Genomic DNA, 57,671 nt, shown 5'->3' on the forward strand with positions numbered 1-57,671 from the left:
AGTATTTTAAAAAAATCCTTATTTTTCGATCGTTTGCATAAACAATGTGCAATACGTTCATAAAAACCACTAATTCACCGCGCTTTTCACGATCTATAAGGTTAGTTAATTGGTAAGTCACGCTGTGTACTATAAATTAGTAAGACGATATTTGAACGTGTACGTGGATTATTGAGGGGTTTGCATGAAGGTTTCTGAATTTAAAACCGCTGGAAAACTCATAACGGGTCTTGGCGCTATCAAAGCTCTCACTGATGAAATGGCGAGATTATCCATAAAGGACTGTGCCATCGTTACTGACAAAGGCGTCTCTTCATCTGGTCTTCTTGATCAACTACTCACACTATTACTATCTTCACCCTTACTTATTATTGATGACATTCCACCAGAGCCTGAAGTGAATATCATAGAAGATAAGTTAGCGATACTTCGTGAGAAGCAAGTAGACGGAATTATTGCTCTTGGTGGAGGTAGCGCTATTGATAGTGCAAAAGTACTTGCAGCTACATACGATCATACTGGCCCCCTCAGTGAACTCTTCGGTGAAAATACGCTTTCGATACGTCGTTTGCCTCTTATTGTTATCCCCACTACCGCCGGTACAGGTTCAGAAGTTACCAACATTGCTATTTTGTCAGATCCGATAGCACAGATGAAAAAAGGGATTGTTAGTCCCTGCCTGTTACCCGATGTTGCGATTGTTGCACCTGAGATGACAAAAACATGCCCACAGTCCATTACAGCAGCAAGCGGTATAGACGCATTCGTTCACGCGCTTGAAGCCTATATAAGTGTAAATGCCAGCCCAATTACCGATGCATTAGCAGAGAAAGCACTGAAGCTTATCTTCAATTCATTACTTCACGCTTATAATAATGGTGAGAACTTATCAGCACGTGAAGATATGGCCACCGGCAGTTTAATGGCCGGTCTTGCGTTTGGAAACGCGGGCGTGGGGGCAGTACATGCCTTAGCTTATCCACTAGGTGGACGGTTTCATCTGTCACATGGCATGAGTAACGCGGTAATGCTACCTCATGTATTGAAAATAAATGCGCCTTTCTGCCAAGACAAACTTTATTGTGTGGCTAAACTTTTAAAGGTATGTGAGCGTCACCACTCAAAAGAGGAAGCAATTAAACTATTATTAGTTGCTATAGAAAAACTGTGTCGCGATGTAGGTATTCCAGCTTCACTCACCCACTTCAATATTCCGCCTTCTTGTGTAGGTGAATTAGCAGAAGAGGCGAGTAAAGTAACTCGCCTTCTTCGCAATAATCCCAAGCAATTGAGTATTGAAGAGATTGAAGATATCTATCGGCTAGCTTTTTAAAGTGGTCTTACCCACATATTTTTAAAGCTTACTAAGTTGCCGTGATCTTGTAATTGAAGCGGTGCGCATCCGTGAGCTTTGTACTTAGGCGCACCGATCCATTCTGTTGTCCCTTGAATTTCAGTATGGTTCTGAACCACTACGCCGTTATGTATTACCGTAACATAACCTTTCGTTGCTAGCGCTTCACCGTCAAAGGTAGGGGCTTTATATATGATGTCGTAAGTTTGCCATTCGCCAGGCGCCTTCATGGCGTTAACTAAAGGGATAGTTTGCTTATATACGCTTGCCGCTTGACCATTGGGATAGGTCTTATTCTGATATGAGTCCAAGACCTGAATCTCATATCGCTGCTGCAGGAAGATACCACTGTTATTGCGCTGTTGTCCTTCCATACCTGCTTCTGGCTGCGGCGCTTTCCACTCTACGTGCAACTGAACATCACAAAACTCTGCTTTCGTTTTGATATCGCCTGTTCCCGGCTTCACAGTTAGTACACCGTTTTCCAGCGTCCACTTAGCCTCACCTTCCTTTACTGAAGTCCAGTTAGACAGGTCATCACCAATTAAAGAAATGGCATCAGAGGGCACCCCTGCCTTATCAAAAGAAACCACTTCAGGAACAGGCTCCCATACTTCCGTTTTAGCAGCCTGCTGTTCGCGGGTTAAACGCGATTCGCTTTTTTCAGTTTGTGCATCTGCTGTAGCACATACAGAAAGTGGCATAAGCAAAGCCACTGTTGAAGCGACGAGTGTTTTATTCATAGTGTAAGTACCTTGTTTAATCCGTTATATAACTGTGTTGTGTTTGGCAGCTCGATAGCGCAGACTTAGGTTGCCCACGCTTTGTCGCCCTTCTTATAAGGGAATGCACCGTCGTAACGTCCAGGAATAGCCACATATCGAAGTACTTTAGTCGCGCCAACTTGAGACGTGAAAAAGCAATAAAGTGTTAGCTGTTTTAATAACGTAAAGTAGTGAGGGGTTGGCTCATCGGTGCCTGGCTCCCACTGACTTGGCTTTCCTGTTTCAACACCTTGATAAACACCGTTAGCAAGGTTCGCCGCTTTCGCTTCTACATCCAAGTCGTTAAATAGAGCCTCTCGTTCTTGCTTGGTAAGCTGAACAAATTGCTTGTGGAAACGACTTTGACTTAACGAAGATATTTTCTTAATGCCATCGAGAAAGGTCTTTTGAAGTAAAGGTGTGTAGCAATCGGTTACCAACACAGCCATTGTCGCGCCAACGTTGGCTGCTTTTGCTCCAGGCGTGTCAGTTTGAGGAATGATCACCTCACCCATTTCGTTAAGTAATGCCACATCTTTTTCATTGAACAAGGTATTGCTGAGTGGCACCGCAGGAATGTCGTTATAGGCAAACACATTTCCAGCAAACAATGCAGTGCCTGTAGCAGTAGCGATGAGTTTAAGTAGTTCTCGGCGTTCCATTATAGATTTCCTCGCTTTAACTCTTCTACGGCAAAGTCTGCGGCTCTTGCCGTTAATGCCATATAGGTCAGTGAAGGGTTAACACAGCTTGCCGATGTCATTGCCGCACCATCGGTCACGAATACGTTCGGTGCATCCCATACTTGGTTATGCGCATTGAGCACAGAGCTTTTAGGATCTCTCCCCATACGCGCCGTACCCATTTCATGAATGCCCATACCAGGTGCGTAGTCTGCATCCCAGCCCTGAACATTTTTAAGGCCAGCCGCTTCAAACATCTCAATAGCGTCTTGCTGCATGTCCTTACGCATCTTGAGCTCGTTTTCTTTAATCTCGACATCCATTGCGAGTACTGGTAAGCCCCATTTGTCGGTGACTTTTTTGTTCAAGTACACTTTGTTCTCGTGATACGGAAGAATTTCACCGAACGCTGTCATGCCTATTGTCCATGGACCAGGCTCGGTTATCGCATCTTTAAGTCCAGCACCTATACCAAGTTCAGCTATGTCTTTGCGCCAACCTGAACGGCTTGCGCCGCCTTGATAACCAAATCCACGCAGGTAGTCTCGTTTATCACTTCCCCAGTTTCTAAACCTTGGCACATAGAAGCCACTCGGTCTGCGACCGTAGGTATATTTGTCGTCAAAACCTTCAACTTCAGCCGAAGCACCTACTCTAAAGTGGTGATCCATAACGTTGTGACCCAACTCGCCGCTGCTGCTTCCTAAGCCACCGTCCCATACGTCTGTGGCAGAGTTCATCAGTACCCACGCCGAGTTAAGTGCTGACGCATTTACAAAGATGATCTTGCTTTTAAATACATAGGTCTCGTTGGTTTCTGCATCGATAATTTCAACGCCAGTCGCGCGCTTCTTGTCTTTGTCGAATAAGATCTCTTTTACTATCGAGAAAGGTCGAAGGGTTAAGTTACCTGTTTTAACAGCAGCCGGAAGCGTAGACGCTTGTGTACTGAAGTAGCCACCGAAAGGACAACCCAACCAGCACTTATTGCGGTATTGGCAATGAACACGCCCTTCTTCGGGCTTGCTTTGTGTCATATTTGAAGTGCGGCCATGCACCATGTGACGCGCGCCTTCATAGGCCTTTTTCACCCGCGCAGCGACACTTTCCTCTACAATGTTCATTGGCATTGGTGGCTGGTATACACCATCCGGCAGCACATCTAAGCCATCGCGATTACCACTGATACCCGCGAATTTTTCTACGTAGTCATACCAGGGCGCCAAATCGTCGTAGCGAATAGGCCAGTCGACCGCAATGCCCTCTCTAGCATTGGCTTCGAAATCTTCTTTGTTCAAACGGTAGCTTTGACGTCCCCACAACAGTGAACGCCCACCTACATGATAGCCTCTGTACCAGTCAAAGCGCTTGTCTTCGGTATAAGGGTTTTCTTTTTCATTTGCCCACATACCATAAGTTTTTTCATTTAGCGGGTAGTCGCGCTTAAGCACAGGGTAGTCAACTTTCATAGCCTGAGTAGGCAAGTCTCGGTGAGGGTAGTCCCAATCTTCTTTGTGCGCATTTTTATAATCTTTAATGTGCTCAATATTTTGACCACGCTCGAGCATGAGCACTTTTAGGCCTTTCTCTGTAAGCTCCTTAGCAGCCCAACCGCCACTGATACCAGATCCAATAACTATTGCATCGTATTCATTACTCGCCATAACACGTCCTTAAAACTTAATTCGTCGCTGTGCCTGTTCGCACGTTACACATCACAGATATGGATCGCTTGTTGCAGCGACGCTATTCTGTTGGCTTTGGTTTTCGGTGTGGGTATAAACTCTTGTGCTAAGTAGCCTTTAAATCCGGTCTCGACAATGGCTTTAGCAATTGCTTCGTAATTGAGTTCTTGTGAAGCATCTATTTCGTGACGCCCAGGTACGCCGGCCGTATGGTAATGGCCAAAGTACTGATAGTTATCTCGAATAGTTCGGATGATATCTCCCTCATTAATTTGCATGTGGTAGATATCGTAAAGCAGTGAGAAGTGCTTAGAGCCAAGGCGTCTGCACAGCTCTATGCCCCATGCAGAATTGTCAGCCATGTAATCAGGGTGGTCGACTTTGCTGTTAAACAGCTCCATGAAAATCACCACATTGCGTTTTTCAGCATGAGGTAAAATGCGTTTTAACCCTTTAACCGCATTTTCCAGTCCGTCTTCTCGTGACATGCCTCGGGCATTGCCGCTAAAACAGATAAGGTTTGTATAGCCTGCATCAGCGACCAAATCGATGTGCTTTATATAACGCGCTTCTAGTTCGTCGTGGAGCTCACTGTGAATGAAGCCGTCTTCAAGACTTATCTCGGCGCCGTTACACATAGAAGAGTCGATGCCATACTGCTTTAGCACAGGCCAATCTTCAGGGCCTACCAAGTCAATGGCTCCAAATCCTAATTGCTTAACGGTTTGGCACAACTCTTCAATGCTTAAATCGCCGTAGGTCCATCGGCTTACCGAATGGTTTACATTTCCTTTAAGCGGCGTATTCATGGTATTGCTACCTTTCGTACCGTTTGTACTCGCTACAGCAGGCATCGCAGTGGCTAAACCAGCTGCTGCTAACCCTGTTCCGGCAATGCCTGCCCCTGTCAAAGCCATACTTTGAAGTAATTTTCTGCGGGTAATGTTATGCATCTGCGTTCACCTTTTCCTTTTTGAACAGAATGGCGAATAGCACTAACACAACCGCGGCAAACCCTGCTGGGAATAACCAGACCTGCTGCCAACTGTGCGCACCGGTTTCCATCGTGTAGGTGTCGGTAATTGCGCCTGCCACTGCAAAGCCCACCAGCATACCTACGCCATATGTCGCTAAGGTAATTAACCCTTGCGCTGCACTTTTTACGTTTTCTCCCGCCTTTGCATTGGTATAGATTTGCCCTGATACAAAGAAGAAGTCGTAACAAATACCGTGCAGTGCAATACCAACAATAAGCATGAACAAGCCTTCGTCAGCGTTTCCGAATGCGAACAGTGCATAACGTACAACCCACGCTGCCATGCCTATCACTAACGTGGCTTTAATGCCGAAACGGTTCAAAAATACCGGCAGGGCCAACATGAATAATACTTCGGAAACTTGACCTAGCGTCATTTTGCCCGTTGCATTCTCAACACCTATTTCAGTAAGGAATGGATTCGCATTCTGGTAGTAAAACGCCAGTGGAATACAAATAAGTACAGATGAAAGAAAGAATACAAAGAAGTTTTTGTCTTTTAATAGTGCCAACGCGTCCAAGCCAAGAATGTCGCGAATAGTTACCGCTTTACCGCTAGATTGAGGTGGCGTGTTTGGCAATGTAAAACTGAATACGCCCAACATTAGCGAGGCAATACTGCACAATAAGAACGTGTTTTTGAGCATACCATCGGCAATAGACTGTGCAGAATCCCATGAGAAGACATAGCTAATCATAAGGCCTGCCACAATCCAGCCGATAGTGCCCCACACACGAACTTTTCCGAACTCTTTTGACGGGTCGACCATTTGTCCGAATGACACTGAGTTAACCAAAGCAAGCGTAGGCATGTATGCAATCATGTATGCCAACACATAGGGGTAAAAGCTGGCAAAATCATTCGCTTGGTACATACAGTACATAAGCACGGCGCCAACAATGTGTAGTAAGCCGAGGATCTTTTCTGCATTAAAGAATCGGTCAGCAATAAGGCCCACAATAAAGGGGGCAATGATGGCGCCCCAACTCTGGGTTGAGAAAGCCATACCGATTTGCCCACCATTGGCAGACAGAGTATTCGATAGATACGTGCCTAATGTTACAAACCAGCCTCCCCAAATGAAGAACTGAAGGAACATCATCAAACTAAGGCGTAGGGTTATCATAGTTATTGTTATCCTATTGATGGCGCTTAGCGCTCAAGGCCTAAAATACGATTATTCTTCGCTTCGCTTACGTCTCCACCAGCAAAGTCGTCAAACGCATATTTGCTTGGCTCGATAATGTGTGAAGCGATAAACGGTGCGCCTTCTGCTGCGCCTTGCGCACTGTCTTTTAAGCAGCATTCCCACTCTAGTACTGCCCAACCAGTGAAGCCATACTGGGTAAGCTTGCTGAAAATACCTTTGAAGTCGACTTGGCCGTCACCAAGCGAACGAAAACGTCCCGCGCGGTCTTGCCAGTCTTGATAGCCGCCGTACACACCGTTTCTTCCGTTCGGGTTAAATTCGGCGTCTTTGACGTGAAACATTTTGATCCGGCTGTGGTAGCGGTCAATGAAGTCAAGATAGTCAAGCTGCTGTAAAACAAAGTGACTTGGATCGAAAAGAATATTGGCCCGTGGGTGGTTATCTACTGCTTTTAGAAACTGCTCAAACGAAGCCCCATCGTGCAAGTCTTCTCCAGGGTGAATTTCGTAGCATACGTCAACACCCGCTTCGTCGAATGCATCTAGAATGGGTTTCCAACGCTTAGCTAATTCAGTAAAGCCTTGCTCAACCAAGCCAGCAGGACGCTGAGGCCATGGGTAAACCAAGTGCCACATTAATGCACCAGAAAAGGTAGCGTGAGCTTTCAATCCCAAACGCTTACTGGCAATAGCCGCACATTTGAGCTGATTAATTGCCCATTCGGTTCGCTCTTGTGGCTTGCCGTGTAAGTGCGCCGGCGCAAAGTTATCGAATAACTCGTCATAAGCGGGGTGAACCGCCACTAGCTGACCTTGTAAGTGCGTAGAAAGCTCAGTGATTTCTACGCCTGCGTCTTTACAAATTTTAGCGATGTTGTCGCAGTACTCTTGGCTCTCGGCTGCTTTTTCTAAATCTAATAGACTAGGATCAGTAGGTACCTGTATTCCCTTGTAACCAAGCGACGCTGCCCACTTCGCCATATTTTCGAGCGTATCGAACGGCGCTTCTTGTCCCATAAACTGGGCAAGGAAGATAGCAGGCCCTTTTATTGGTTGTTGGTTAGTAGCCATAAGCGCTCACCTTTTTCATTGTATGTTGTAATTGCATTACCGCGTTCCTTCTTGACTAACCGACTCCCATTTGGTGTCGCTGTCAGTACTGGCAAGCATGGCATCTATAAATACCATTCCGCGTATGCCTGAATTTATTCCCGGAACACCGTCAGCTTTGCCTTTTTGATTCGCCCGTACCGCCTTAGCAAAATCGGTATACAAGTTTGCCATTGCTTCTAAGTAGCCTTCAGGGTGACCAGCTGGAACACGACAACGTGCAGATGCCTCGTCGCATAACCCCACTTGCCCCTGGCCGGCTCTAAACACTTGATAAGGGGCATCAACAGGGCGATAGATAACAGAGTTCGGCTCCATTTGACGCCACTCCAAGCCACCTTTGTCACCGTAGACACGGATCTTCAACGCGTTTTCTTCACCAGCACATACCTGCGAAGCAATCAGCACGCCCGACGCACCCTTCTTAGTTTTAATAAGCGCGGCGCCGTCGTCATCTAATCGGCGTCCTTCAACATGGGTGTTTAACTCGCCACATAGCGAGGTAACACTGTCGTTTAATACAAACTCAACAAGTCCAAAGGCATGAGTGCCGATGTCGCCCATTGCGCCCGTTGCGCCAGAAATTGCTGGGTCGGTACGCCACTGCGCTTGCTTATTGTGCGTTTCTTCTTCGCCAGACAACCAGCCTTGCGGATACTCAACATACACTTTTCGAATTTTGCCCAGCTTACCGCTTTCAACGAGATGACGTGCTTGCCAAACCATAGGATAACCAAGGTAGGTATGAGCCAAGCCGTATAGCGATTCACTGGCGCGAATAACATCTTGAAGCTCTTTTACTTCTGCAAAGCTAACGCCTGCTGGTTTTTCACAGAAGACATGAAAACCCGCCTTAATTGCGACAAGTGAAATAGGTACGTGAAGATGATTAGGCGTTACGATAACCACAACCTGCATGCGCTGCTGCTCAGGTAATTTGGCTTCTTCTTCTAACATTGACTGCCAGCTACCGTATGTACGCGATGTTGATACGTTCAATGCAGAAGCAGTACGCGTGTTATTTTCTTCGTTGCGGCTAAATGCGCCACACACCAACTGGTAGTTCCCATCTAACCCCGCGGCATGACGATGTACGGCTCCGATAAACGCGCCTTCCCCGCCTCCGATCATTCCCATTCGAATTGGTTGCATTGAAATTCCTCTGTGTGCAAACGCACTATTGGTGTTACTAATGCCACAAAATGTAACCCGTTACATTTTAATGGTCAATACAAAAAGAAGCATTTTATTAATCTAAAGTTTACAAATGGAGCGATAACACCCGAGTTTTGTACCTCTAACAGACTCTTTCTGCACCAAACTTGAACATAACACTAGCTCAAATTTACATAAATACTACAAATAACCTTTGACGTTTTAATGAAAGTCCGTATCCTTTTGCTTGAAATGAAAACGGTTACATATTAATTTCACGTAAATTTTGAATCCGCTACCATCGTATAGACCACACCTCTACTGGGTTAGGTTTACAATGCACAAGTGAATTAACAAACAACAATAACGTAAATGGCAAATATTAGAGATGTAGCAGATAGTGCCGGCGTGTCGGTCGCTACCGTATCAAGAACATTGCAACAACCTGAGCGTGTTTCTCCTAAAACGCGCAATAAGGTGATGGCCGCTGTTCAGGCAGTTGGATATAAACCTAACTTAATGGCAGTTAAGTTTCGTTCGGGAAAAACGCACAATTTAGTAGTATTGGTGCCCACAGTAGCGAACGTATTTTTTGCCCGTGTTATTAGCGGTATGCAGGAAGCGGCAGCAGAACTGGGTTATTCCATTTTACTTGCCAATACACTTGGTAATAGTGAAATAGAAAGCCATTACGCCAAGATGGTAAGCACTTCTCAGGCTGATGGGCTTATACAGTTACGTGCGCACAACCCATTTGATGCCACGATGATTAACGACAACGGCCTACTTCCTATGGTGAATGCCTGTGAGGTGATTGACGATGGCCAGTACCCTGTTGTGTCGTTAGACAACCGTGCTGCAGCCAAAGCAATGACCGAGCACTTAATTTCGTTAGGCCATACCCGTATAGCCATGATCAAAGGACCTAATTCAAGCCCGCTTACCCAAGAGCGATTGGTTGGATATAAAGACGCATTAGCGCAAGCCAATATTGCCTTTGATGAAAACTTGTTGTTCCCAGGCGATTTTACATTACAGGCCGGATACAACGCCGGGGAAACCATTAGCCACCTTGAAAATAGACCCACCGCCGTATTTTGTGAGAACGACGAAACGGCTATTGGCGCCATGCAAGCCTTTAAGCAAGCCAATCTACATGTTCCTAACGACATATCGGTGGCAGGTTTCGATGACATTGCGTTTTCGGCATTTGTCGACCCACCCTTAACCACTATTGCCCAACCCGCAGAAGAATTTGGTAGAACGGCGGTTACGCTACTGGTGGACCTTCTCAACGGAAAAATTCGCAAGGCCCCCAAAGTTATTATGCCATTTGAACTTATTGTGCGTGAGAGCACGGGCAAAGCTTTGGGTTAATAGATGATAGCGATGCGTCATCACCTATGTACCACTACAGAAAAGGAGCAAGCAGTGAATTTAAGTAAAACAAACTTAAGTAAGACAGCAACTTTAGACGCGGCCAGTAATATTAGCTCTGTCGTTTCAAGACGACAGTTTATTAAATATTCGTCTGGTTTACTGGCGGCTATGAGCGCTCCTGCTGTTTTGGCACATACTAGTTCGGTTCAGGGGCATGGTAGTGATAAAGGAGCTATGATGAAGGGCATGCATAAAAGTGCAGTTGGTCTGCAGCTTTATACGCTTAGAGATATTATGAAAGTAAGTGTGCCGGCTACGCTTAAACTGGTCGCTGATGTTGGTTATTCGGAAATGGAATTTGCAGGCTACTTTGACCATAGCGCAAAAGAAATTAAGCAACTGCTTGATGACAATGGCCTTACTGCGCCTTCGGCTCATATTCAGTTAGACGCGTTCGATACCAACCTGTCACAAATTTTAGATGACGCACAAACCGTAGGTCACAAGTACTTGGTAGTTCCATGGCTAAGCGAAGTCCAGCGTGGTACGGGAATTGCGCCATACCAAGCCCTTGCCGATAAGCTAAATACCATTGGTGAAGCCTGTAAGAAGGATGGTATCACTCTTGCCTACCACAACCACGATTTTGAATTTGAAGTACGCGACGGTAAGACACCATTAGACGTGCTTATAACTCAGACCGACCCAAACCTTGTTGCCATGGAACTGGATTTATACTGGACGGTAAAAGCAGGTAAAAACCCCGTTGATTACTTTAAGCAGTACCCAGGCCGCTTTAAACTTTGGCATGTAAAAGATTTGGCTGAAGACGGCAGTTTTGCTGATGTAGGCACAGGCACCATTAACTTTAAAGAGATATTCGCGCACGGCGAGTTAGCCGGTATTGAACATAAGTTTGTAGAGCGTGATCAAACCACCGACCGCATTGCCACCATTGAGCAAGGTTTTAAAGCAGTAAGCGCACTAAATAAAGGCGTTAGCTAACGCTTTTGACCTTGGCGTGGCTATAATGGGCACACAGTAAAAACGTCATAATAGTAGTAATTTTATGAGTGAACTTTTCAGTGCCCTTTCTCGCGCCCTAAGCCCCTATTACACCGAAATGAGCATTATGCTTATGGCCACTATTTTAGTGGTGTACGGCGACCTGATTAACGGCCATGTAAAACGCATACTGGCACCTTACCATTTCACCATTCGCGTTAGTTTGTTTGTAGTGCTGTGTGCCTTTGGCTATGGCGCACTAACCTTGTACGGCGCACCTTTTTTAAAACACACCCTAGCCTACTTGCCCTGGCAGTACCAAGGTACAGGCTATGTGGCATCATTTCTGTTGATTGGCTTTTTGGCGGAGAGGCGTAGGTATATTTGATAAGCCTTATCACCGCGCCTTAAAAGACTAAGCAACAGTTTTGCTATGTTGCTCTATGTACTTTTTAGGTGGCAGATGCATGACTTTTTTGAAAGAGGTAGAAAAGTAAGCGGCTGTGCCAAAACCTACATCGAGACATGTATCTAAAATGCTATTTCCTTCCAGCAGCAGTGGGATAGACTTTTCGATCCTGAAGCGTGAAAGAAACTCGCTGAAGTTGTACTCGAATAATTCAGACATTCTTCGATTTAAACTTCTTGGACTTATTAATAACTGGGAAGCAGCTTGGTCTCTATTGAACGCTTCGTCTTGATAGTTCTTCTCAAGTACAGCGATAAAATTCAGATAAAACGCCATATCCTTCTCGTTATCAAACTCAGGAATTGTTAAACATCCGAACTTAAAAACAGGGAGGGCACTTTCATCGTGTTCTTTTTCTTTTGCCTCTCTTACCGACAATAAATGTTCAACACGCAGTTTTATCTCTTCATTTGAGGCTGGCTTCGCTAAGAAGTAATCAACTTTTTCCTCTAGTGCTGCTTTTTCCAGTTCAGCCCCTGTTTCAGCAGTAAGCATTAGTATAGGAATGTTTGCATAGCTAGGATTCTGGCGAATAGCCTTAGTTAAACTAAGCCCGTCCATTTCGTGCATGATTTGATCTGTTATTACCAAGTCCACCAAATAATGCTGCATGACATCTAAAGCTTGAACACCATTTCGCGCAACAAGACAGCGATATTTATCAGAGAACAGATCGAAGAGATAGGAACGGAATTCTCTGCTGTCATCAACAATTAATAGCGATTTCTTATTTGTTTTGGCATTTGCTGGCGAGAGGTTTACAGCTTGCGAATTAACAAAAGCAACATCATCAACTGGCAGCGTTACCGTCACTTTCGTTCCCACACCTTTTTGACTCTGAAGCGTAACCTCTCCTTGATTTAACTCTACTAGAGTTTTAACCGTAGCCAGCCCTACCCCATTTCCATCTAGTTTAGTGTTACCTCTAGCAAATCTTTCAAATACTTTGTTCTGTAAGTTTTCGTCAATTCCCTCACCGTCATCTGTTACAGTAATCTTCAGTGCCTTGCTATCCTGTATAGCACTCACCTTTATCGTGCCACGTTCAGGTGTAAACTTGATAGCGTTTTGGACTAGGTTAGCTAAGATTTTTTCAAGGCTTTCACTGATCAGAGACACTTCTTTTTTGACCTTTATTCGCACTTCTAGATTCTGTCTCTTTTGTTTCGCTAGAGGCTCTAGAGATAGCAAAATAAAACGAATATTTTCAGGTGAATAGGGCTTGTAATAATCCTCAAGGTTGAAGGCTGTAGGGACATCATGGCTCATCTGGTTAATTAATTGCTCGACCCTTTTTACATTGTCTTGGATACTAACTAACTCTTTGCGCGTGCCCTTATCTGCATCAGAAATTTTCGCTAGGGAACCGTTAATCACTTGAATAGGTGTTCGAAGTTCCGAAGTTATTTCGTTAATGAACCGCTCTTTACTACGCAGCATTTTTTCGAACTTTGAGTGCCCATCTGTTATTTCATACCGCGTGAGATGAGTGTATAGCGAGGTGGTTTTGAATTTCTCATAAACCTTACTAGCGATGCCCATTTTCCAGAAGTAAAAGGCCAAAAGTAAAATTGCCAAATATAAAATCATAGCCAAGTAGGAAGCCCAGAAAGGCGGGGCTATGTCAAACCGTATAGTCAGCCCATTCGAAGTGTCTATATTGTCATTGCTAACTACATTAAGTGTATGAGCACCAAAGTCCAAGTCACCTAAAGTTAGTCTCATTGATGTTTTATTGTGTGAGAACCAAGCATTATCGTCTAATTTGAACTCAATTCCCTTGCTCTCGCTGTACAGATTACTTTCGACAAAGTTGAACGTTACTTCTTTAAACCCACTGTCAAAGTTAAACTCAAGGTTTTCAGGAAAGTGAAGCTCATTCAGTCCGCTTCCATCATTCCATTTAACGTAAGTTAGAACAGTAGTTTCCAAGTCCGGGATTTGATTTTTAAGGCTTTGGATTAATCCCACTTCATCTAGTAAGTAACTGTATTTATCACCCTTAACTAGCACTTTTGTGCGTAGTTCCTCAAAACTTCTGTACTCGAAGTCTGTGTCAAAAAGACCAAACTGCATGCCTACTTTAAAAGCAGATTCGCTTGACCGAGGTTTTATGAAGAGCCCCATATTTGAGGCCACCCAGAGGTTACCACTCTCAGAAACCATAGCCCCTCGTATAAACCTCAGGTCATTTAGAGATTGCATAGTTGAAGCGTTGACCGAACCACTCTTCTTATCAATTTCTTTTAGGCCTGCCCCGGATGTACATAGCAAATAAACGTCTTCATACTCGACTAAACACTGAAGCCCGAACCAACTGCCCTCCTGATAGTTGATAGTTCGCCAACTAAACTTTGACAACTGAAAATGTAGGTTATCAAATACATCGAATGCAGCGAGCTCCCCCCCGCTCAATAAAGTGCTATAAACGATTTTTCTAGGAGCGTTGATGGTGTCTTTTATTGTGCCATTCACAATATAGTAATAGTTAGCACTACTCCCGTTATCGAAGTAGAAATAGAATGCGTTATTATCGATCTCAACAGAATGAATAAATTTTCTGCTACATAGTTCTGATGGGCTTAATTCTATTAATGAAGCAAAGACAACTTCTTGCCGTGACACACAATGTGAGACATTACCCTTTCCTAAAGCTTTACTGATTAGTTCGCCATTGTTTTCGTTTAGATTAAATAGACTATTTTCAGTTCGAACTAAAGTTTCGGTTTTGTCGATAGCAGATTTATGAATATTTTCTCTTAATGCGTTCCCGTTAAGCGATACAAGGTTTGTCGACAACATCGTTTTGGGTAAAGAAATTAGACCTAATTGTGAGGAGGCAATAAGCAGTGAATCATAAGGGCCTACTGCTATTTTTGTAATCGAGCGAATCGCTTCGGATGTCAAGACTGGATTCATAAAGGGAGGCGCTATTAGTTTCTTGTCCTCCAGCATCAATAACCTGCCGTCAGTAACCCAAATTTTATTATCCGAAGTTTTAATTACATCGTTTATATAAGTTCCGCTAATCCCTTCAGTAGAAACATAACGCTTTTCACTGCCTAATATGTACAGGCCTTCAGGTCCTCCAACGTATAACTCTTTATCAATAACCTTAATGAAAGTCACACTCGATAAAAGTGGAAGTTTGTCACCTAGCAAGCTTTCCTTTACAACACCCGACGTTTCTAATATTGAGAAGTAACCTTTATCAGATGCTATAAACACCTTCTCTTCTTCAGCGAAAAGTGAGTAAACACCATTTAACTTCAAAGTTGAGAGTTGGGAGCTTAACTTGGTTAGATGACCGGACTCTCTATCTACCTGTAAAACATCATCGATGACTGAGAAATAAAAGTTTTTAGGGGTCATTGCCATCGCCCAAACAGACCTTGACCACTCTTTATCAGTAAATAGTTGCTTAGCTTCTTTGGTCCTCAAGCTTATTTAGAAAACGCCCACACCATATTCGACAACCCTTAGGCTAGAATCGCTCAGGTGAATATCAGAAATGATTCCCGTAGCATGGTTAGATATATTGAAATTTAAACGCTTAGACTCCTTCCCTATTACTTCGAACACTCCGTTTTCAGCGGCCACATAGACAACTTTGCCTGAAACCTCTACATCGCGAATAACACCTGAGGGAATTCCGTCGAAGGTGGTTCTCCCCTCTAAATTTACGCCAATGGCTTGGCCCGTTTTTGGAATAAAAATTAGAAAAATAAAGAAAATTAGGACATAAGAATTAGTTTTCAGCTTATATCGATGAACTGTCTCGCTAGTCATATCTTACATCCCTGTAAAACCATTACCTTTTAGTTGCTCACATGAGCAGGAAAATTAGAAAATAAAGAGGAATAGATATGAATATCGAACAAAAAACAAACATGCAAGAACTTACAGAGGATGACTATACTAAAGTATATGCAGGGATTACCACGCCATTGTTGGACGAAGATCATTATCTCATCTTGCCAATCGGTCCGATAAAACCCAAAAGACCTGATGTAAATAGTTAAGACCTAAATCAACAACCACTTCATCCCAGCATTCTCGGCGGCTTGCTGGTCATAAATAAAGTCGCCTACATACAGGCAGTCTTCAGGTTGAAGCTGCCATGTGTTCGCCACCATCAATAATGCGGTTGGGTCGGGCTTGGCTGGGGCATCTTCGCGGGTAAGCACGTAGTCGATAGGTATGCCGTTATTGGCTATCTTAATTGCGGTGGCTTGGCGGCAGTTGCGGGTAACAATTGCCATGGGTAAGTTGTGTGCCTGCACTTTCTTTACCATGGCTTTGCCAATGGGCAACCACTTAGCATTTTGCGCATCATCTAACTCGTGCTGCAATATAGCGCGGTGGGCATTCGCTTTGGTTTCGGTGCAGCCAAGGGCATCAACAAAGGTAAGAATATCTTCGTTTTGTGGGCAGCCTACGTCGGCGCGCATTTGCGTGAAGTTAAGGCCAGACTCTACCAAGGTGCCGTCTAAATCGAATATTACACCTTTAATGCCGGTTAAATTCATCTGCTCTACGCTCACGCTTTTCTCGTCCTTTCACTTCACTGTTATTCTTAAAGTTCGGTTAACGCCCACTTAACTGAGTACAGCGCTTAACTTACTCACGAATCTTACCGCTAACATAATGCCACGAAAGCCTTTAGCCTTCAGTTACGTTTGCTTAAGGCTTGAATATATTTAGTTAAAAACTACTGATGTGATTTAAGTTTACCCCGCCCACACCTTGCATTAGCATAGCCGCTCTTTTTGGCAAGCTACTTATTTGCCCAGCATTTTTGGGCAAAGTTTTAACAGGTTATTTATGGGTGTTTTTGCTGCGCTAGGTACAGCGCTTTGTTGGGCAATTGCTGCCCGTTTATTCCGTGGAACGGGTAGCGCATTTTCGCCGCTTACCATGAACTTTTGGAAAGGCTTAATTTCAATTGTCATTTTGGCCGTAGTGCTACTTTTCGTTCAGCCAACGGGGCTTAGTACTCATGCTGTTTTGTGGCTATTGCTTAGCGGCTTAATTGGCATAGGCATTGGCGACACCTGCTTTTTTAAAGCCTTACAAAGCATTGGCGATAGCCAAGCGGTGCTGGTTGCCGAAACCCTTGCGCCTTTATTCACTGCCCTTTTTGCTATGGCGTTTATTGGCGAATGGATTACCTGGCAGCAGTGGGTTGGCGTTGCAGTAGTACTGTTTTCGGTAGATATGGTTATAAAGGTACGCAAACGCAGCACTACACACGTGTTTGCAACCAGTGGCTATTTGTATGGTGTGGGCGCGGCGTTATGTCAGGCGGTTGGTGCCGTAGTTAGCCGCGACATTTTAAGTGCCGGTGAAATTGACGCGGCCAGCGCTGCGTTCTTGCGCTTAGTTGGCGGTATGGTATTTGTGGTGCCATTTATAGCCATAACCAAAACACGCTATATGCCCGTTATTAACTATGAATGCGACAGCGGAAAACGTGTATGGCCTGCTTTTGTGTTAGCTACGCTGCTAGGCACTACTGCTGCTATTTACTTACAAATGTTTGCGTTTGCCTATGCGAAAGCGGCCGTGGTCCAAACCCTTATTGCTACAAGCGCATTAATGTCGCTAGGGGTTGCATGGGTACTTGGTGAAAAAGCAACGAAAGCCACCATTGCATGGTCTGCCGTCGCCTTAGTTGGCGTGGCTATTTTGGTTAGTTTTGGGTCGCCTGTGCATTAAAGTAATGTTTTCATATTACTTTTGAAGAATTGTTACGTTCACACATAAAATACAAAAAAGCGGTAAGATTTAAGGGCTTCGTGTAGTAGTTCGTAACTCAAATGGATATTATAAAGAAAAAACGTAAACGTTCTCCCTTATGGTTCGAAGGTTATATCTAACAGTCTTATCTTTTTGCAGCGTGTTGCTCGCTTCTTTTGCGACTTCGGCGAATACTGATGTCGATTCTGTTATCGAAAAAGTTCGCTCGCCCTCATACGATTGCCCAAGTCAATCCTTGTTGCCAGAACTAGAGCAAGCACTCACTTTAGAAAGCCTCACATCCCAACAACGTTTTGCTTTGACCGTAGCCAAAGGGCAGTTTTTAATTTGTCGCGGCAAGTATGAAGAAGCAGAGAACATGCTGCTTAAAGCCATAATGCAAAACAATATTGATGAGGGCTCGTATGCGTTTGCATCGGCTATTTATCAAATTGGCTTCACTTATGACGCTAGAGAGAACCCGGCGCGCTGTGAGTACTATCAACAAGCTCAAGATTTATCTTCACCAGAACGTCACAGCGATATTTTTACCAGCTCTTCGCTAGGGCTGATTAACTATTGTTCAGAGTCTACGTCGCCCGAGGTTAGGCTTGGAAAAATGTTTGGTGTGCTTAAGCGCTATTCAGATAATGGCAGTCCGGGAGAGTTAGCTCACATTCATAATTCAATTGGTTTGCTTTATGGTGAGTTAGAACAGCATGCCCTAGCCGCAGAACAATATCTAAAAGCGCATGAAATGGGCCTACTCGTTTACAAAGGCAGTAATAAAGTAAGTATTATTATTAGCGCCATTGTGTCGCTGCTAAGTAGTGGTCAAATTGACCGAGCTTATGAGAGTATCTTGGAGCTAGGCGTACTTAACAACGAGATAAAAACCCCGTTAAGCGAATTTTTGTATCAATATGCGCTGTCGATCTACTACAGAAAAACGCGAGACTACAATAGCTTAGCCTATTCACTTCCTGATCTGGAAAAGGCAACAGCAAATATCTCTAGTTCGCTAGGAAAAATGCTGGTTGATTGGCACAGAGCCGAAATATGCCTCCACAACAATGATCTTAATTGTATTGAGCAATATTTAACTGGCATAGATGCGTTAGATAAAAACGCTATTCCAAGAGTTTTCAAATCTAACCTCGATTACTTAAGCTTTAATGTTTCCATGTACTTAGCTTTAGCAGATATTGCCCGAGCCAAAGAAGCACACAGTGCCTACTCAAAGGCGGTCACTAAGCGACGAGAAGTTACACAAGACACTGCTTTAATTGTTGGCGCAGCAAATTTGTATACACGCATTTATGATCTTGAATCAGCCATTGAACAGGCCGAAGAACAAAGGAAAAGTACTCTATATACGGCTATCGCTGTGTTTTTATTACTGGTTACGATTACCGGTTATGTTCTGCATAAAAAGCACCTTGCGCGCAAAGCCATCGATCCAGTTACCCTGCTGCTTAACGCTAATTCGGCGATAGCCCGCATTAACAAACTTGATACGCCGAAAAAAGGCCGGGCCATTGCCATTGCTATATTCGACATTAGCAACCTGCGTGAAATAACGCGGAAAATGGGGTCAACAAAAGGTGATTTAGTATTACGACAAATTGCACAAACTCTTCAAAATGTTACCCGCGGTAACGATATTTTAGGGCGATTTGGTACCGAGCAATTTATTTTATGTCTGCACAATATTGAAGAACGAAGTGCGCGACAGTTTTTCGACCGCGTACAGAACGCGTTAGACAATACCTTTGAAAACGATGCCACTCCCGACCATATTGTGGTTGAGTCTCAGATGAGCGTATTTATTGCTAACGAGAAGATCACGGGGCTAAACGACATTCTCGATGATATTGCCATGTCGATTGATATGGGTAACCGCTCAGGCAACAATTAATATCTACACAACCAGAAAATGCGCGGCCCGTTGTTACGGCACGCGCGTTTTTTTTAACGGAAGCTTGTTTACTGGTTCAGATATGTCTGAAAGCGGGTATACACGCCATTAGTCCACCCAAAACCTAGCTGAACGTCGTATTCACCACCGCCTGCTTTTATTTCCGGTTCACATACATTGTACTTTTCAAGTAGCACACCGCTTGATGCAAAGTGGCGCTCAATGGTTTTACAAAAGCGCAGCATGATGGTTTGAGCCTGCATTTCAAACCCATAGTTGCGCAGCCCTTCAACGGCAAACAGTTGAAGCGGTGCCCAGCCATTTGGCGCATCCCATTGTTGCGACGTAGCGTTTGAAGTGGTTACCACGCCACCTTCTTTTAGCAAGGTGTTCATTATCGTAGCGCGCACTCCCTCTGCCTGTTGTTCATTTGCAATACCAACGAACAACGGCACACACATAGCCGCTGACACTACATCGGTTTGAGTTTGTGTGGGGAAGTGATAGTCAAAATAGCCCGCCTTTTCAGCATTAAACAAATAGGTGTTTATTGCCTTAATTCGTGCTGTAGATGCCGCATTGTAGCGCGCTTGCTCGGCACCTTTAGTGACGCGTGCCAGAGTCTGTTCAAGCGTTACCAAAAGCGCATTTAAATCTACGGGAATAATTTCAGTTGTACGAATACTTGCCAATGAATTGGGATTAGCTAGCCAGCGCGAACTAAAGTCCCAACCCGATTCGCAAGCCGCGCGAACATGCTGGTAAAACTGACTTTTGTCAGCGCCTATGTGCTCTGCTGTTTCTATGTCTTCTCGATAAGACTCAGGGCGAGGCGTAGGCTCGGTGTCGAAGTAACGATTAAGTGTAGCGCCACACGGCATGGTAACCGTGCGCAGTTGTGCTGTGCCCTTCTGTGATGCGTTCTCGCCCGCTTCATTCATCCAAAACTGGTATTCTTTCTTTAAGCCCCAGATAACGTATTCTTTTTGCTGGTCGCTTAGTGCGTCTTTAAGCAAATTATAAAACAACGCCAAAATAGGAGGCTGACTGCGAGAGTAATAATAGGCGCGGTTGCCATTAGGAATGCAGCCTACTTCATTTAAAATATCTACAAAGTTCACCAACATGTTAATTGCCATGTCGGTGCGCCCCGCATCAATTAAACCTAACGCGGTAAAATATGTATCCCAGTAATAGATTTCGCGAAAGCGTCCACCCGGCACTATGTATGGGCGGGTTAGCGCTATTAGGCTATCTTTCTGCTCAGTGTCGGGGGTACGCGTTAGCACCTGCCACATATACTCAATATAATCGGCTACATGTTCAAACTTGGTTTGCGATGTTGCGCTAATCATTTCTGGAATATCGAAATGGGTATTAACAAACGTAGCTAAGTCTACTGCTTCGCCGCTTTTCTCAGCATCTAAACACGCTTTTTCGTAGGCCGCTAAAACGGTATTGAGATCGGTTTTGACAATAGCGTCAGCGAAGGTTTTGCTGTCTGGAAATAGCTGTGCCATTTGCACATGTTTAAACAGGTCGCTGGCAAAAAACGACAAGCTGTCGCGCCAGTTGTGTGAAGAAGAACTCATAGTTACTGCGCACCTTTAGGCGATAGAGAAGAAGACGCTCGTTTAAAGAAGAATAGGGTAACCACTAATGCACCGATTGGAATAAGCGATAGATAAAATGCTTGTTGACCCCCTACTGCGTCGAAAATAAATCCAGTCACGATAGAACCTGTGGTTCCCCCAAGAGCCGAAAATACAACAATTAGCCCTGTCATAGGTGCATGTTGATGTTGAGGTAGCGCGCTTAGCATTACCGAGTTTAATACGGGGTAAATAGGCGCCATCATCAATCCAATTAATGGAATAAGGAACGCAGCTATTGGTGCATCAGCCCAGCTGGCTATTGTGCTGTCTGCCACGTTTTCGGCAAGCGGTAAGCTTAGTAGCATTACCGTAGCCATACCCGCCAAACAGATATTTAAGAAGGGATACCAGTTCATTCGCGTAAGTACTGCGCCCGCAGTTAAGCGCCCAACGGCCAGCGCTATCGCAAAGATACTGGTTATTTGAATGCTGACTTGAGTAGGTAAGCCCAGCACCTCTTTGTTAAAAGTTGGCAGCCACGAACCTATGCCCTGCTCTATCAACACGTACAAGAAAATAGAGAAGATAAACACCAGCACTAAAGGCTTATACGCCAGTTTCAGCATGCTTAAGAACTCGTTTGCAAGGCCTTCTGATTGCGCTTTTTCCACAGGCTTTATAGGCGCCAATGCCACAACGATTAACGTAAAACCAACCAGCGCAGCTAGTAAGTAGTAAACGTTCAGCCAAGATAAAGAAGCATCGTTATTGGGGTCGATAAACCCAGCGAACACCCAGTAGCCTGACAACACGCCCAACATAAAAATACCTTCAATGGTGTTCATTAACGATGAGTGCGCTTTAGTGGTAGACGACAGCTGACCAATAATGGCGTACACCGACACTTTCACTAGCGCAAATGCAGTACCTATGCAGGCAAACAACACTTTAATGAACCAGAAACTTGCGATAGAAGGCGTCAGCGCACAGGCAACGGCCACTAATGCTAACCCAAGTAACATTGAAAGCTTGTAGCCAACTCTTGGAATGAAGCTGGCCACTAGGAACGAGACAACAGCAATAGAAAGGTCTTTAAAGCCTTCTAGTGTGCTTGCCTCTGGCTTACTAATGTCGAAGCTATTGATCGATTGCAGAATAACAGTACCCACACTGTTAAGTAGTATGGCAAATACGTAGTAGCTAATGGCAATGGCTGCAATGACCATGAATCGGGACATGTGTAAACACTCTGTTAACTGAATTATGCAGGAGTGTAGTCGTAAGAAAATAAAAATGCAAACGTTTGCAAAGCGCTATTATTTTTTCGTTAGAGCTTAATATCGACACCCTGTTACCGTTAAATAATAGCGTTTATGCGTTAAAAAGCTGATAAAAAAGCGAAATATTAGTCGCTGTGCTGCGTAGAGCGACGGGCAATTAAGGTTGTTTCCACTACCTGGCTTTCTGTAGGTTTGTTTTCAAACTGGTTTAATAGCTGCGTAACCATCTCTATTGCGGCTTGCTGAGTATTCTGACGCACCGTTGTTAACGACGGGTGCATAAGTTCAGCTAAAGAAATATCGTCGTAACCCACAATGCCTACGTCGCTTGGAATACCTACATAGCGCTCTTTTAGTGCTTTTAACGCGCCTAGTGCCACCATGTCACTTACACAAACGATCCCGTCGAAATCTAACCCATTCGCCTTTATACGCTCGTTGATGTACTGGTACGCTGCTTTCGACGTAATATCGATGGCGCAGGTGCACTGCGTGTCTATTGGCACATTCGCATCGCGGTGGGCTTGCGAATATCCCTTGTGACGTTCCTGCATTTCCGCGTGTTCAGAGTCTCCAAGAAACAAGATGCGTTTAGCGCCGTGGCTCAGCAAATGCTGGGTTGCCGTATAGCCCCCCAGATAGTTGTCGCCGCCAATAATGGGATATGGCGCGTCTGTTTTTGCATCGCCCCACACTACAATGGGAATGCCCGACTGTGCTGCTCGGTCGATTTTGGCCGTAGATTTGCCTTGTCCAATGACAATAATGCCGTCGGCACGCTGGCTGCGAATAAAGTAGTTCGCCCAATCGTCAGATGCCATAAATGAGTTAGACAGCAGTAGCTCGTAGCCTTTGGCATTTAGCGCCTGATTTAGCTCTCCCACCAGCTTAAGCAGGAATGGGTCTGTGGTGCTTTGTTCGGTGTTGTCGATTAGATTTAGAATCACCGCTATCACGTGAGTTTTCTGTGTTCTTAAGCGGCTAGCGGCCGCGTTAATACTAAAATTGTGCTCTTTAGCTAGTGCCTGAATTCTGCTTCGGGTTTCCTGCTTAATAAGCGGGTTGTCTTTCAGTGCCCGTGATGCTGTCGATGTTGATACACCAGCAATATCAGCCAGCTTCGCTAAGGTGAGTTTTGTTTCAGAAACCAATGTGACCATTCTCTAATAATTTTCGGTATACCGGGTTACCCGTGATAGCACTACAAAATAAAAGCGTAAAACCACTACCTAAACCGGATAAATCGTCGACTCTACAGCCGAATTCACAATATAGCGCGAATCGTCTTGGCGTAAAACCATGTTAACAACAATAAACAAAAAATTTGCAAACGATTGCATTTTATTCTTGCAATCGTTTGCAAACAGATCTATTTTGTTTCGCAATCGTGATGCGTATAACAATTTTTAAACCTGTTTAACGCATTCAGTTAACAACGCAATAGAACATTTTCGGGAGCACACACCATGAAAACGTTGTTTACAAAAGGAATGCTGGCGAGTGCAGTAGCGGTAGCACTAACGCAGCCTGCCATGGCACAAGAAGACGTAAAACAACAAGCGAAAGACAACGCAGAGATCATTGTTGTCAGCGGTACGCCAGGCGGCGCAGGGATTAGAAAGATTGACGCAAGCTTCGCGGTAACCAACATCGACGCTAGCGACATTGAAAAATTGGCACCTAAGTCTACGGCCGATTTGTTTAAGGCCATTCCAGGTGTTTGGGTTGAAAGCTCAGGCGGTGAGTCTGGCGCGAACGTATTTGTGCGTGGTTTTCCAGGTGGTGGCGATGCGCCGTTCTTAACGATTGCGCTTGAGAACTCTCCTATCTACCCTGCACCTACGCTATCTTTCCTTGAGAACTCTCAGCTGTTTCGCATAGACGATACCATTGAAATGGTTGAAGGTTTACGCGGTGGTCCAAACCCAGTAGTAAGCAACGGTCAACCAGGCCTTACAACAAACTTCCGCCTCAAACGTGGTGGCGAGTCGACAGAAGCGTCAGCGAAGTACACTATCTCTGACTACGGCCTAAACCGTATTGACGTGGTTGCAAGCGGCGCACTAGATGACGACTTGTACTACATGGTAGGTGGCTACATTAAGAGCTCAGAAGGTATTCGTGATGCCGGCTTTAACTCTGAGCAGGGTAACCAGTTCACCGTTAACATCACTAAAGTTTTCGAAAAAGGCGAGCTTAACCTTTATACCCGTCAAACTGACGATCGCGGTACTTGGTACTTACCTACACCTTTAAACGTTGAAGGCATCGACGCAAACTATACGCAAATTGGTCCATTGAATCGCCAAGGCACCATTACGTATGGCCCTAATGATACCACTGAGTCATTCGACTTTGGCGAAGGTCGTGGATGGGACGGACACGTAAGTGGCGGTAGCATTAAGCTTGACTTAGGCAACGACTGGCAGCTAGTTGACCGCTTTAACCTTACCAAAGGTGAAGCCAATACTTTTGGTCTTGTACCGAATGGTTCTGCGACTACCGTTGCAAATGTTGCCGACAATGGCGAATCAGCCACTGGTGCTGTAACTGGCACAGTATATGACGGTGACACGCCTATTCAGCAAATCGGCCGTTGGGTAGTACTTAAAGATATTGAAGCTTTCACTAACGACCTTGCTGTGTCGAAAAGCTGGGAAGACTTCGATACATCATTTGGTATTTACAGTGCATCAACCAAAGCCAATGACTGGTGGAGCATTGGCAACACGGCTTACCACGTGTTGCAGCCAGGCGGTGAATTGCTAGACGGTATCGAATGTAACACAGACGCACAAGGCTGCGATTGGAACTACGACATCAGCTCTGTAGGTGATGCAAGCACGTTCGCACTTTATGCAACGGGTACGTGGTACGCAACCACAGACCTGAGCATCGACTTAGGGCTACGCCGTGAAAATCACGAAGTGAACTATTCGGTAGATGAAGATCTTGATGGAAAAATAACTAAAGCGCTTGAGTACGACGAAACCAAAACGTCGTGGACAGTGGGCGCAAATTACGCACTTAATGACACTAGCGGTGTATTCGTTCGCATGAACCGAGGCTATAAAATGCCTTATTTCGACGACTTCAGAGACAACTGGGGTGCCTACACTGGCGGTAACGACTTGATTCAAGAAGTTACTCAAGGCGAGCTTGGCTATAAGTTCATGAATGACAGCATCCAGTTCTTTGCGACTGCATTCGCAAACGAAGTAAAAGGCGATACGTTTGTACGCCGTCCGGGCGCACCGGCTGAAATTCTTACTAACGAAGCTTACGGTATAGAACTTGACGGTCGCTATAACCACGATTCAGGCTTCTCGTTAAGCGTGAACGGAACTATTCAAGAAACTGAAATTACTGCCAGCGCCAATAACGAAGGCAATGAATCTCAGCGTCAGCCTGGTTGGCAAGTACGTGTAACACCAAGCTACGGCTTCGATATTGGCGATATGTATGCCACGGTATACGGTACATTATCAGCGGTTGATGATCGCTTTGGTAACAACGAAAACACAGTTGTACTAGAGGGATACGAGAAGATTGATGTAGGTCTAACGCTAGAGCCAACTGAATCACTTCGTCTTCAGTTCTCTGTTGATAACCTGACCGACGAACAAGGTATTACCGAGGGTGATCCGCGTAATCCAGATTCACCTAACGGCCGCTACATTATGCCTCGTAGCATGAAGCTTAGCGTTTCTTACTTGTTCTTCTAAGAACAAAAAGCGCAACACTTAAAAATAAAGCCGGCCTTAGTGCCGGCTTTTTGTTGTTCGTTTTTCTTAATATATCCCGTTCAGAATTTATGTCGTTATTGCTGCCATTTCTTGCAACCCTTTCTTGTTAGATTCTTCTTATATCCTGTCAGCGTTATTTCATCGACATTGGTCGTAATGTGCTTTAGCAAAACCAATTCTGTTTTACAGTGGTATAAGCAACGCACAAGCTAAAAAACGAAACGTACCGTTTACTATCATCAACTATAGGAAGGTGAATCGTGACGCCAAAGGTTATTTTCTTCGATATTAATGAAACACTACTAGACATGCAGGCCATAAAAAAAGGCTTAGCGTCGGTGCTAAACGGCGATGAGACACTGGTAGACTTATGGTTTGCTAACCTATTGCATCACAGTTTAGTGGATGTTGCGTCTGGACAGTTTCACGATTTCATTGATATTGGTGCCGCAGCACTTACCATGGTAGCTCACAGTAAGGATATATCTGTTGATAAGGCTACCGCAAAAGATACCATCAAGCAGCATATTACCCGATTGCCAGCGCACGACGATGTTGTTCCTACATTGAAGGCGCTTCAAAGTGCTGGTGTAACCTTGGTCGCGCTTTCAAACTCGTCTAAAGCAGGACTAGACGCACAGCTTGAGTTTGCAAACATTAAGCCCTATTTTTCCCATGTATTAAGTGTGGAAAGTGTACGTACCTACAAACCACATGCTGCGGTTTATCACTGGGCCTGTCAGCAGGCTGACGTAAAGAACGAAGATGCCATGATGGTGGCGGCACATGGTTGGGATGTAAGTGGCGCCAAAGCGGCAGGTATGCAGACTACCTTTGTAGAGCGTTCGGGCAAAATGATGTACCCGTTAGGTCTTGCTCCTGATCACAGTATTAGTTCGCTTCATAAATTAATACCTTTAGTGACTCAGTGACTAGCCTCTTCTTTCCATGCTGTTAAAAACAAAAAAGTCTTACCGTGGTAAGACTTTTTGGCTTCTAAACATTTAGCGACTAAAGCTTTGCTAACTCTGAATGATTAGCCTTGAAGCCTTTCGTGCTACATGAATTGCGTTTAGTTTCTAATGCACTTAATTGACGCTTAAGCCATGACTTCTGAATACCTGACTTTGCCACGTCCATTTCGGTGCTTACGCGAGTGATTTCTTTTCCGACGTTAACGCACGCTTTCTTGTTCGGTTCAAAACCGCCATTTGCTAAAACTGAAGAAGAAAACATTAAGGCCGATAGCGCTATTAGCGTTTGCTGTTTCATAAGAGTCCCCAACTACTCGTTATAATCCCGGGTTAGTGTCATACCGTAAGAATGAGCATATATTTGCTCTAAAATCTGTAAGGAATATAGCAGGCCTTTTTTTGTTATTAGGTACGGCAAAATATACGTAGTAATAAAACTTTGACTACTTTGCCACCACTATTACACATAAACCGTTGTCTTTTATATTATTATGACGACAACGCTTCGCCTTACCATTCCACTTACGTATCGATTTTTATATTTTTACGCACTTCCAAGTAAGCCTATCCTTAGTATCGGCTTCAGCAACAGCATTCTGAAGCAGCGCTACCTACTCGTTAAGCCATGCTATTAAAACACCTAAACTTTTCTGTAACAAGAAAAGTTATAACAATCACTTTACAGTTTTTAGGACAATATTTGCATTCTGTAAGTATTTACTCACTATTATTACAAGCGACTACCTGCCGAAAGCCTCTCTACAGTTTGCATTACCGCTTTGCCCATATCATCTAAACTCAAAACTTGTTTAGCAGCCCCTTTCTCAATGGCAACCTTAGGCATACCAAATACAATACAGCTTGCTTCATCTTGACAGAATGTCTCGCAACCGGCGTTAAATAATTCTTGAAGACCGATGGCGCCGTCACTCCCCATTCCCGTTAACAATACGCCTATTGCGTTATTACCAGCGCTTTTGCATAGCGAATTAAACAGTACATCCACAGAGGGCTTATGACCCGATGCCCTAGGCCCGTCGGTAAGCCTTATGCGGTAATCAGCCCCACTTCTTTCAATTTCCATGTGCTTATCGCCTGGTGCAAGATACGCCTGTCCAGGAAGCAAACGCTCTCCGCCTTTAGCTTCTTTAACCTGCATTTGACAGACAGAGTCTAACCGCCGTGCATAGGTAGACGTAAACCCAGCAGGCATGTGCTGAGTGATCACCGTAGCAGGGGCGTTAGCAGGGAAGGTTCGCAGCACCTCTTTTATGGCTTCGGTACCGCCAGTCGAGGCGCCTATGGCAATGAGTTTTTCTGTACCTGAGTAACTGACTTTGTTTACAGAGGCCGTCTTAGCAGTCGACGCCTTCTTTACTTTTGAGCGTGCGGCAGTACGAATTTTATCAACAATTAATTCGTGATATTCCGCCATACCTTGTGCCACGCCAATTTTAGGTTTGGCGACGAAATCAATTGCCCCTAACTCTAACGACCTTAAAGTGGCGTCGGCCCCTTTTTCTGTCAACGTAGATATCATTACCACAGGGGTGGGTCTGGCATTCATGAGCACTTCAAGAAAGCGCAAGCCATCCACTTTCGGCATCTCAATGTCTAGCGTTATGACATCGGGAGACTTCTCAAGCACCAACTTTTTGGCTACAAACGCATCTGGCGCTGCCCCCACCAGCGTCATGTCTGGCTCACTTTTAATGATTTCACTGAGTATTTGGCGGATAAGCGCTGAATCATCAACTACCAACACTTTTATTGTCATGACTAGTCCTCAAATAAATCTACACTACCGCTTGGCGCTTGCTTCGATAGCTCCCAGCGGTGTTGGCTTTCTCTTTCAATAATTGTTGCGTTGTTGAGTTCGTGAATGCGCTTCATTAGTACATTGCCGTTACTTGGAAAGAAGTACACTTTGCGAGCGTACACATCACACAGATCGCTCGCTAAAACTGGTATGCCCTCAGTTTCTAGAAACTGGGTTACAAACTCAGCATTAAATTTACCCACGTCATTTTGAACAAAAGAAGGTACTACCTTCCCTCCTCCAAAAACCTTTGCTTTAAGTCGTTCTTTTTTCGCGCCCACTTTAACAAGCTCGTTTATAAGAATTTCCATAGCGTGCACACCATATTTTGCTGCCATTCCCTGCGCTTGCTCGAATTCGCCTGCCGGCTTATTCACAGTAGGCAGCATAAAGTGGTTCATACCGCCAATTCCCGTATGGGCGTCGAACAAACATGCAGCCACGCAAGAACCGAGTACCGTGACTAGCATTTTGTCCTGTGTAGTTACAAAATACTGGCCGGGTAACAGCTTTACCGCTTCTATAGAAAAGCGCTTGTCGTAGTAGCTTATAGGCAGTTCAAAATTGGTCGACGCCACTGTCTCTCCTAGTCGACGGGGCGATAAATGGTTTTCCCCACCGGTCTCACAAGATTAGTATACATATTGAAATTTTCAGAATGTCCGGCCATATATAATCCCGTTGGCTTCAGCATGCCGACCATTTTTTGTAGTACTTTTAGCTGCGTTGGCTTATCAAAATAAATCATCACATTTCGGCAAAATATAACGTCAAGCGGCCCTTTTACGTCCCACTTCGCATCGGTGAGATTCAGCTTCTTGAACTGCACCATGTTACGTAATTCGTCCACCACTTTTACTTTGCCTTCGTTAGCCCCTTTCCCTTTGTGGAAGAACTGCTTTTGTCGATGTTGGGGTATTTTCGCAATAGAGGCTAAGGGGTAAACGCCAGCCTTAGCTTTTGCCAGAACTTTACTGTCTATGTCGGACGCAATGATCTTTACCGGTGTTTTAAAACTTCCGTACGCTTCAGCAACAACCATCGCGATTGAATAAGGCTCCTCGCCGGTTGAGCTGGCAGCGCACCAGATAGTGGTAACGTTATGCTGGCTAAGATAATCAGCCAGGGCAGTAAAGTGATGCGGCTCGCGAAAAAAAGAGGTTAAGTTTGTGGTTAGCGCATTGATAAACTGCTCTAACTCCGACTCGGACGTGTTCACTAAAGCAAGGTATTCATTAAAACTGCGCAGATTTCTTGCCCTAATTCGCCGCGCTAACCTGCTGTATACCATCGCTTCTTTTGCGTCAGATAAGTTGATCCCTGCTTTTTTGAACAACATTTTCTGCACGTTTTTGAAGTCCGCCTTTTCAAAGGCGAACTCCCTGGTGCTATCTTGCCTCGAAACAACCGTAGTCATCAGAATGATTCCCACTCTGCCTCGTCAGGCATAGCTGGCGTGAGTGCCTTAGTCTGAGACGCTCGCTGCACATGTGCTGTAGGTAGGCGCTGAGGTTGACGAAAATCACCGTGAGTAAGTGCCGCTATATGCTGCTGGTCATTGTTTAGCCCTTTGCCTACTTCAAAAACAGAAACCCGCTCGTTTAACTGCAAAGACTGCTGCTTAAGACTATCTGCTGCTGCCGCAGCCTCTTCTACCAAAGCGGCATTCTGCTGAGTCATTTCATCCATTTGAATTACGGCTTTACTTACCTCTTCTATGCCCGCGGCCTGCTCGGCAGACGCCGCGGCAATTTCTGACATAATGTCGTTCACTCGTTTAATAGAGGTCACCACTTCAGCCATAGTCTCACCGGATTTCACTACTAGCTGGTTACCGCTTGCAATTTTACTCACCGAGTCTGAAATTAACTCTTTGATGTCTTTTGCGGCTTCTGCAGAACGCTGCGCTAAGTTACGGACTTCAGAGGCAACAACGGCAAAACCACGTCCTTGCTCGCCCGCTCGCGCAGCTTCCACCGCGGCGTTCAACGCCAGAATGTTGGTTTGGAAAGCAATTCCGTCGATAACACCGATAATGTCTGAGATTTCCTGAGCAGAGTCATTTATCTGTGTCATCGTGTCCACCACTTCGCTGATAACCTCTCCGCCCTGAGAGGCAATTTGACTTGCCTGCGCAGCAAGGCCATTGGCTTGCTCGGCATTCTCGGCGTTAAGCTTAACGGTGCCGGTTAGCTCCTCCATGCTTGACGCTGTTTCTTCAAGACTTGACGCTTGTTGCTCTGTGCGGCTCGATAAGTCTGCATTTCCAGTCGCAATCTCCCCCGAGGCAACATTGATGGTTTCTACCGCTTCATTAATGCTGGTGATCGTACCTCGCATTTCATTAATGAATTGGTTGATTGCTTCACCCAAGACAGCAAAATCTCCGTCTAATGCATGGTCGATATTAACGGTGAGATCGCCCTCTGTAAGCTTAGTCATTACGTGTTTAATTTCATCTACAGCTTGAGTTCGGCCGGTAATATCGGTAGCAAATTTGACGACGCGGAATGGCTTACCGTTATGGTCTAAGATGGGGTTGTAGGTAGCTTGGATGAAAATCTCTTTGCCGTTTTTGCCAACTCTGCGGTACTCACCAGAAGAGTAGGTGCCGCTACGTAAAGCATCCCAAAAGGCAGCATATTCTGGGCTTGCGCGGTGAGTTGGCTCTACAAACATACTGTGGTGCTTACCTTTAATTTCTTCTAGGGTATAGCCCACCGTATTTAAGAAGTTTTCATTGGCATCTTGAATGATACCGTCCATGTTAAATTCAATGACTGCTTGAGACTTTCCAATGGCGGCTAACTGCCCTTCAAAATAGGCATTTTTCACCTTTTGTTCGGTAATGTTGCTGGCGTATTTCACCACTTTTACAACATTACCACTCATATCTAAAATGGGGTTATAGGTTGCTTGGATCCATACGTCAGACCCATCTTTAGCAATACGATGAAATTCCCCTGAGTAAAATTGCCCTTCAGCTAACTTTTTCCAAAAGGCCCGATACTCTTCAGATTCACGCTCTTGTTTGGTAACAAATATACGGTGATGTTTACCCTGGATCTCGTCTAGTGCATACCCAACCGTGGCCAAAAAGTTATCGTTAGCGCTCACAATGTTGCCATTAGGGTCAAACTCGATAACTGCTTGAGATTTACTTATTGCATCTATCTGCCCTGTGTTGAATGCATTCTGCAGCTTTTGTTCGGTGACGTCAGATGCATATTTCACCACTTTTGTTGGCTTGCCAAACTCGTCGAAGATAGGGTTATAGGACGCTTGGATCCAAAGCTCACTGCCATCTTTTTTCACCCGTTTGAATTCGCCTGACTTAAACTCACCTTTCTTTAAGTCACGCCAGAAAGCCGAATACTCGGGACTCATTTTATAATTGGGTTCAACAAACATACTGTGATGCTGACCTTGAATTTCACTCAAGTCATAGCCTGTTGTAGCGCAAAAGTTTTCGTTGGCGTGTTGGATAATACCGTCTAGGTTAAACTCAATAACCGCTAACGATTTATCGATTGCGTTTATTTGCCCTTCATAGTCCACGTTTTTACGTTTTTGCGCCGTAATGTCGGTTGCGAACTTAACTACGCGAACAATATTTCCCAGTTTGTCATAAATGGGGTTGTAAGAGGCTTGGATCCAAATTTTGTCACCGTTTTTCGCTACACGGCAGTACTCACCACTGCTTCGTTCACCGTTTCTTAACCCCTCCCAAAAGCGACTGTATTCCTCAGATACGCCATAATCTGGCAATACAAACAAGCGGTGATGTTTACCGACAATATCTTCTTTCGTGTACCCTGTTACTTTAAGAAAGTTGTCGTTGGCATCCTCAACTATGCCTTCTGGCGAAAATGAAATAATGGCTTGGCAACGATCTAAGCCATCGAGTAACCCCGATTTATGCTGTAGCTCTTGATCGTTTATCCACTCCACCATTGTGCCAAGCATTTCACCTTCCACGCTTTTTATCGTGGTCAAGTTCAATGTAAAAAGTAAGTCTCCTACAGGCAGTAGAAAGGTATCGCTACTATTACAGGTGTTATACCGCTGACTTAATTCACTGCTATTTGCGAAGAAGCCTGCAATCGAGGTGCCGGTAAAATTTTGAAGGTTGATGTTTGGAAGCGAGCGTGAAAACTGCTCTTCATATTCTGCCGCAAGCTGTTTGAATGCTTTATTAGCAAACGTGATTGTGCCTTCAGCATCGACCAACATTAAGCATGCGGTACTTTCACTTAATGCTTGCTCTTGAAAGCGTGAAAGACTTTGCGCAGCCACCAATTCTTCATTGTGAAATATATTAAAAACACCCATAGCATCACCTATTTTCTGTAGCGCTACGTGTTGGAGCGCTGAATAAAACGTCAAGTAATAAAAAAGGCGAATTCCCTTTCTAAGAATTCGCCTTTAGTTAACTAAAAAGACTCCCACTCATCGTTATGTGGCACTTTTGGAGCTAACTTCTTATTCGTTTTTAGCATGGCCACTGAAGCCAAATTTTTGTCTCTATCTTCTTGCGGTACTTTTTTTGGAACCGCCTGCGCGATATCCGCTTTACCACCAATGTTAAACGTCGATACACGCTCGGATAAATTGCCCGCCTGCTGCTGTAAGCTTTCTGCAGCCGCCGCCGCTTCTTCTACCAGCGCTGCGTTTTGCTGCGTCATTTCATCCATTTGTACTACCGCTTTACTCACCTCTTCAATGCCTGAAGCCTGTTCAGAACTCGCCGCCGCAATTTCCGACATTATGTCGTTTACCCGCTTGATAGAGGTCACCACCTCTTCCATTGTTTCGCCAGACTGATTGACGAGTTTATTGCCCCCATCAATTTTGTTCACCGAGTCTGAAATAAGCTCTTTGATCTCTTTTGCCGCTTCAGCAGAGCGCTGAGCCAAGCTTCGTACTTCTGACGCAACAACGGCAAAGCCGCGCCCCTGCTCCCCCGCTCTTGCTGCTTCTACAGCGGCGTTTAGCGCAAGAATGTTGGTTTGAAATGCAATGCCGTCAATAACACCAATGATGTCTGAGATCTCTTGTGCCGACTCGTTAATTGACGACATGGTGTCGACGACCTGACGAATTAACTCTCCGCCGCGCGAAGCGATATCGCAGCTTTGCGATGCTAAACTGTTGGCTTGTTCCGCGTTTTCAGCGTTAAGTTTTACCGTACCGGTAAGCTCTTCCATGCTTGAAGCCGTTTCTTCAAGGCTTGACGCCTGCTGTTCAGTACGACTTGAAAGATCAGAGTTTCCTGTGGCTATTTCAGATGAAGCAGTATTAATGGTCTCTACCGCTTGGTAGATGGAGCCAATAGTGCCAGACATCTCGCCGACGAACTGATTTATAGCATCGCCCAATACTTGGAATTCGCCTTCAAACTGTTCATCAAGTTCAGCAGTTAAGTCACCATCAGACAAACGGGTCATTACATCGCTGATAGACCCTATGATACGGCGCATATCATCTATAAAGCGGTTGATTGATGTGCCAAGCTCTTTAAACTCACCGTCAAACTCATGCTCAATACGGCAGTCCAAATTACCTTGAACAAGCTCATTCATTGCCGTTTTGATATCACTTATGGCTTGCTTTGTGGCGGTGATATCAATGGCGTATTTTACTACACGGTGGGGTCTGCCATTTTGGTCTAAAATGGGGTTGTAAGATGCTTGGATCCAAATTTCTTTACCGCCTTTGCCCACGCGCTTAAACTCATCAGTAAACAGTACGCCTCGGCGTAGCTGCTCCCAAAACTGGCTGTATTCAACGCTGCGCTTGTACTCATCATCTACAAACATGCTGTGATGTTTGCCGACGATTTCATCTAAGCTATAGCCAACTGTGTTGGTGAAGTTTTCGTTGGCGTTCAGAATTTTTCCTTCAAGGTCAAATTCAATAACCGCCTGGGCCTTGTTGATTGCTTCAATTTGCCCTTCAAAATATGCATTACGTAATTTTGATGCAGTAATGTCAGTGGCAAACTTCACCACGCGTATTACCTTACCATCACCATCGAAGACCGGATTGTAAGTGGCTTGGATCCAAATCTCTTTACCCATTTTATTAAAGCGACAAAACTCACCGTTTTGAGGCTTGCCTTCTTTAAGGTCACGCCAAAACTGCGCGTACTTTTCAGTGCGAATGTACTGGTTATCGCAGAACATTTTGTGATGATTACCCACAATTTCGTTAAGACTATAGCCAAGGGCATTTAGGAAGTTATCATTGGCGTTTTGAATAACACCGTCTGCATTAAACTCTATAACCGCTTGCGCTTCGTTTAATACATTTAACATAGTGCTTTTGATGAGCAACTCAGACTGGTCGACCCACTCAACCATAGTGCCTATATTTTTGCTGTCTTGGTCGAAAAAAGGCGTAAGCGTGAGTTTGAAGTTCAAATCGCCAATACTAATTGTAGAAGTCATTGTCGATTTTAGTTCAGCAAGGATGTTGCGCTGGTGTGAAGGATTTCGATGAAATTGGTCGATGTTCTGACCTTCCAAATTATCAGCAGAAAAACTGGGAAGAACGGCCTGTAATTTCTTTTCATTTTCTTTAAGCAGTGTTTTTACCGACTGATTGGCATAAATAATATTTCTGTCTGCATCGGCCATCATGATGCAACACGTTGTGGCATCAAGGGCCTGTTTGTTTCTCAATGCTTGGTTAACATCCGTTGCCTTCGTGAAGTCTTCTAACCACGTCATGATTCCCATTGCTTCAACCCTCAACTACTTGTGTTTTTGTTTCAACTAAGCCCAATTCGTTACTTGTAATTAAGCTCTCAATATTCACTAAAATAACCATGTGTTCATCCACATCTGCCAACCCGTGAAGGTATTTGCTATCGAACGCCACACCGAATTCTGGTGGTGGCAACATGTCTTCTTCAGATAGGCGAATTACGTCAGACACTCCGTCAACAACAATGCCAACGATACGGTCGTGGACGTTTAGCATGATGACGATAGTAAAGTCGTTGTAGGTGGCTTCACCGACGTTGAACTTAATGCGCAAATCCACAATAGGCACAATGTCGCCACGCAGATTAATTACACCTTTAATAAAGCTTGGTGCGTTAGCTATCTTGGTGACTTGCTCATAGCCGCGAATTTCTTTGACCGTCGTGATGTCTAGGGCATAGTGTTCCTCGCCCAACACGAAACTTAAGAATTCATTCTCTTTCGACGCACTTACGGCTTGCTGCAGGGCTGCTTCGCTCATAGTGAAACCTCTTCATTCGGAATAGTGGTACAATTTGCCGCTACCGAGTCGGCATCCAAAATCATGGCTACCTTGCCATCCCCCATAATGGTGGCACCGGCAATCCCTGCGACCTTTTTATAATGTTGCTCTAAGCTTTTAATCACGACCTGCTGCTGACCCACTAAAGAGTCCACCAGCACGCCATAGCGTTTCTTGCTACTTTCCAGAAGCACGACTATGCCTTTAGTTGGTTCAGTAATGCCGTCGTCCACCTGCATAAGTTGGGTAAGCGATACCAGCGGCCAGTACTGGTCTCTAATCCACAGCACCTTATCATTGCCAAGTGTTTTTACTTGGGAAGCCGTGGGCTGGAAGGATTCGATAACATTGAGCAGCGGAATAACAAAAATCTGGTCGCCGACCGACACGCACATGCCGTCTACAATGGCCAGTGTGAGCGGTAAGTGGATATAAAAGGCTGAGCCCTCGCCCTGCGACGATTCAATTTCAATGCGTCCGCCTATCGACTCGATGTTTCGGCGCACTACATCCATTCCTACACCGCGACCCGATACATCGGTCACTTCAGCGGCGGTTGAAAAACCGGCTTGAAATATAAGCTGCCAAATTTCACTATCTGGCATGTCGGGCGTAACGGCCAAGCCGTTTTGCGTGGCTTTCTCTAAAATACGTGCTTTGTTTAGGCCTGCACCGTCATCAATAATACCGATGATGATGCTGCTGCCTTTCTGCTCTGCACTTAAAATAACCGTACCGTTTTCAGACTTACCCGCTTCAAGGCGCTTTTCAGGGCTTTCGATACCGTGGTCAATACTGTTTCTGACTAAATGAGTGAGCGGGTCGACCAGTTTTTCGATAAGGCTCTTATCAATTTCAGTGTTGCCCCCTTGAATGACCAAGTCGACTTTTTTGCCTAGCTTTGACGACAGGTCGCGCACTACTCGGGGGAAACGATTAAACGTCATATTCACCGGCAGCATACGCATGGACATGACCGATTCTTGAATTTCACGGGTATTGCGCTGTAACTCGTCGATAGCAAGCTGTAGTCGCTCTCCCACTTGCCCTTCAACTTCCTGGCCTACGTTGGAAAGCATGGATTGAGTAATCACGAGTTCGCCGACAAGATTAACCATCGCATCTATTTTGGTGGTATCGACACGAATTGACGCGGCCTCTTTTGCTGCCGTTTTTGGCTTAGTTTTTACCGGTTTCACAATCGGCTGTTTAGGGGCGGCAGGCTGGGTGCTCTCTGTTTTTACGGGAAGGTTTTCTGGTTCGAAGAAGCCGAAACCTTCATCGACCTTGCCGGTATCACGATTTGTTTGTGCGTCAGCCTGTGCGTCGCTAGATGTCGCTTCATCGTCAAAGAGCCCAAAACCTTCGATATCGTCTGCGCTATTTTCACTTTGCGCTTGAGCTTCAGACTCATCCTCATCAAAGAAACCAAAACCCTCAATTTCGTTGGCTTCATCGTCAGCGTTTTGTTGGGGAGAGTCGTGAGCATTTTGCACCGGCTGCCCTGATGCGCTCGCAAGTGTCTCTTCGAGTACTTTGATACTGGCGTCAATTTGTTCTTGAGGGAGTTCTGTTTGTTCTTTATAAGCTGATAAGGTGTCTTTGAGCACATCGAGGGTTTGCAGGAAAATATCGACGATATGTGCCGTGACTTGGATTTCTTGGTTACGCGCTTTGTCGAGTAGGTTTTCCATTACGTGAGTAAGGTTCATTAACGCGTCAAAGCCGAAAATCCCGCTACCACCTTTAATGGAGTGCGCCGCTCTAAAGATACTATTTAACTCTTCAGGGTCGGGAGCGTCCACATCCAAAGTCATGAGCAACTGCTCCATGTCTTGAAGGTGCTCGTCACTCTCATCAAAAAACACACCGTGAAACTGGTTTACATCAATGGTCATGATTGACTCCCGCTTGCCCTATTAAAACCGATTTTCGATTAGCCCAACACTCGCTTCATCACATCTAATAGCTTGTTTGGATCAAAGGGCTTCACCATCCACCCCGTAGCCCCCGCCGCCTTACCTTTGGCTTTCATATCATCGCCTGCCTCTGTGGTGAGCATTACAATAGGCGTCGAGCGAAAATTAGCTAACCCTCTTAGCGACTTGATTAGCGTTAATCCATCCATGCGAGGCATGTTTTGATCGGTAAGTACGAAATCAAATCGAGCCCCCTGACATTTGTCCAACGCATCTTGGCCGTCTTGTGCCGTAGTAACGTTGTAGTTCGCTGACTTAAGGGTCATTTCAACCATCTGACGAATAGATACTGAATCGTCAACAATCAATATGCTTTTGCTCATAATTCAACCACCTTTTGAATTGTCAAAATTGCTCTTTCTTTGCTTTGTAGAGATTTTTGTTACCGCTAAAAAAGCTCCACATCACCCGCATCCATAGAAGTAGCAGAGACCGGGTTGTGGTCTGCTTGCCCCTTTTCCGTCAGTGAGTGTTGATAGTTTTCCAGGTTTTCTCGCACACGAGTTGCGCTTTCAGGGCTGAGCTCTGAAAGTTGCTCAACGATGAATTCAATAATCTCGCGGGTATACGTAAGGTTTTGCCCGTTAATATCGCCGAACTGTAAACCTCTTATTGCCGCTGCTGTTGCATCAGCTAACTGTTGCCGAATAGCCTCAAGTTCACTAGCACCTTGTATGTCTGCTTCTGCTTTTTTAATGATGCCTTTGAGCTGTTCGCTAATCGCATCTTTTGCGTTAACAACGTGAGAAATATCCTGAGAAGCAACAACTTCAGCAGTTTCGGTAAGTTTGTCGATAAGTGACCGAATGTTTTCTATTTGAGTTTTTATTACGTCGCTGAATTGTGTAGAACGGGTAGAAAGCGCACGAACCTCATCAGCAACAACAGCAAATCCTCGGCCGGCCTCACCTGCACGCGCCGCTTCAATGGCCGCATTCAGTGCTAACAGGTTTGTCTGAGAGGAAATATCATCAATCCCACTTAAGGCTTCGATAACAGTAGGCATTGCCTGTTGAATGGTTTGGACCTGAGTTTCTAACGCTCTTGTAGAATCTGTCATCTCGCTGGTCGAAGCGATAAATTGGGTTAGCGTAGCGTCTGTATCAGACGCAAATGTGCGCATTTTGTCGGCGTAGGCACAGTCACTATTTTCATCATCGTTAAGTAGGTTATTGATACTTGTTTCCTGTTGCCCCAGTAATGTTTGAAGTGAAATGAACGATTCGCTTAACGTACCCACCGCATCGCTTTGCGTAGAAAAAATATCACCTAGGTTAGATGAGGAGACCGACAATATGTCGCTAGCCTCGGATACTGCAATAGACATAGCATCTGTGTCTGGCAAAGTGGCGGGGGATGTGGAATGTTGGACTGCACAATGATTAGCACTTGAAATTTCTGATGTCTGGCTTCCATTTGTCACCTTCAGCAATACAAACAAAAGAAAAAACACACAGGCAGAGCTAAGTGCAAGGCCCAAATGCGCTGCCGATGTAAAGGATAAAGTCCAACTTCCCAACATCATTAAAAACGCGACTATGAAAGCGTTGCTTTTATTGGAGAAAAAGCTTTCCAGATAATTTGCTGTGATGGCGACCACAATTTCACCTCAGTTATTACTACCGAGCTAACGGCTGTATAAAACACAATCAAATTATGATTTAATTCTTATATTCAACAATTATACTTTTGAATACTTTTATCAAACTATTACTTTAGTGACATTTGCGACAAGCTAATTAAGACAACAAAACAAGAGATTTGAATAGGGTGGTTGGTAAAGAAATTGTTAGAGCGCTAGGGGAAGCAAAGGGGTAAGAACATTTTAAAGCCGACTACCCGCTCCTAATGCTTCGAGAGTATCTAGTATAGCGTCTGAAATTTCTTCTAAAGGCTTTATAAAACTTGCAGCTTTCATTTCTACGGCGGTTTTCGGCATGCCGTACACAACACAGGTTTTTTCGTCTTGGCAGAAAGTGACAGAGCCTCTAGTGTGCATGTTCTTCAAACCTTTTGCTCCATCACGTCCCATACCAGTAAGTAATACACCCACTGCGTTTGCACCTGCATGCTCAGCGAGTGAATCAAACATCACATCAACTGAGGGCTTGTGCCCTGATACTTTAGGGCCATCATCAAGAGTTAAGCGATAGTCAGCCCCACTTCGCTCTACTTTTAAGTGTTTGTTACCTGGCGCTAAATACGCAAAGCCTGGTAATAAGCGCTCTCCTCCCTGAGCTTCTCTTACGGTTATTTCGCAGAGGCTATCAAGTCGTCTGGCATAGGTGGTAGTAAAGCCCGGTGGCATATGCTGGGAGATGATAGTTGCCGGGGCATTGCGAGGAAAATGCATGATGACATCTTTAATCGCTTCGGTTCCCCCGGTTGATGCACCTATACCAATCAGCTTTTCTGTGCCCGTGTACCGCATAGAAGCATGCTTAGTACAGCGAGTTTCAGTAGGATGGCCTAACTTTGAGTGGCCTGCTGCTTTTATCTTTTCAACGATAAGTGCGGCATATTCGGTCATACCTTGCGCCACACCTAGCTTTGGCTTTGCGATAAAATCAACCGCTCCTAATTCTAATGCACGCAGTGTTGCATCGGCACCTCGTTCGGTAAGCGTAGAAATCATCACCACTGGGGTTGGCATTGCCTTCATCATCACTTCTAAAAATCGAAGCCCATCTACCTTTGGCATTTCAATGTCTAGGGTTATAACATCGGGCCTAAACTCTTGAACCATTCGCTTTGCTACATAGGCATCGGGCGCCGCACCCACCAATGTTAACTCTGGGGCTTGCACCACTATCTCTGAAAGAATTTGGCGAATTAACGCAGAGTCATCAACGACGAGGACTTTTATGGGCATGTGACTGTTCCGAAAATGAAATGACACCGGTTTTAGCTTGCTCAGAGAGTAAAACACGATGCGCAGACTCTCGCTCGTAGAGCGTGGCATTGTTGAACTCTCGAATTCGCTTCATATAAACATTGCCGTCGGCCGGAAAATAATAAATTTTGCGTGCGTAGTTAGACATTAAATCGCTGCTAATAAGAGGAATATTGGCTTTATCTAGATATTCTAGAACAAACTCGGCGTTTACTCGCCCAATGTCTTGCTGCACAAATCCTGGTAGCACTTTTCCCCCTCCGAACGCCTTAGCGACCAGTTTGTCGCGACGTGCACCTAACTGAACAAGCTGATCTATCAGCATATTCATAGCGTGTACGCCATATTTTGTGGCTAAGCATGCGTCTAAATTGGTAGTGAAATTGAGGTCGGGCAACATGAAGTGATTCATGCCGCCAATTTTCTTGTCTTTATCGAAAATACAGGCTGCTACACAAGAGCCAAGAATAGTCACCAATGCTTTGTCTGAAGCCGTCGCGTAGTACTGTCCAGGCAGAATTTTCACCGCTTCTTTTTGAAGACGGTTATCAAAGTAACGTATGGGGTTTTCATCCTGACTCATACAACAACTTCCTTTTTAAACAACGGGTCGGTAAATGGTTTTCCCCATGGAAGCGACAAGTTCAGGATACATGGTGAAATTTTCAGAGTGCCCTGCCACATACATGCCGTCGCTATGCATCAACTTCACCATGCGCGCTAAAATCTTATGCTGAGTAGGTCGGTCGAAGTAGATCATGACATTGCGGCAAAAAATTACGTCTATCGGCGCCTCTAAGCACCAGCTTGGCGACATTAAATTTAGTGTCTCGAACTCCACCATTTTTCTCAGCTCATCCACTACCCTTACTCTACCGGTTTGTGCGCCTTTACCTTTGTAGAAAAATTGCGTTTTATAATCGTGCGAAAGCTGGCTAATACTGTTTTGAGCATAAACGCCCTGGCGGGCCTTCTGCAGTACTTTGCTGTCGATGTCTGTGGCGAGTATTTGCACGTTAGGCGTAAAGGTGCCAAATACCGACGCCACGGTCATCGCAATACTGTAAGGCTCTTCACCCGTGCTGCTCGCCGCACACCAAATACGTTTAGTTTGAGGTCGCTTTCGAAGGTAATTGGCTAGCGCTTCAAAGTGGTGCGGCTCTCTGAAAAACGCGGTGAGGTTAGTGGTAAGCGCATTAATGAAGTGCTCCATTTCATCGTCACAGCTTCCAACATAAGCTAAATATTCTTTGAAACTGTTTATTTCGAGCGTGCGCAGCCGCCTCGCAAGGCGGCTATAAACCATAGCGTCTTTGGAATCGGCCAGATTAATACCGGCTTGTTTAAAAAGCAGGCTTTTAACCCGCTCAAAGTCCCTTCGGCTATATGAAAATTCCCTCTGCGCATCCGTGCTTTGTATGGCTGACATACACTAAAAAGCCTCCCAGTCCGACGCGTCAGGCGCGGCAGGATTGAGCGCTTTTATCCGCTGCTTTGGCACTTCACGTTCTTTAGGTAATTCGTGACTGCCATTTAAAGACTTGCTACCTGAAGTATGGTTGGTCTTTTGCCTGCTTCCTCCCACTTTAAATACCGACACCCGCTGCGCTAATTCACCTGACTGCTGTCTCATACTGTCAGCCGCCGCCGCTGCCTGCTCAACTAACGCGGCATTTTGCTGAGTCATTTCGTCCATTTGAACCACCGCATTACTCACTTCCTGTATTCCGGTGGCTTGCTCAGATGATGCCGCAGCAATTTCAGACATAATATCGTTAACACGTTTAATCGCAGTAACGATATTAGCCATAGTTTCGCCAGACTTATTCACCAATACATTACCATCGCCAATCTTATCGACCGACGCCGAAATGAGTGCCTTAATGTCTTTTGCCGCCTCTGCAGAGCGCTGTGCCAACGTTCTTACTTCAGAAGCAACGACAGCAAACCCACGGCCTTGCTCGCCAGCTCGCGCGGCTTCAACTGCTGCGTTTAGCGCAAGAATATTGGTTTGAAACGCGATGCCGTCAATAACACCGATAATGTCTGAAATGCGCTGGGCAGAGTCATTAATCTCACCCATGGTGTGAACCACTTGCTCAATAACTTTGCCGCCCTCAGATGCCACTTCCGACGCTTGGCTGGCCAGTCCTTTGGCTTGATCGGCGTTCTCTGCATTTAACTTTACTGTGCCCGTTAACTCTTCCATCGCAGAAGCAGTTTCTTCAAGGCTAGACGCTTGCTGCTCGGTACGACTAGACAGGTCGGCGTTGCCGGTGGCGATTTCATTTGAAGCCGTATCGATGGTTTCTACGGCGGTGTGAATTTTCACTATGGTATCGCGCAACTCAATAATAAAGTGATTAATCGATTCACCAAGCACTTTGAAGTCGCCATCTAACGGCTCTTCAATCGTTTGAAGTAAGTCGCCGTCTGTTAGACTCGCCATAATGGACTTAATACTTTCAACTGCTATCGTTCTTCCCGTTACGTCTGTGGCATATTTCACCACTCTAAACGGCTTGCCTTCTTGATCTAAAATAGGGTTGTAAGAGGCTTGAATGTAAACTGGTTTTCCTGCTTTATTGAAACGCTTATATTCACCGCTTGCATAAACCCCTTGGCGCAACTGTTCCCAGAATGCTGCGTATTCAGGGCTATTTTTAAAAGCAGGGTCTACAAATATACTGTGGTGTTTTCCTTTTACTTCATCAAGGGTATAGCCCATAGCGGCTAAGAAATTGCTGTTCGCGTTTAAGATTACACCTTCTAGGTCAAACTCAATGACTGCCTGAGACTTACTTATTGCGTTCAACTGACCTTCAAAATAAGCGTTTTTCAGTTTATCTTCGGTAATATTGGTGGCGTATTTTACCACCCTAAACGGGTTGCCATTCATGTCTTCTATGGGATTGTAAGAAGCTTGGATCCATACGCTTTTACCTGATTTGCTTACACGCTTAAACTCGCCAGAGAAGAATTTGCCGGATTTAAGTTCAGACCAAAAGCGCTGATATGAATCTGACTGCCTGGTTTCTTCATCCACAAATAGTTGGTGATGCTTACCTTTAACTTCGTCTAGGCGGTATCCCATTGTATTTAGGAAGTTGTCATTAGCAGTAATAATGTTGCCATCTACATCGAATTCAATGACAGCCTGTGATTTACCAATAGCGTTAATTTGCCCTTCGAAATATGCGTTTCTTAACTTATCTTGCGTCACGTCGGTGGCAAATTTGACCACTTTAAATGGCTTGCCTGTACTGTCAAAAATGGGGTTGTAAGACGCGCGGATCCATATTTCTTTGCCACCTTTTGCAATGCGTTTGTACTCTCCTTCGCTGTGCTCTCCGGCTTTTAAGCTTTGCCAAAAAGCGGCGTATTCTGCACTTAGTTTGTAGCTTGGGTCGACAAACATACTATGATGTTGTCCTTTAATTTCAGACAAGCTATAGCCCATTGCGGCAAGAAAATTTTCATTAGCGTTTAAGATATTTCCCTCAAGATCAAACTCAATCACGGCCTGTGATTTATTAATGGCAGTGATTTGTCCTTGGTAATCTGCATTTATTTGCTTTTGCGCCGTAATGTCTGAGGCGAATTTTATGATGTAATCCACTTTCCCGTCATCGTCAAACACCGGATTGTAGGTCGCTTGGATCCACACCTCTTCGCCTTGCTTGTTTATCCTGCAAAACTCACCGCTATGTACGTCACCGCTTCTTAGTTTTTTCCAAAACTGCTGATATTCTTCGCTTTTGGCATAATCACTGTCGACAAAAGTGCGATGGTGTTTTCCCACCACCTCGCTTTCGCTATACCCCATTGCAGCTAAAAAGTTATCGTTGGCCGACAAGATTTCGCCGTCTGTGGTAAACGAAATTACCGCTTGGCTTCGCATAATGGCATCGACCATACCTTTATTGCGTTTGTTCTCGGTGTTGTCCTGCCATTCTGTGACAAAAAGCTGAGTATCGTTTTCCTCCGCCAGTATTGCAGATGTACTTACGCAAAAGCTGTGTTCCGCGAGTGAGACGAGTAGCTTGTTATCTCTTGGAGCGTGGGTGAGTAAGTAAGACGGATTTTCCGCAGGGCTAGCCCCAACAGTAATATCGTCAATGTGCTTTCCTGATAATGTTGTCTCGCCGCCACCTACAGAAAAGTCTTTGGGGTAGGCTTGCGTCATGTGAAGGAATGCCGGCGTGCAATAGTGAATAACCCCAGACTTGTCGATGACCAACAGATTTGAGGCACTCGCTTTTAAAATGTTCGATTTCAATTGCGCGTCGTGTTTCGCTATCTTCAACTCTTCGCCGTTAAGAAAATTAAATACGCCCATAACTAATAGTTCCCAATGTCAGGTGTTTGTGTTTAGTGAAGGACCTTGTAACTACGCGTCGTCGTTAACGCTTTCAGGTGCAACTAAACCCAGCTCTTCGCTGGTTATTAAGCTCTCTATGTTCACCAGAATGACCATGTTTTCATCTACATCAGCTAAGCCGTGTAGATACCTGCTGTCAAAAGCTACGCCAAACTCTGGTGGAGGAAGTACTTGCTCTTCAGACAAGCGAATAACATCGGATACACCATCTACCACGATGCCAACAATGCGCTCTTGAATGTTCAGCATTATCACTATTGTGAAGTCGTTATACGTGGCCTCGCCTACGTTAAACTTAATACGCAAGTCCACGATAGGAACGATGTCACCACGCAAATTAATCACGCCTTTTATGAAGGCGGGTGCGTTCGCAATTTTGGTAACTTGTTCGTACCCTCTAATTTCTTTTACTGTGGTGATGTCCAAAGCGTAATGCTCATCGCCAAGCACAAAACTCAAGTATTCTTTGTCTTGTCCGCCAGTAACCGCTTGATGCAAGGCAGTTTCACTCATGAAAGTAACTCCTCTATTTGACTGGAGGTATAAGTTGTAGCAATGGAGTCTGCATCGATAATTAGTGCGACTTTACCGTCACCCATTATGGTTGCCCCCGCTATTCCAGCCACTTTGCGGTAGTGTTCCTCTAGACTTTTAATGACTACCTGCTGCTGACCAACAAGCGCATCAACCAAAACACCAAAGCGTTTTTTACTGCTTTCAAGTAACACCACAATGCCTTCAGTGGGAGAAAGTGCAGCACCTTCTACTTCCATGAAGTCGTAAAGAGGGACCAAAGGCCAGTATTGGTCTCGAATATAAAGTACAGTGTCGTTGCCCAAGGTTTTCAGCTGTTGCTTTGTGGGCTGGAAGGATTCAATAATATTTAAAAGTGGGATCACGAAGATTTGCTTACCCACCGACACACACATGCCATCGACAATAGCTAGCGTAAGCGGTAAGTGAATGAAGAAAGCTGAGCCTTCACCAGCGCTCGATTCAATATCGATACGTCCGCCAATAGACTCGATATTGCGGCGCACAACATCCATACCTACCCCTCTTCCCGACACATCGGTAATGGCTTCGGCAGTTGAAAATCCAGGTTGAAATATAAGCTGCCATACTTCTGCGTCTAGCATATCGTCTGATACGGCAAACCCGTTGCTACGCGCTTTATCAAGAATTTTGTCGCGGTGAAGACCACCACCATCATCAATAATGCTGATAATAATGCTGCCACCTTTTTGCTCCGCACTTAAGATGACCGTGCCTTTCTCTGGCTTGCCGGCAGCCGCACGCTTTTCGGGCGTTTCGATACCGTGGTCGATACTGTTGCGCACTAAGTGTGTAAGGGGGTCGACAATCTTTTCAATTAGGCTTTTATCGATTTCAGTACTGCCGCCTTGCAGTACCAGCTCAACCTGTTTACCCAACTTCCCAGCTAAGTCTCTTACTAAACGAGGAAATCGGTTGAAGGTTGCAGTCAAAGGTAGCATGCGCATAGACATGACCGATTCTTGAATTTCTCGAGTGTTGCGCTGCAGTTCATCAATAGCAAGCTGAAGGCGCTCGCCAACTTGCCCTTCCACATCTTGCCCTATCATAGAAAGCATTGATTGGGTGATAACCAACTCCCCGACTAGGTTAACCATGGCATCGATTTTCGTGGTATCTACCCGAATAGACGCAGATTCTCGTGCGGTGCTTTTTTTCGCGGAAGGTGTAGGTTTGTTTTTAGGCGGTGTCTTCGCGGCCGCCGCACCACTTATTGATGCTTTAACATCATTTACTGATTCCTGTGGTGTATTGGCGCGTTGATCTTGAAAATTGTTGGTTGTGTCTACTGCAGTATTTATGTGACTAGCTGAAGGTGCGTCTTCAAAAAATCCAAAGCCCTGGCTTTCTTCTTCGTTATCATTTTCAGATTTAGCAGCTTCTGTTTTTTTCGCTTGAGACTCGACAAGATTGCTTTGGGTTTCTTCATCATCAAAGAACCCAAAACCTTCATCAGCTTGCGATGACGATTCGGTAGTTTCGCTAGATTGATTGTGAACAGGCTCTTCATCGAAAAAGCCAAAACCATCGTCAGTAGCCGAACTAGCCCCAGAAGGCTCGTCATCAAAGAAGCCAAAGCCGTCATCCGCAGTACTTTCGGCTTGTGTACTTGAACCTTCCTCTTCGGGTATTCCACCTGGCGTAAGTTCAGCGCTTTGCCCACTCATTACACCGTTTAGTATTGTGATGCGCTCAGCAATACTTTCTTCTGGAACTGAAGTTTCGTCGCGATAGGCATTTAGCGTGTCTTTTAATACATCGAGAGTTTCTAAAAGCACGTTGACAATGTCAGCGGTTACGCTAATTTCATTATTCCGGGCTTTATCGAGTAAGTTTTCCATCACGTGCGTTAAATTCATTAACGCATCAAAGCCGAATATGCCGCTACCACCTTTAATAGAGTGAGCAGCGCGAAAAATGCTATTTAGCTCTTCAGGATCAGGGGACTCGACATCCAAGCTCATCAATAGCTGTTCCATATCGTCGAGATGCTCGTCGCTCTCGTCGAAAAATACGCCGTGGAACTGTTCAATATCGATGCTCATTCTGAATCCTTCCAGACTTAAAGTGTTAGAAGACGGACCTAACCCAAGACGCGCTTAGTGACATCAAGAAGTTTATTCGGATCGAAGGGCTTCACCATCCAGCCAGTTGCTCCCGCAGCTTTACCTTTCGCTTTCATATCGTCGCCAGCTTCTGTGGTAAGCATTACCACTGGGGTTCTGCTATATGCGCCGAGACTACGTAAATTCTTAATAAGAGTAAGACCATCCATGCGAGGCATATTCTGATCAGTCAGTACAAAACTAAACTGCTGACTCTTACATTTATCGAGCGCATCTTGCCCGTCTTGGGCTGTGGTGACGGTATACCCAGCACCCTTTAGTGTCATCTCTACCATTTGACGAATCGACACCGAATCGTCCACAACTAAAATGTGTTTGCTCATATGCTCACTTCTCCAATGTAGGTCCTACTGACGGTGCTTCCTGTTCCTTTCTTAGCTTAGAACAATTCAACTTCTCCAGCGTCCATAGAAGTTGCAGACACTGGGTTGTGATCATTTTTTCCTTTCTCTGCGAGTCCTTTTTGGTACTCGTTTAATGCGTTAACGAAACTCTCAATATTATTGGCATCCAACGTTGCCAACTGCTCTAAAACGAATGTGATCATATCTTGGGTATACTGGATATGCTGGCCATTGATATCACCGAACTGCATACCGCGTATAGCTGCGTTTATCGACTCGTCCAGCTGTGACCCTATATCTTCAATTTGTTTCGTAGTAACAAGATCCGCTTCTGCTTTTTTGATGATTTCCGCTAGTTGATCACTTATATGTGATTTAGCATTAACAACCTGAGATATATCTTGCGAGGCTACAAATTCTGCAGTGTCAGTGAGCTTATCTACCAAACTGCGAATGTTCTCAACCTGAGTCTTAATTACGTCACTAAACTGAGTTGAGCGAGTTGATAACGCACGCACTTCATCAGCCACAACCGCAAAACCCCTACCAGCCTCGCCCGCTCTAGCAGCTTCAATTGCAGCATTTAGTGCTAACAAGTTAGTTTGAGCGGCAATATCATCAATACCGCTAAGTGCATCTATAACCGTGGGCATAGCCTGCTGAATAGTTTGCACCTGTTCCATAAGGTGCTTTGTCGACGAGGACATTTGCTCGGTTGAATCGATAAATTGGGTAAGGGTTCCGTCGGTTTCTTGGGCAAACGTACGCATACGTTCTGAATATGATTGCGTTTGCGTGCTATCAACACTCAATAACGCGTCAATACATTGTGTTTGCTGTGCTACCAGTGCCTTTAGACTGCTAAAAGCATTAGACAGGGTTTCAACAGCGTCGTCTTGAGTAGATTTAATGGACGATAAATTGGTATCGCACGTGCTCAATGAACGGGAGAGCTCTTCGGTCGCTTTTTTGATGTCAGCGCTCCCCTCTGATTCGTCCTGCGCCAGACTTTCATAATTGGGATAAATCTCGTCGACCTCATCCGAGCTTTGTGAATAGACAAATACGCTAAAGACAACCACGCCTGTAAGTACCGCAAGCGCTGTGAGCGCTGATACAAAAAAGAACAAAATCCAAGAAGCAGCTATGCCAACTCCACAAAGTACATATATGCTCTTTAAAGCGCCTTGCTGCATCGAAGGTAAGTTATTAAATGACAAAAAAACTCTCCTTGAAAAAACACTGTGACTTGAAATCAACAGCACTCATTCATGCTTGTGCACGTTACTTTGTTTGAGAAATACATCGTGCGACGCACTAACAACACATGCCGAAAAACGTCATTGTCTAGCGCAAAAAAAATATAAAGTTGCTAGTCATAACAGATAACAGCGTTATGTTTAGCCATCTCTGATCACATTAGGTAAGCGTAGTACCCATTTCGAAAAGTAGGCAAGAACATGCATAAGTTTTTTATTAAAAAAGCGTTTTAGCCGCTATTTGTGTCTAACATCCAAATAAATGCTGCTAGTAAAGTACCGAATTGACATGCACAAAGCATAAGCCGAAATCTCTAGGCTTGCTGCCCCGTGAGGGTGATGATGATTATGTTCGAGCAACGTTCTAGCGACCCTCAAAGCGTTTGATGTAAAGCATGACTATGTAAACTTCTAAAAATAGCAAGCTTGATTACAAACTGGCTATTTTGTGTTTTTGTGTTTTTGTGTTTTTGTGTTTTCGCAACTCGAAATTACACACCACGGCTTGGCAGGCCTAAATGCATCCATTGATTTAGCTGGATAACTTCATCACCGAGTTTGATCGCTGTTTTATCAGTCGACTGGTTTAGTACTTTTTTCGGTCACTGACAATTCATCGTGCTCTTGTTCTGCTAGCTTTGCCCGTTCCGCTTTAGAAATATAGGTTGGCTTATTGCTTTTATGAAGTTTAGCTTTGGCTTTCTTATCTTTCTTCTTAAGCTTAGTGAAAATTTTCTTACGACGATTCATGCCCTTCGCCCTTAATAAGTTTCGCATATTTTTCGCATTATACGATGTTCACCGCTTAAGCAGCCATATGTCTTTTCGCGAGCAGAAATTTCAAAATAGAGGAAAGAGGTTTGGAATCAAAAAAGCCCTCGCATTTCTGCAAGGGCTTAAATGATGGTGCCTCGACCCGGGATTGTAACGCGCGGCGCAGCCGCAGGGGCACGTTAGCGTGTGCCTGTGTTTTTCAACCACCGGAATCAAAAAAGCCCCGCATTCTCATGCAGGGCTCTCTGAATAATGGTGCCTCGACCCGGGATCGAACCAGGGACACGCGGATTTTCAATCCCTACAAGCCTTGTAGCAATGATGCCACCTATTGATTTTAGCGGTCTGTAGCGCCGCTTATCTGTGACAAAACACTGTGACAAAGCAAAAAATCGTCACACCTATTCTTAGTCGGATAGTGCAAAAATCCTTGTTAACTATGAGCTTTGACTGTTAAGCCAAAGCATAACAGAAATGTAATTTCCAAAGTTCAGTAAGATGCAATAACTCATATCCAGGCTACAGTTGAAAAAAGCAACTTGAAGTAAAGTTACGTCTGGCACACTATTGTCAATTCCAGCCATACTAAAGCTAATATAGACGATTGGCTGCTCCCCCTCCTCATTCTCTAATTTAAATCAACGGAATGATAACGCTATGGGATATGAGTTTGACCTAAAGTATGTAAAACTGTTTTTTATAAAAGGACATAGTAGCAAAACCTGCTCCCCTACAATGAGCAACTTAAGTGACAATATGTCACAAAGTTTAAGGAAAAATAGCATTGTGTGACAAGAATGCTATGAAGGTTTTGATTAAGGTGAAGCTTTGAGTAAAAGAAAAAAATCAGCTAACTCAGGTATAGATGCTTTATTGGGATTCGAGTTTCAGCGCAATTGTGCGTTGTACTTGCTCCTAGACCAATATCATCGATTCAGTGGGAGAGAGTTCTTTCTGAGTATAGAGCATCATGACGATTTCCTATTTTGCTATAGAACAGATTGTCGCAGCAATATTGAAGAAGTGCATTCCTATCAAGCCAAAAAACTCTCCGGCAAGGTATGGGCTATAGATAAACGTTTCTCTGAGATAATAGCTAAGATGCTAGAAGTTGGAAACGATCTGCGAAACGACCCAGCACCTAAATGCCAAAACTATACTCATGAGCTTACGTTTATATCCAATTCCGACATTGAACTTAAATTCACGCCTAATAAGCAAGAAAAAGTTGACGGAAAAAAGGAAATAACAATCCTGCTTAACGAGCAAAACTGTAAGCGTAAATACGACTCTTTCCCTCACGAAATTAAGGAAAAAATTACCAAGAAAGTAAACGGTTTATGCAACAAGGAAGAAATTACTTTTCATAAACATGAACTCGACAACCTGCATATTCAGTGGGTAGATTTTCCACGAACAAAGAAGGCACAAAAAGATTGCCTGGTCGGGCTAATGAGGAGGAAATTTCCACATGTATCAGATTCTTTTGCGGCCGTTGAGTTACTTCTTAGTCTGTTTAGGGAAGTTGAAGCCATTTACAACCAAGGCAAAGTTATTACTTTACTTGACAGTTCAAAGAGGGTTGAGGGCGATGAAATCAGGAAAGCGATTGATGTTATTGAAACGGAACAAAAGACATTCAAGCTGTGGAGAGATCACTCAACAGAACTAGCGCGTAGGTTTCGAGTTCCTATAGGTATCCAAAATAATCACGAAAACTATATTAAGAACACATTTGAACTTCTCAAGGACATGATGAATAACGAACATCAGATAATAAAAAGCTTTGTTAGGGACAATGACTACTCTATGAGTTATTACAGCCATGAGGAAATGTTTGAAGCGTACGTTTCGGATATTAAAAGTAAAAATAGCATCAATCTAAACGATATTGATATTTTCTTCTCTACTTTATGCGCATTTGTAGAGCACCACGGAAAGGCCTTGTAATGAACCATACAATTACGTTTAAAAAATTATTTGTAAGCTCGAAATCGCATAATTGTTGCTTCAGTAATGAATTTTCACCTGGTGTAAATATAATCAGTGGACGCAACACTTCAGGTAAAAGCTCTTTGATCCTGAGTCTTATGTTCGCGTTTGGAGTTAATGACGTCAGAGAAAGTTTAGAAGAAATCCTGTCATATGAACCGACGTTCAGAGTAGATTTTACGAAGAAAGTAGGTGATATTGAGGAATATTACGCTATTGTCAGGGACTCAAAATCAATCTATGTCAAAGAGCCAAGCGGAAAGGTAGTTTCTTTCCATGGAATAGATGCAGATAACAGTGTTGAGCACATCAGACTGAAGGATTACATAAGAGAATTGGTTGGATTTTCGCTTATTCTTGAGCAAAAAGGAGAGCTAAAATCGGCTCCGCTTGAAAGCATGTTTTTACCATATTATGTTTCTCAATCTGTAGGCTGGGTATATTTGCGTGAGTCATTCTCTAATCTTCAATATTACAAGGGATTTAAAGACGACTATTTAGATTATTACCTAGGTATAAGTAATAGATTTGATCGCTTGGAGCATAGAAGGTTAACGAAGGAAAAAGATCGACTAACTGCTGAATTAAATAATCTCAAACGATACACTAAGAAAGCAGAATTTCAGTTTTCTAATTTGGTTGACGAAGCGTTTGGCGAGCAAGCAGAAGCCTATATTGAAAACTACGTTTTAAAGGCAAACTTATTAGAGGAAGAAAGGAACAAGTACATAAAGCTTTGTAATGAATTTTCTCTATTACAAAATCATCATAGAATTCTGAAAAGAACTAAGAGTAATATCAAAAAACAGAGTTACAACGATGTTGATCGTTGCCCAGCCTGCACGCAGGTTCTGTCATACTCACTTGAAGGCTTGTACAGCTACTATCAAAAATATAATGATACTTTAGAACTTGAGTCACACATTACAGATAAGCTAATAGATAAAAAGTCTAAGATAAATTCGTCTAAGAAAAAAGCGACGGCAATCGAGAACGAAATTTTTAATGATTATGGCGTACTTCTGGACAAAAACGTCGAAGGAGTAACGTTTCAACAGTGGGTAGAAAATAAAGCAAATATTACACTATATAAAAGGATGCAAGCCGATATTGAGCAATTAGAAAGAGATTTAGAAGACGTTAAACTTTCTCTTGGCTCTATGGTTACTGAACAAGAAACCATGTTTTCACGAATAAGTAAGGAAAAGGCATTCAAGAAGATATTCACAGAGTATACATCACAGTTAAACCTTAGGCCTTTGACTGATTCTCGATATTTAGATTTGTACAAAATACATTCTTTCCCACGTCAAGGTGTTGAACTTCACAAAACCGTTATGGCTTATCATTTTGCTTTAAATGCCATGATAGCGAAATCGAAAACAGCCCATAGACTACCATTCTTGCTTGACGCCATTCTCAAGGAGGATATAGATGAGACTAACTTGGAGACTATTCTGTCATTTATTGCGAATAATCTGCCAAGTGATACTCAGACGTTTCTGTCTATATCTGAGCATGTTAAAGAGCCTAGTGATGAAGAAAGTGAAGAAATAAAACCTATCGAAAAAGTCAGAGTTAAAGACGTTCAAAATGCTTACTTTCCGACTAATTCAAAGCTGTTTTACGTAGGAGCAGGAAAATTTGAGCGTAGCTTTTTATCTCAACCATTAGAAAATTATCAAGAACTTTATGAAGAAACCATTGATATAACTATAATCTAAATGAAGAACTGAAGTGTACTAGCTCAGACCTCAGCTGACAGCTGCCATTTTTTAGTGCCCATGTCAGATTAGATTTGAGCTAAGTTTTTCCCATCTGTTCACATCAATAACAAAAACTAACCGCCAGCCTTCATATACTTTTCTACTAACCGTTCAAAAGAAGGTATTAGCCAGATAGCCAAAGCCACTAGTAGCAATAACACCAGTAAGACTAATTGAAATAAAGTCATCTACCAATCTCCGTCACTTCCTGACAGGTCGTTAATTCCAAAATCGTCAAAACCATTATCAATAGACGTTGTGTCTGTCATCCAGTCGGTGTCAGAGTGGATATCACATCCACCGATCATATCAGTATCTATAGAACTAATATCGAGCATGGTATCCACACCTAGGTGGTCTGATATATCAGTGCCGCGTGGATTTCCTTCTACGTCGATAGCACCAGGGCAGCCTTTTACCCCACTAGATAAAAGCGGTAATCCCGTTGCTTCATTAACTCCAGGCGCATCATACTCGCTCTCATCGAGAGCTGAAGTATTAGCCTCTTCACTGCTTTCTGAGCAGTGTCCGAACAATTTATAGCTTAGTAATGACATTGTGCTGTCCTCTGGTTTATTTATCAGCACAAAATTACGTTAATGAAAAATACACCTAATGCAAACTCTGTCCTTTTAACGGCCAACAGAGAGCTGTGGTATCGCAATTAATTGTTAAACTAAAGATGTCGAGTCTTTACTAAAAAGCGTTAGCCGCCACGCAAAACTAGTCAGCTCTCAGTTGCTGAAACCCTGTTACATTTTTAGTTCATACCTTTTTCCTAATCATAGTTTTACTAGTTAAAGTTTGCGGCTTCTACTTAAGAAGCCAGACTCGACATGAATATTCTCCTTCAAAAAAATTTTTTAAATAAAGTCTGATTATGCTTGGGAAGCATGAATTACTAGTTGCAAAGCAAAGTGATAACAACAAACTAAAAGTTTGCGTGCAAAAAAGCGGTTGTGAAACAACTCAATAGCTCGCGTTAAAAGACAGTTGCGACGCAATTTTCTTTTGAAGCTGGCGCATGTTCGCGGTTGCGAACTACCCCCTATTTTGTTTTGCCCTAGCAAAATTTGATGAATAGGGCGAAAGCGCTATGAATCAAACACCATACCGCGAGCGACGCTAGCGCAACGAATAGCTGTGTATGAAATACAAAGATAGAAGTGTGCAGAATGGGGGGTAGTGCGCAGCACGAGAACATGCGCCTTGAGCGTTGGTGCTAGACGCGAATGCGTCGTAGAGTCGCTGCGTTGACGAACGTCAACATCAGCAGCGGCGGGCACTATAAGCGTTTCGCTCACAACAAACGTTGTGAGCTTTCTTTTTTCAGGTGGGTTATAAACAGGGAGCCGCAATGGGTGTATGAGAGTTTAAGAAACTCACAGTTAAAAACCCGAAAGAGATCCTTAAACACTTAAATTTTGCGTTTGCTGTTCCTTTGTAGTTTTTCAATTAATAAACAAGGAACACAATGATGAATTCTAATACACCTTCCCTAGACACCGAACACCAAAAATATTTCAACCTGGACATGAGATTCCACAGGAGCACTAATCCCGTTCATCGAGGACGGCAAAAAAAGTATTTAGCGTTACTGCTCGCCGCTAGATTTGGTTTTGTATCTGCCATTACATGTGAAGCAATATGGCAGATTAAGCGGCACAAAGTTTTAGAGTCTCTAAATAGAATAGTGAAAGAAGGACTTCTATCAATTGCAGAAACAGATAGGGCGGCAGATGGGCGCATATATGTACTAACTCATTCAGGTGCTAGGTTTGCGTCGGACTTGATGCGAATAGACATCCCTTTCCGCTCCTCACAAGAGCCAATCACTCAGGTCAATCAAAATGCAATCATGCACGACTCTATTATGAGCTTTGTGCTAAGCCTGGGATTGCAAAATCAAACAAAAGATGGCATCCCAAAACCTCTTTGGGATGGCTATTTAACTGAACCTGAATTTAAACGAATTCACAGTTCATCAAATATAAAAAATGTAGATGCTTTAGTACAGCTAGCCAATGGCGAGGTGGCAGCTGTTGAACTAGAAGCTTCATTTAAGCGGAAGCAGCAACACGAAAAAACGTTACTGAAATTGCGTGACGCAATGCTAGGTGAAAATAGACTTTACGATAAAGTCTTCATTATTCCCTGCTCTCAAAAGATTAATAGCGACACACAACGCTTTCACAAACAATTGTTTGAGGAAATGCCTCATCGTTATGATCGTAAAACGAAACAGCCTCTGCTAAGTGAAACTGATGCCAAAAAACTCCAAGAAAAAATCATCTATAGAACAAAGTTTATTGACCCAATAGAACAGACATTTTATCGATAAGCTATTGTCGGAAGAAAAAGAGCACCTTGCGGTGCTCTTAATATTTATTGATGAAGTTTTTTACGAAGCCGTTTCTCTTGTAGGTAGATTGCGAGAGCGAATAGATATATTAGAAGTATATATAACGCCCCTTTAATCCCCACGAACGGATAGGTGCTGTGTGGCTCAAACCCAGTTATTATTTGAAATATCCAAATAACAAATACTACGTCCCCGATACTCATCAAAAATTTAGTCATCATGTCTAATACCATGACGACGATTTGTTGCTTAGTCATTTGTCCTCCTAAGTTGCTTATGACCCGCATAAATAACTAAGAACGACTCATGGTAACTTTCGTGGAACAAGAAAACGGGCATAGAATGCCCGTCAGTAAAATCGCTTTATTCGTCTGTCATAAATCGTAGAACAATACCTGCTGACAGTGCGAAAAATAACGACGCAGCTATACACACACAGTTGTAATAAAAATACTTATTCAACTCAAAATCTGCTTCAGCAGCAGCCTTCCAATCTAGCAATACAGCGACTATCTCATGCCAAAATGGAAACAGTGCGAACGCGAGGAATATATACCCTAGTGTCATGCTATTTTTTGAAAATTTAATAAGTGTGTTAAAAGCTAATTCTTTCGTGATCTTCATGTTGATATCCTTAGTTAGTCCTAAAGATATCTAAGCTTGCTAGAGGGAAATTTTTGCACAAAAGAAAAAAGCAGGCATTAAAACGCCTGCTTTCTATTTTTTAGCTCTGCCAGTATCAACCATGATTATAGCCATCGCATTCGTGACTATAACCAAACAAGAGTGCCTAGCCCTAGCTCTTCTACACAGTTAATCTCACGTTACGTGATTTACAGCAACTGCTGGATTTCCTTGTGTGGGCTTCCAATCGATAATCCCGTTTCTAGGACAACGGGTGATGGCATTTAGCGAAGTGGTCGTGAGCGTTCCTCATCAGTATGCTTAAGGCTTCATTGTTCAATAGCGCCTAGCCTAGGGAAATATAAAAGTTCCTTTCTTCAGAACCATTGCCATTGACTTAAATGGTTACAGATACCATACTATGCATCAAGTGGATTGAGCATTCTCGGTCGGCGTCAAAACCTCGGTGGATTCATCGGGGTTTT

The 57,671-nt window shown here is 44.1% G+C and carries 47 protein-coding genes (1 of these 47 running past the window's edge); 12 read left to right on the plus strand and 35 right to left on the minus strand.

The genetic code is table 11. The features are described from left to right. Positions 1 to 184 precede the first annotated feature (184 nt). Positions 185 to 1,333, plus strand: coding sequence for an iron-containing alcohol dehydrogenase (locus tag AC27KT_RS08585; protein ID WP_487129077.1), 1,149 nt, complete (start codon positions 185 to 187; stop codon positions 1,331 to 1,333). On the opposite strand, the gene AC27KT_RS08590 is transcribed toward AC27KT_RS08585, so the two are convergent. The 7 genes from AC27KT_RS08590 to AC27KT_RS08620 form a co-directional block, all read right to left on the minus strand. Then, positions 1,330 to 2,097, minus strand: a complete 768-nt coding sequence (locus tag AC27KT_RS08590; protein ID WP_487129079.1) for a 3-keto-disaccharide hydrolase — start codon at positions 2,095 to 2,097, stop codon at positions 1,330 to 1,332. The two genes, AC27KT_RS08585 and AC27KT_RS08590, sit on opposite strands and share 4 nt — an antisense overlap. A gap of 65 nt (positions 2,098 to 2,162) precedes the next feature. Next, positions 2,163 to 2,780, minus strand: a complete 618-nt coding sequence (locus AC27KT_RS08595; RefSeq protein ID WP_487129081.1) for a gluconate 2-dehydrogenase subunit 3 family protein — start codon at positions 2,778 to 2,780, stop codon at positions 2,163 to 2,165. Then, positions 2,780 to 4,465, minus strand: coding sequence for a GMC oxidoreductase (locus tag AC27KT_RS08600; RefSeq protein ID WP_487129083.1), 1,686 nt, complete (start codon positions 4,463 to 4,465; stop codon positions 2,780 to 2,782). The genes AC27KT_RS08595 and AC27KT_RS08600 overlap by 1 nt, the downstream gene beginning before the upstream one ends. Before the next feature lie 44 nt (positions 4,466 to 4,509). After that, positions 4,510 to 5,439: a hydroxypyruvate isomerase family protein gene (locus tag AC27KT_RS08605; RefSeq protein ID WP_487129085.1), complete on the minus strand. Its 930-nt coding sequence runs from the start codon at positions 5,437 to 5,439 to the stop codon at positions 4,510 to 4,512. Next, a complete protein-coding gene (locus AC27KT_RS08610; protein WP_487129087.1) occupies positions 5,432 to 6,649 on the minus strand; it encodes a nucleoside permease in 1,218 nt (405 codons plus the stop codon). The genes AC27KT_RS08605 and AC27KT_RS08610 overlap by 8 nt, the downstream gene beginning before the upstream one ends. Positions 6,650 to 6,675: 26 nt before the next feature. Next, positions 6,676 to 7,743 (minus strand): sugar phosphate isomerase/epimerase family protein, encoded by a 1,068-nt coding sequence (locus AC27KT_RS08615; RefSeq protein WP_487129089.1) that lies wholly within the window; start codon positions 7,741 to 7,743, stop codon positions 6,676 to 6,678. A 36-nt stretch (positions 7,744 to 7,779) separates the two neighbouring features. Beyond that, complete coding sequence (locus AC27KT_RS08620) at positions 7,780 to 8,934, minus strand: Gfo/Idh/MocA family protein (protein WP_487129091.1); 1,155 nt, start codon at positions 8,932 to 8,934, stop codon at positions 7,780 to 7,782. A 375-nt stretch (positions 8,935 to 9,309) separates the two neighbouring features. On the opposite strand from AC27KT_RS08620, the gene AC27KT_RS08625 reads away from it, so the two are divergent. The 3 genes from AC27KT_RS08625 to AC27KT_RS08635 all read left to right on the plus strand — a co-directional run bounded on the left by AC27KT_RS08625 (position 9,310) and on the right by AC27KT_RS08635 (position 11,710). Then, positions 9,310 to 10,314, plus strand: coding sequence for a LacI family DNA-binding transcriptional regulator (locus AC27KT_RS08625; protein ID WP_168479831.1), 1,005 nt, complete (start codon positions 9,310 to 9,312; stop codon positions 10,312 to 10,314). 54 nt (positions 10,315 to 10,368) lie between these two features. Next, a complete protein-coding gene (locus tag AC27KT_RS08630) occupies positions 10,369 to 11,322 on the plus strand; it encodes a sugar phosphate isomerase/epimerase family protein (protein ID WP_487129093.1) in 954 nt (317 codons plus the stop codon). Positions 11,323 to 11,386: 64 nt separating this feature from the next. After that, positions 11,387 to 11,710, plus strand: a complete 324-nt coding sequence (locus tag AC27KT_RS08635; RefSeq protein ID WP_487129095.1) for a DUF3392 family protein — start codon at positions 11,387 to 11,389, stop codon at positions 11,708 to 11,710. A gap of 27 nt (positions 11,711 to 11,737) precedes the next feature. Here AC27KT_RS08635 and AC27KT_RS08640 read toward each other — a convergent pair whose 3' ends face one another. Both AC27KT_RS08640 and AC27KT_RS08645 read right to left on the minus strand, forming a co-directional pair. Next, the gene (locus tag AC27KT_RS08640) at positions 11,738 to 15,169 is read right to left on the minus strand and encodes a hybrid sensor histidine kinase/response regulator transcription factor (protein WP_487129097.1); all 3,432 of its coding nucleotides are present in this window, start codon (positions 15,167 to 15,169) and stop codon (positions 11,738 to 11,740) included. Positions 15,170 to 15,238: 69 nt separating this feature from the next. Further along, on the minus strand, positions 15,239 to 15,580 hold the full coding sequence (locus AC27KT_RS08645) for a hypothetical protein (RefSeq protein WP_487129099.1): 342 nt from the start codon (positions 15,578 to 15,580) through the stop codon (positions 15,239 to 15,241). A 77-nt stretch (positions 15,581 to 15,657) separates the two neighbouring features. On the opposite strand from AC27KT_RS08645, the gene AC27KT_RS08650 reads away from it, so the two are divergent. After that, positions 15,658 to 15,813 carry a hypothetical protein gene (locus AC27KT_RS08650; protein ID WP_487129101.1) on the plus strand — a complete coding sequence of 52 codons (156 nt, stop codon included), beginning with the start codon at positions 15,658 to 15,660 and terminating at the stop codon, positions 15,811 to 15,813. A 3-nt stretch (positions 15,814 to 15,816) separates the two neighbouring features. Here AC27KT_RS08650 and AC27KT_RS08655 read toward each other — a convergent pair whose 3' ends face one another. Next, positions 15,817 to 16,335 carry an HAD family hydrolase gene (locus tag AC27KT_RS08655; RefSeq protein ID WP_487129103.1) on the minus strand — a complete coding sequence of 173 codons (519 nt, stop codon included), beginning with the start codon at positions 16,333 to 16,335 and terminating at the stop codon, positions 15,817 to 15,819. Positions 16,336 to 16,615: 280 nt separating this feature from the next. Here AC27KT_RS08655 and AC27KT_RS08660 point away from each other — a divergent pair, with 280 nt between their 5' ends. Next, entirely contained in the window at positions 16,616 to 17,509 is an 894-nt protein-coding gene (locus tag AC27KT_RS08660) for a DMT family transporter (protein ID WP_487129105.1), read from the plus strand. Between the two features lie 139 nt (positions 17,510 to 17,648). Continuing rightward, complete coding sequence (locus tag AC27KT_RS08665; protein WP_487129107.1) at positions 17,649 to 19,448, plus strand: GGDEF domain-containing protein; 1,800 nt, start codon at positions 17,649 to 17,651, stop codon at positions 19,446 to 19,448. 68 nt (positions 19,449 to 19,516) lie between these two features. On the opposite strand, the gene AC27KT_RS08670 is transcribed toward AC27KT_RS08665, so the two are convergent. The 3 genes from AC27KT_RS08670 to AC27KT_RS08680 form a co-directional block, all read right to left on the minus strand. After that, positions 19,517 to 21,040, minus strand: a complete 1,524-nt coding sequence (locus tag AC27KT_RS08670; protein ID WP_487129109.1) for a trehalase family glycosidase — start codon at positions 21,038 to 21,040, stop codon at positions 19,517 to 19,519. Between the two features lie 2 nt (positions 21,041 to 21,042). Then, the gene (locus tag AC27KT_RS08675; protein WP_487129111.1) at positions 21,043 to 22,281 is read right to left on the minus strand and encodes an MFS transporter; all 1,239 of its coding nucleotides are present in this window, start codon (positions 22,279 to 22,281) and stop codon (positions 21,043 to 21,045) included. Between the two features lie 167 nt (positions 22,282 to 22,448). Beyond that, positions 22,449 to 23,483 (minus strand): LacI family DNA-binding transcriptional regulator, encoded by a 1,035-nt coding sequence (locus AC27KT_RS08680; protein WP_014947952.1) that lies wholly within the window; start codon positions 23,481 to 23,483, stop codon positions 22,449 to 22,451. Positions 23,484 to 23,789: 306 nt separating this feature from the next. On the opposite strand from AC27KT_RS08680, the gene AC27KT_RS08685 reads away from it, so the two are divergent. Together AC27KT_RS08685 and AC27KT_RS08690 are read left to right on the plus strand one after the other, a co-directional pair. After that, positions 23,790 to 26,048, plus strand: coding sequence for a TonB-dependent receptor (locus tag AC27KT_RS08685; RefSeq protein ID WP_487129113.1), 2,259 nt, complete (start codon positions 23,790 to 23,792; stop codon positions 26,046 to 26,048). Positions 26,049 to 26,329: 281 nt separating this feature from the next. Further along, on the plus strand, positions 26,330 to 27,001 hold the full coding sequence (locus AC27KT_RS08690; protein ID WP_487129115.1) for a haloacid dehalogenase type II: 672 nt from the start codon (positions 26,330 to 26,332) through the stop codon (positions 26,999 to 27,001). A gap of 79 nt (positions 27,002 to 27,080) precedes the next feature. On the opposite strand, the gene AC27KT_RS08695 is transcribed toward AC27KT_RS08690, so the two are convergent. The 19 genes from AC27KT_RS08695 to AC27KT_RS08785 form a co-directional block, all read right to left on the minus strand. Beyond that, complete coding sequence (locus AC27KT_RS08695; RefSeq protein ID WP_136783043.1) at positions 27,081 to 27,341, minus strand: hypothetical protein; 261 nt, start codon at positions 27,339 to 27,341, stop codon at positions 27,081 to 27,083. A gap of 432 nt (positions 27,342 to 27,773) precedes the next feature. Beyond that, positions 27,774 to 28,820 carry a protein-glutamate methylesterase/protein-glutamine glutaminase gene (locus tag AC27KT_RS08700; protein WP_487129117.1) on the minus strand — a complete coding sequence of 349 codons (1,047 nt, stop codon included), beginning with the start codon at positions 28,818 to 28,820 and terminating at the stop codon, positions 27,774 to 27,776. A 2-nt stretch (positions 28,821 to 28,822) separates the two neighbouring features. Further along, the gene (gene cheD / locus AC27KT_RS08705) at positions 28,823 to 29,440 is read right to left on the minus strand and encodes a chemoreceptor glutamine deamidase CheD (protein ID WP_487129119.1); all 618 of its coding nucleotides are present in this window, start codon (positions 29,438 to 29,440) and stop codon (positions 28,823 to 28,825) included. An 8-nt stretch (positions 29,441 to 29,448) separates the two neighbouring features. Continuing rightward, entirely contained in the window at positions 29,449 to 30,279 is an 831-nt protein-coding gene (locus tag AC27KT_RS08710) for a CheR family methyltransferase (RefSeq protein WP_487129121.1), read from the minus strand. Next, positions 30,279 to 33,194, minus strand: coding sequence for a methyl-accepting chemotaxis protein (locus AC27KT_RS08715; RefSeq protein WP_487129123.1), 2,916 nt, complete (start codon positions 33,192 to 33,194; stop codon positions 30,279 to 30,281). The genes AC27KT_RS08710 and AC27KT_RS08715 overlap by 1 nt, the downstream gene beginning before the upstream one ends. Before the next feature lie 101 nt (positions 33,195 to 33,295). After that, entirely contained in the window at positions 33,296 to 35,602 is a 2,307-nt protein-coding gene (locus tag AC27KT_RS08720) for a methyl-accepting chemotaxis protein (RefSeq protein WP_487129125.1), read from the minus strand. 4 nt (positions 35,603 to 35,606) lie between these two features. Then, complete coding sequence (locus AC27KT_RS08725; RefSeq protein ID WP_487129127.1) at positions 35,607 to 36,110, minus strand: chemotaxis protein CheW; 504 nt, start codon at positions 36,108 to 36,110, stop codon at positions 35,607 to 35,609. Then, positions 36,107 to 38,029, minus strand: a complete 1,923-nt coding sequence (locus AC27KT_RS08730) for a chemotaxis protein CheA (RefSeq protein ID WP_487129129.1) — start codon at positions 38,027 to 38,029, stop codon at positions 36,107 to 36,109. Before AC27KT_RS08730 ends, AC27KT_RS08725 begins: the two co-directional genes overlap by 4 nt. A 38-nt stretch (positions 38,030 to 38,067) precedes the next feature. Continuing rightward, positions 38,068 to 38,433 carry a response regulator gene (locus AC27KT_RS08735; RefSeq protein ID WP_039217225.1) on the minus strand — a complete coding sequence of 122 codons (366 nt, stop codon included), beginning with the start codon at positions 38,431 to 38,433 and terminating at the stop codon, positions 38,068 to 38,070. Positions 38,434 to 38,498: 65 nt separating this feature from the next. Continuing rightward, positions 38,499 to 39,710, minus strand: coding sequence for a methyl-accepting chemotaxis protein (locus tag AC27KT_RS08740; RefSeq protein ID WP_487129133.1), 1,212 nt, complete (start codon positions 39,708 to 39,710; stop codon positions 38,499 to 38,501). Between the two features lie 225 nt (positions 39,711 to 39,935). Then, a complete protein-coding gene (locus tag AC27KT_RS08745) occupies positions 39,936 to 40,982 on the minus strand; it encodes a protein-glutamate methylesterase/protein-glutamine glutaminase (RefSeq protein WP_487129135.1) in 1,047 nt (348 codons plus the stop codon). Next, positions 40,957 to 41,586, minus strand: coding sequence for a chemoreceptor glutamine deamidase CheD (gene cheD / locus AC27KT_RS08750; RefSeq protein WP_487129137.1), 630 nt, complete (start codon positions 41,584 to 41,586; stop codon positions 40,957 to 40,959). The genes AC27KT_RS08745 and cheD (AC27KT_RS08750) overlap by 26 nt, the downstream gene beginning before the upstream one ends. A gap of 15 nt (positions 41,587 to 41,601) precedes the next feature. Continuing rightward, positions 41,602 to 42,432: a CheR family methyltransferase gene (locus AC27KT_RS08755; RefSeq protein ID WP_487129139.1), complete on the minus strand. Its 831-nt coding sequence runs from the start codon at positions 42,430 to 42,432 to the stop codon at positions 41,602 to 41,604. 3 nt (positions 42,433 to 42,435) lie between these two features. After that, positions 42,436 to 44,919: a methyl-accepting chemotaxis protein gene (locus AC27KT_RS08760; protein WP_487129507.1), complete on the minus strand. Its 2,484-nt coding sequence runs from the start codon at positions 44,917 to 44,919 to the stop codon at positions 42,436 to 42,438. A 474-nt stretch (positions 44,920 to 45,393) separates the two neighbouring features. Further along, positions 45,394 to 45,897 (minus strand): chemotaxis protein CheW, encoded by a 504-nt coding sequence (locus tag AC27KT_RS08765; protein ID WP_487129141.1) that lies wholly within the window; start codon positions 45,895 to 45,897, stop codon positions 45,394 to 45,396. Further along, positions 45,894 to 47,984 (minus strand): chemotaxis protein CheW, encoded by a 2,091-nt coding sequence (locus tag AC27KT_RS08770; RefSeq protein ID WP_487129143.1) that lies wholly within the window; start codon positions 47,982 to 47,984, stop codon positions 45,894 to 45,896. The genes AC27KT_RS08765 and AC27KT_RS08770 overlap by 4 nt, the downstream gene beginning before the upstream one ends. A 38-nt stretch (positions 47,985 to 48,022) precedes the next feature. Beyond that, positions 48,023 to 48,388 carry a response regulator gene (locus AC27KT_RS08775; RefSeq protein WP_487129145.1) on the minus strand — a complete coding sequence of 122 codons (366 nt, stop codon included), beginning with the start codon at positions 48,386 to 48,388 and terminating at the stop codon, positions 48,023 to 48,025. Positions 48,389 to 48,444: 56 nt separating this feature from the next. Further along, positions 48,445 to 49,605, minus strand: a complete 1,161-nt coding sequence (locus AC27KT_RS08780; protein ID WP_487129509.1) for a methyl-accepting chemotaxis protein — start codon at positions 49,603 to 49,605, stop codon at positions 48,445 to 48,447. Between the two features lie 636 nt (positions 49,606 to 50,241). Beyond that, on the minus strand, positions 50,242 to 50,418 hold the full coding sequence (locus AC27KT_RS08785; protein WP_334058541.1) for a DUF2986 domain-containing protein: 177 nt from the start codon (positions 50,416 to 50,418) through the stop codon (positions 50,242 to 50,244). An 852-nt stretch (positions 50,419 to 51,270) separates the two neighbouring features. On the opposite strand from AC27KT_RS08785, the gene AC27KT_RS08790 reads away from it, so the two are divergent. Beyond that, positions 51,271 to 52,392, plus strand: a complete 1,122-nt coding sequence (locus tag AC27KT_RS08790) for a hypothetical protein (protein WP_487129148.1) — start codon at positions 51,271 to 51,273, stop codon at positions 52,390 to 52,392. Next, positions 52,392 to 54,158: a P-loop NTPase family protein gene (locus AC27KT_RS08795; RefSeq protein WP_168534124.1), complete on the plus strand. Its 1,767-nt coding sequence runs from the start codon at positions 52,392 to 52,394 to the stop codon at positions 54,156 to 54,158. Before AC27KT_RS08790 ends, AC27KT_RS08795 begins: the two co-directional genes overlap by 1 nt. 230 nt (positions 54,159 to 54,388) lie before the next feature. Here the strand turns inward: AC27KT_RS08795 and AC27KT_RS08800 are convergent, their stop codons facing one another. Then, a complete protein-coding gene (locus AC27KT_RS08800; protein ID WP_487129150.1) occupies positions 54,389 to 54,757 on the minus strand; it encodes a hypothetical protein in 369 nt (122 codons plus the stop codon). A 917-nt stretch (positions 54,758 to 55,674) separates the two neighbouring features. Between AC27KT_RS08800 and AC27KT_RS08805 the strand changes: the two genes are divergently transcribed. Further along, on the plus strand, positions 55,675 to 56,541 hold the full coding sequence (locus AC27KT_RS08805; protein ID WP_487129152.1) for a hypothetical protein: 867 nt from the start codon (positions 55,675 to 55,677) through the stop codon (positions 56,539 to 56,541). Positions 56,542 to 56,925: 384 nt separating this feature from the next. Here the strand turns inward: AC27KT_RS08805 and AC27KT_RS08810 are convergent, their stop codons facing one another. Both AC27KT_RS08810 and AC27KT_RS08815 read right to left on the minus strand, forming a co-directional pair. Beyond that, positions 56,926 to 57,186 (minus strand): hypothetical protein, encoded by a 261-nt coding sequence (locus tag AC27KT_RS08810; RefSeq protein ID WP_487129154.1) that lies wholly within the window; start codon positions 57,184 to 57,186, stop codon positions 56,926 to 56,928. 472 nt (positions 57,187 to 57,658) lie between these two features. Continuing rightward, on the minus strand, positions 57,659 to 57,671 hold the end of the coding sequence (locus tag AC27KT_RS08815; protein ID WP_487129156.1) for a DUF3800 domain-containing protein. The gene runs 863 nt beyond the window's last position; 13 of the gene's 876 nt are visible here — the last part of the coding sequence; the start codon falls outside the window, past its right edge; its stop codon occupies positions 57,659 to 57,661.

Source organism: Alteromonas sp. 5NW40-0090, assembly GCF_057552975.1.

Coding starts and splice junctions, on each gene's coding strand:
- AC27KT_RS08585 (WP_487129077.1), top strand. CDS start 185: ATGAAGGTTTCTGAATTTAAAACCGCTGGAAAACTCATAACGGGTCTT.
- AC27KT_RS08590 (WP_487129079.1), bottom strand. CDS start 2,097: ATGAATAAAACACTCGTCGCTTCAACAGTGGCTTTGCTTATGCCACTT.
- AC27KT_RS08595 (WP_487129081.1), bottom strand. CDS start 2,780: ATGGAACGCCGAGAACTACTTAAACTCATCGCTACTGCTACAGGCACT.
- AC27KT_RS08600 (WP_487129083.1), bottom strand. CDS start 4,465: ATGGCGAGTAATGAATACGATGCAATAGTTATTGGATCTGGTATCAGT.
- AC27KT_RS08605 (WP_487129085.1), bottom strand. CDS start 5,439: ATGCATAACATTACCCGCAGAAAATTACTTCAAAGTATGGCTTTGACA.
- AC27KT_RS08610 (WP_487129087.1), bottom strand. CDS start 6,649: ATGATAACCCTACGCCTTAGTTTGATGATGTTCCTTCAGTTCTTCATT.
- AC27KT_RS08615 (WP_487129089.1), bottom strand. CDS start 7,743: ATGGCTACTAACCAACAACCAATAAAAGGGCCTGCTATCTTCCTTGCC.
- AC27KT_RS08620 (WP_487129091.1), bottom strand. CDS start 8,934: ATGCAACCAATTCGAATGGGAATGATCGGAGGCGGGGAAGGCGCGTTT.
- AC27KT_RS08625 (WP_168479831.1), top strand. CDS start 9,310: ATGGCAAATATTAGAGATGTAGCAGATAGTGCCGGCGTGTCGGTCGCT.
- AC27KT_RS08635 (WP_487129095.1), top strand. CDS start 11,387: ATGAGTGAACTTTTCAGTGCCCTTTCTCGCGCCCTAAGCCCCTATTAC.
- AC27KT_RS08640 (WP_487129097.1), bottom strand. CDS start 15,169: ATGGCAATGACCCCTAAAAACTTTTATTTCTCAGTCATCGATGATGTT.
- AC27KT_RS08645 (WP_487129099.1), bottom strand. CDS start 15,580: ATGACTAGCGAGACAGTTCATCGATATAAGCTGAAAACTAATTCTTAT.
- AC27KT_RS08650 (WP_487129101.1), top strand. CDS start 15,658: ATGAATATCGAACAAAAAACAAACATGCAAGAACTTACAGAGGATGAC.
- AC27KT_RS08660 (WP_487129105.1), top strand. CDS start 16,616: ATGGGTGTTTTTGCTGCGCTAGGTACAGCGCTTTGTTGGGCAATTGCT.
- AC27KT_RS08665 (WP_487129107.1), top strand. CDS start 17,649: ATGGTTCGAAGGTTATATCTAACAGTCTTATCTTTTTGCAGCGTGTTG.
- AC27KT_RS08670 (WP_487129109.1), bottom strand. CDS start 21,040: ATGAGTTCTTCTTCACACAACTGGCGCGACAGCTTGTCGTTTTTTGCC.
- AC27KT_RS08675 (WP_487129111.1), bottom strand. CDS start 22,281: ATGTCCCGATTCATGGTCATTGCAGCCATTGCCATTAGCTACTACGTA.
- AC27KT_RS08680 (WP_014947952.1), bottom strand. CDS start 23,483: ATGGTCACATTGGTTTCTGAAACAAAACTCACCTTAGCGAAGCTGGCT.
- AC27KT_RS08685 (WP_487129113.1), top strand. CDS start 23,790: ATGAAAACGTTGTTTACAAAAGGAATGCTGGCGAGTGCAGTAGCGGTA.
- AC27KT_RS08695 (WP_136783043.1), bottom strand. CDS start 27,341: ATGAAACAGCAAACGCTAATAGCGCTATCGGCCTTAATGTTTTCTTCT.
- AC27KT_RS08700 (WP_487129117.1), bottom strand. CDS start 28,820: ATGACAATAAAAGTGTTGGTAGTTGATGATTCAGCGCTTATCCGCCAA.
- AC27KT_RS08710 (WP_487129121.1), bottom strand. CDS start 30,279: ATGACTACGGTTGTTTCGAGGCAAGATAGCACCAGGGAGTTCGCCTTT.
- AC27KT_RS08715 (WP_487129123.1), bottom strand. CDS start 33,194: ATGGGTGTTTTTAATATATTTCACAATGAAGAATTGGTGGCTGCGCAA.
- AC27KT_RS08720 (WP_487129125.1), bottom strand. CDS start 35,602: ATGGGAATCATGACGTGGTTAGAAGACTTCACGAAGGCAACGGATGTT.
- AC27KT_RS08725 (WP_487129127.1), bottom strand. CDS start 36,110: ATGAGCGAAGCAGCCCTGCAGCAAGCCGTAAGTGCGTCGAAAGAGAAT.
- AC27KT_RS08730 (WP_487129129.1), bottom strand. CDS start 38,029: ATGACCATTGATGTAAACCAGTTTCACGGTGTGTTTTTTGATGAGAGT.
- AC27KT_RS08735 (WP_039217225.1), bottom strand. CDS start 38,433: ATGAGCAAAAGCATATTGATTGTTGACGATTCAGTATCTATTCGTCAG.
- AC27KT_RS08745 (WP_487129135.1), bottom strand. CDS start 40,982: ATGCCCATAAAAGTCCTCGTCGTTGATGACTCTGCGTTAATTCGCCAA.
- cheD (WP_487129137.1), bottom strand. CDS start 41,586: ATGAGTCAGGATGAAAACCCCATACGTTACTTTGATAACCGTCTTCAA.
- AC27KT_RS08755 (WP_487129139.1), bottom strand. CDS start 42,432: ATGTCAGCCATACAAAGCACGGATGCGCAGAGGGAATTTTCATATAGC.
- AC27KT_RS08760 (WP_487129507.1), bottom strand. CDS start 44,919: ATGGTCGATGCCATTATGCGAAGCCAAGCGGTAATTTCGTTTACCACA.
- AC27KT_RS08765 (WP_487129141.1), bottom strand. CDS start 45,897: ATGAGTGAAACTGCCTTGCATCAAGCGGTTACTGGCGGACAAGACAAA.
- AC27KT_RS08770 (WP_487129143.1), bottom strand. CDS start 47,984: ATGAGCATCGATATTGAACAGTTCCACGGCGTATTTTTCGACGAGAGC.
- AC27KT_RS08775 (WP_487129145.1), bottom strand. CDS start 48,388: ATGAGCAAACACATTTTAGTTGTGGACGATTCGGTGTCGATTCGTCAA.
- AC27KT_RS08780 (WP_487129509.1), bottom strand. CDS start 49,605: ATGCAGCAAGGCGCTTTAAAGAGCATATATGTACTTTGTGGAGTTGGC.
- AC27KT_RS08785 (WP_334058541.1), bottom strand. CDS start 50,418: ATGAATCGTCGTAAGAAAATTTTCACTAAGCTTAAGAAGAAAGATAAG.
- AC27KT_RS08795 (WP_168534124.1), top strand. CDS start 52,392: ATGAACCATACAATTACGTTTAAAAAATTATTTGTAAGCTCGAAATCG.
- AC27KT_RS08800 (WP_487129150.1), bottom strand. CDS start 54,757: ATGTCATTACTAAGCTATAAATTGTTCGGACACTGCTCAGAAAGCAGT.
- AC27KT_RS08805 (WP_487129152.1), top strand. CDS start 55,675: ATGATGAATTCTAATACACCTTCCCTAGACACCGAACACCAAAAATAT.
- AC27KT_RS08810 (WP_487129154.1), bottom strand. CDS start 57,186: ATGAAGATCACGAAAGAATTAGCTTTTAACACACTTATTAAATTTTCA.